This is a genomic window from Mesobacillus subterraneus (assembly GCF_023715485.1).
Taxonomy (GTDB): domain Bacteria; phylum Bacillota; class Bacilli; order Bacillales; family Cytobacillaceae; genus Mesobacillus; species Mesobacillus subterraneus_B.
Genome location: NZ_JAMBOF010000010.1, coordinates 1 through 57,671, shown reverse-complemented (window position 1 = coordinate 57,671; position 57,671 = coordinate 1). Strand labels below are relative to the sequence as shown.

45 protein-coding genes and 2 pseudogenes (1 of these 47 running past the window's edge) are annotated in these 57,671 nt (G+C 39.1%); 39 read left to right on the top strand and 8 right to left on the bottom strand.

Features of this window, described 5'->3' with window-relative positions; genetic code table 11:
* The 4 genes and pseudogenes from M3204_RS15450 to M3204_RS15435 form a co-directional block, all read left to right on the top strand.
* Positions 1 to 639: the 3' portion of a hypothetical protein gene (locus tag M3204_RS15450; protein WP_251483336.1), read on the top strand. Its footprint begins 897 nt before the window's first position; the window shows 639 of its 1,536 coding nt (coding positions 898-1,536); its start codon lies off the left edge, out of view; the stop codon is at positions 637 to 639.
* On the top strand, positions 636 to 5,939 hold the full coding sequence (locus M3204_RS15445) for an FtsK/SpoIIIE domain-containing protein (RefSeq protein WP_251483334.1): 5,304 nt from the start codon (positions 636 to 638) through the stop codon (positions 5,937 to 5,939). Before M3204_RS15450 ends, M3204_RS15445 begins: the two co-directional genes overlap by 4 nt.
* A 632-nt stretch (positions 5,940 to 6,571) precedes the next feature.
* Entirely contained in the window at positions 6,572 to 9,166 is a 2,595-nt protein-coding gene (locus tag M3204_RS15440) for an McrB family protein (RefSeq protein ID WP_251483327.1), read from the top strand.
* Positions 9,138 to 11,612: pseudogene (locus tag M3204_RS15435) on the top strand (DUF2357 domain-containing protein). The gene M3204_RS15440 and the pseudogene M3204_RS15435 overlap by 29 nt, the downstream one beginning before the upstream one ends.
* A 65-nt stretch (positions 11,613 to 11,677) precedes the next feature.
* Here M3204_RS15435 and M3204_RS15430 read toward each other — a convergent pair.
* Positions 11,678 to 11,914, bottom strand: coding sequence for a hypothetical protein (locus tag M3204_RS15430; RefSeq protein ID WP_251483326.1), 237 nt, complete (start codon positions 11,912 to 11,914; stop codon positions 11,678 to 11,680).
* Positions 11,915 to 12,516: 602 nt separating this feature from the next.
* Between M3204_RS15430 and M3204_RS15425 the strand changes: the two genes are divergently transcribed.
* Together M3204_RS15425 and M3204_RS15420 are read left to right on the top strand one after the other, a co-directional pair.
* Positions 12,517 to 12,849: a nucleoside triphosphate pyrophosphohydrolase gene (locus M3204_RS15425; protein WP_251483569.1), complete on the top strand. Its 333-nt coding sequence runs from the start codon at positions 12,517 to 12,519 to the stop codon at positions 12,847 to 12,849.
* Positions 12,850 to 12,878: 29 nt separating this feature from the next.
* Positions 12,879 to 13,367, top strand: a complete 489-nt coding sequence (locus M3204_RS15420) for a hypothetical protein (RefSeq protein WP_251483324.1) — start codon at positions 12,879 to 12,881, stop codon at positions 13,365 to 13,367.
* A 207-nt stretch (positions 13,368 to 13,574) separates the two neighbouring features.
* Here the strand turns inward: M3204_RS15420 and M3204_RS15415 are convergent, their stop codons facing one another.
* Complete coding sequence (locus M3204_RS15415; protein WP_251483322.1) at positions 13,575 to 14,558, bottom strand: hypothetical protein; 984 nt, start codon at positions 14,556 to 14,558, stop codon at positions 13,575 to 13,577.
* Between the two features lie 166 nt (positions 14,559 to 14,724).
* Between M3204_RS15415 and M3204_RS15410 the strand changes: the two genes are divergently transcribed.
* From M3204_RS15410 to M3204_RS15395, 4 genes are all read left to right on the top strand, one after another.
* Complete coding sequence (locus M3204_RS15410; protein WP_251483321.1) at positions 14,725 to 16,953, top strand: McrB family protein; 2,229 nt, start codon at positions 14,725 to 14,727, stop codon at positions 16,951 to 16,953.
* Complete coding sequence (locus M3204_RS15405; RefSeq protein WP_251483320.1) at positions 16,928 to 18,403, top strand: DUF2357 domain-containing protein; 1,476 nt, start codon at positions 16,928 to 16,930, stop codon at positions 18,401 to 18,403. The genes M3204_RS15410 and M3204_RS15405 overlap by 26 nt, the downstream gene beginning before the upstream one ends.
* A gap of 253 nt (positions 18,404 to 18,656) precedes the next feature.
* Positions 18,657 to 18,905, top strand: coding sequence for a hypothetical protein (locus tag M3204_RS15400; protein WP_251483319.1), 249 nt, complete (start codon positions 18,657 to 18,659; stop codon positions 18,903 to 18,905).
* 112 nt (positions 18,906 to 19,017) lie between these two features.
* A complete protein-coding gene (locus M3204_RS15395; RefSeq protein WP_251483318.1) occupies positions 19,018 to 19,539 on the top strand; it encodes a GNAT family N-acetyltransferase in 522 nt (173 codons plus the stop codon).
* 114 nt (positions 19,540 to 19,653) lie between these two features.
* On the opposite strand, the gene M3204_RS15390 is transcribed toward M3204_RS15395, so the two are convergent.
* Together M3204_RS15390 and M3204_RS15385 are read right to left on the bottom strand one after the other, a co-directional pair.
* Positions 19,654 to 20,157 carry an NUDIX hydrolase gene (locus M3204_RS15390; protein ID WP_285856993.1) on the bottom strand — a complete coding sequence of 168 codons (504 nt, stop codon included), beginning with the start codon at positions 20,155 to 20,157 and terminating at the stop codon, positions 19,654 to 19,656.
* Positions 20,158 to 20,213: 56 nt separating this feature from the next.
* Complete coding sequence (locus M3204_RS15385) at positions 20,214 to 21,047, bottom strand: NERD domain-containing protein (RefSeq protein WP_251483315.1); 834 nt, start codon at positions 21,045 to 21,047, stop codon at positions 20,214 to 20,216.
* 130 nt (positions 21,048 to 21,177) lie between these two features.
* Here M3204_RS15385 and M3204_RS15380 point away from each other — a divergent pair, with 130 nt between their 5' ends.
* Positions 21,178 to 21,756 carry a nucleotidyltransferase family protein gene (locus tag M3204_RS15380; RefSeq protein WP_251483314.1) on the top strand — a complete coding sequence of 193 codons (579 nt, stop codon included), beginning with the start codon at positions 21,178 to 21,180 and terminating at the stop codon, positions 21,754 to 21,756.
* Positions 21,757 to 21,784: 28 nt separating this feature from the next.
* On the opposite strand, the gene M3204_RS15375 is transcribed toward M3204_RS15380, so the two are convergent.
* The gene (locus M3204_RS15375) at positions 21,785 to 22,318 is read right to left on the bottom strand and encodes a hypothetical protein (RefSeq protein WP_251483313.1); all 534 of its coding nucleotides are present in this window, start codon (positions 22,316 to 22,318) and stop codon (positions 21,785 to 21,787) included.
* A complete protein-coding gene (locus tag M3204_RS15370; RefSeq protein WP_251483312.1) occupies positions 22,315 to 22,578 on the bottom strand; it encodes a hypothetical protein in 264 nt (87 codons plus the stop codon). The genes M3204_RS15375 and M3204_RS15370 overlap by 4 nt, the downstream gene beginning before the upstream one ends.
* Positions 22,579 to 22,805: 227 nt before the next feature.
* Between M3204_RS15370 and M3204_RS15365 the strand changes: the two are divergent.
* From M3204_RS15365 to M3204_RS15260, 22 genes and pseudogenes are all read left to right on the top strand, one after another.
* Positions 22,806 to 23,938: pseudogene (locus tag M3204_RS15365) on the top strand (serine hydrolase domain-containing protein).
* A gap of 236 nt (positions 23,939 to 24,174) precedes the next feature.
* Positions 24,175 to 24,735, top strand: a complete 561-nt coding sequence (locus tag M3204_RS15360) for an AAA family ATPase (RefSeq protein WP_251483311.1) — start codon at positions 24,175 to 24,177, stop codon at positions 24,733 to 24,735.
* Between the two features lie 148 nt (positions 24,736 to 24,883).
* On the top strand, positions 24,884 to 25,375 hold the full coding sequence (locus M3204_RS15355) for a hypothetical protein (RefSeq protein ID WP_251483310.1): 492 nt from the start codon (positions 24,884 to 24,886) through the stop codon (positions 25,373 to 25,375).
* Positions 25,376 to 25,874: 499 nt separating this feature from the next.
* Positions 25,875 to 26,351 (top strand): glutathione peroxidase, encoded by a 477-nt coding sequence (locus M3204_RS15350; protein ID WP_251483309.1) that lies wholly within the window; start codon positions 25,875 to 25,877, stop codon positions 26,349 to 26,351.
* 21 nt (positions 26,352 to 26,372) lie between these two features.
* Positions 26,373 to 26,816 carry a MarR family winged helix-turn-helix transcriptional regulator gene (locus tag M3204_RS15345; protein ID WP_251483307.1) on the top strand — a complete coding sequence of 148 codons (444 nt, stop codon included), beginning with the start codon at positions 26,373 to 26,375 and terminating at the stop codon, positions 26,814 to 26,816.
* A gap of 103 nt (positions 26,817 to 26,919) precedes the next feature.
* Positions 26,920 to 27,840 (top strand): DMT family transporter, encoded by a 921-nt coding sequence (locus tag M3204_RS15340; RefSeq protein ID WP_251483305.1) that lies wholly within the window; start codon positions 26,920 to 26,922, stop codon positions 27,838 to 27,840.
* Between the two features lie 336 nt (positions 27,841 to 28,176).
* Positions 28,177 to 29,304, top strand: coding sequence for a M14 family zinc carboxypeptidase (locus M3204_RS15335; RefSeq protein ID WP_251483303.1), 1,128 nt, complete (start codon positions 28,177 to 28,179; stop codon positions 29,302 to 29,304).
* A 170-nt stretch (positions 29,305 to 29,474) separates the two neighbouring features.
* Positions 29,475 to 30,359 (top strand): proline iminopeptidase-family hydrolase, encoded by an 885-nt coding sequence (locus tag M3204_RS15330; RefSeq protein WP_251483301.1) that lies wholly within the window; start codon positions 29,475 to 29,477, stop codon positions 30,357 to 30,359.
* Positions 30,360 to 30,642: 283 nt separating this feature from the next.
* The gene (locus M3204_RS15325) at positions 30,643 to 32,916 is read left to right on the top strand and encodes a glycoside hydrolase family 65 protein (RefSeq protein ID WP_251483292.1); all 2,274 of its coding nucleotides are present in this window, start codon (positions 30,643 to 30,645) and stop codon (positions 32,914 to 32,916) included.
* 327 nt (positions 32,917 to 33,243) lie between these two features.
* On the top strand, positions 33,244 to 34,527 hold the full coding sequence (locus M3204_RS15320) for an extracellular solute-binding protein (protein WP_251483290.1): 1,284 nt from the start codon (positions 33,244 to 33,246) through the stop codon (positions 34,525 to 34,527).
* 110 nt (positions 34,528 to 34,637) lie between these two features.
* Positions 34,638 to 35,594: a carbohydrate ABC transporter permease gene (locus M3204_RS15315; RefSeq protein ID WP_251483288.1), complete on the top strand. Its 957-nt coding sequence runs from the start codon at positions 34,638 to 34,640 to the stop codon at positions 35,592 to 35,594.
* A 12-nt stretch (positions 35,595 to 35,606) separates the two neighbouring features.
* Complete coding sequence (locus M3204_RS15310) at positions 35,607 to 36,440, top strand: carbohydrate ABC transporter permease (RefSeq protein ID WP_251483286.1); 834 nt, start codon at positions 35,607 to 35,609, stop codon at positions 36,438 to 36,440.
* 23 nt (positions 36,441 to 36,463) lie between these two features.
* Positions 36,464 to 38,236 (top strand): glycoside hydrolase family 66 protein, encoded by a 1,773-nt coding sequence (locus M3204_RS15305; RefSeq protein ID WP_251483284.1) that lies wholly within the window; start codon positions 36,464 to 36,466, stop codon positions 38,234 to 38,236.
* Positions 38,237 to 38,259: 23 nt separating this feature from the next.
* Positions 38,260 to 40,035, top strand: a complete 1,776-nt coding sequence (locus M3204_RS15300) for a sensor histidine kinase (RefSeq protein WP_251483282.1) — start codon at positions 38,260 to 38,262, stop codon at positions 40,033 to 40,035.
* Positions 40,036 to 40,042: 7 nt separating this feature from the next.
* Complete coding sequence (locus M3204_RS15295; RefSeq protein WP_251483275.1) at positions 40,043 to 41,572, top strand: response regulator transcription factor; 1,530 nt, start codon at positions 40,043 to 40,045, stop codon at positions 41,570 to 41,572.
* Between the two features lies 1 nt (position 41,573).
* Positions 41,574 to 42,839, top strand: a complete 1,266-nt coding sequence (locus tag M3204_RS15290) for an extracellular solute-binding protein (protein WP_251483273.1) — start codon at positions 41,574 to 41,576, stop codon at positions 42,837 to 42,839.
* A gap of 9 nt (positions 42,840 to 42,848) precedes the next feature.
* The gene (locus M3204_RS15285; protein WP_251483271.1) at positions 42,849 to 44,525 is read left to right on the top strand and encodes a glycoside hydrolase family 13 protein; all 1,677 of its coding nucleotides are present in this window, start codon (positions 42,849 to 42,851) and stop codon (positions 44,523 to 44,525) included.
* A gap of 387 nt (positions 44,526 to 44,912) precedes the next feature.
* Positions 44,913 to 45,974 (top strand): Gfo/Idh/MocA family protein, encoded by a 1,062-nt coding sequence (locus M3204_RS15280; RefSeq protein WP_251483270.1) that lies wholly within the window; start codon positions 44,913 to 44,915, stop codon positions 45,972 to 45,974.
* 20 nt (positions 45,975 to 45,994) lie between these two features.
* Complete coding sequence (locus M3204_RS15275; RefSeq protein WP_251483268.1) at positions 45,995 to 47,101, top strand: Gfo/Idh/MocA family protein; 1,107 nt, start codon at positions 45,995 to 45,997, stop codon at positions 47,099 to 47,101.
* An 18-nt stretch (positions 47,102 to 47,119) separates the two neighbouring features.
* Positions 47,120 to 47,806, top strand: coding sequence for a ThuA domain-containing protein (locus M3204_RS15270; RefSeq protein WP_251483266.1), 687 nt, complete (start codon positions 47,120 to 47,122; stop codon positions 47,804 to 47,806).
* Positions 47,807 to 48,088: 282 nt separating this feature from the next.
* On the top strand, positions 48,089 to 48,328 hold the full coding sequence (locus M3204_RS15265; RefSeq protein WP_251483263.1) for a hypothetical protein: 240 nt from the start codon (positions 48,089 to 48,091) through the stop codon (positions 48,326 to 48,328).
* 258 nt (positions 48,329 to 48,586) lie between these two features.
* Positions 48,587 to 49,123, top strand: coding sequence for a helicase (locus M3204_RS15260; protein ID WP_251483261.1), 537 nt, complete (start codon positions 48,587 to 48,589; stop codon positions 49,121 to 49,123).
* 55 nt (positions 49,124 to 49,178) lie between these two features.
* Here M3204_RS15260 and M3204_RS15255 read toward each other — a convergent pair whose 3' ends face one another.
* Positions 49,179 to 49,505: a hypothetical protein gene (locus M3204_RS15255; protein ID WP_251483258.1), complete on the bottom strand. Its 327-nt coding sequence runs from the start codon at positions 49,503 to 49,505 to the stop codon at positions 49,179 to 49,181.
* Between the two features lie 158 nt (positions 49,506 to 49,663).
* Between M3204_RS15255 and M3204_RS15250 the strand changes: the two genes are divergently transcribed.
* The 3 genes from M3204_RS15250 to M3204_RS15240 all read left to right on the top strand — a co-directional run bounded on the left by M3204_RS15250 (position 49,664) and on the right by M3204_RS15240 (position 52,543).
* Positions 49,664 to 50,272 carry an FMN-binding negative transcriptional regulator gene (locus M3204_RS15250; RefSeq protein ID WP_251483256.1) on the top strand — a complete coding sequence of 203 codons (609 nt, stop codon included), beginning with the start codon at positions 49,664 to 49,666 and terminating at the stop codon, positions 50,270 to 50,272.
* A 224-nt stretch (positions 50,273 to 50,496) separates the two neighbouring features.
* The gene (locus M3204_RS15245; protein ID WP_251483255.1) at positions 50,497 to 50,880 is read left to right on the top strand and encodes a DUF1398 family protein; all 384 of its coding nucleotides are present in this window, start codon (positions 50,497 to 50,499) and stop codon (positions 50,878 to 50,880) included.
* Positions 50,881 to 51,004: 124 nt separating this feature from the next.
* A complete protein-coding gene (locus M3204_RS15240; RefSeq protein ID WP_251483254.1) occupies positions 51,005 to 52,543 on the top strand; it encodes a DUF4145 domain-containing protein in 1,539 nt (512 codons plus the stop codon).
* 46 nt (positions 52,544 to 52,589) lie between these two features.
* Here the strand turns inward: M3204_RS15240 and M3204_RS15235 are convergent, their stop codons facing one another.
* The gene (locus tag M3204_RS15235; protein ID WP_251483253.1) at positions 52,590 to 53,279 is read right to left on the bottom strand and encodes a diphthine--ammonia ligase; all 690 of its coding nucleotides are present in this window, start codon (positions 53,277 to 53,279) and stop codon (positions 52,590 to 52,592) included.
* A 371-nt stretch (positions 53,280 to 53,650) separates the two neighbouring features.
* Between M3204_RS15235 and M3204_RS15230 the strand changes: the two genes are divergently transcribed.
* The 3 genes from M3204_RS15230 to preA all read left to right on the top strand — a co-directional run bounded on the left by M3204_RS15230 (position 53,651) and on the right by preA (position 57,304).
* On the top strand, positions 53,651 to 54,541 hold the full coding sequence (locus tag M3204_RS15230; protein WP_251483252.1) for a nitrilase-related carbon-nitrogen hydrolase: 891 nt from the start codon (positions 53,651 to 53,653) through the stop codon (positions 54,539 to 54,541).
* Positions 54,542 to 54,622: 81 nt separating this feature from the next.
* Positions 54,623 to 55,996, top strand: a complete 1,374-nt coding sequence (locus M3204_RS15225) for an NAD(P)-dependent oxidoreductase (protein WP_251483251.1) — start codon at positions 54,623 to 54,625, stop codon at positions 55,994 to 55,996.
* A 21-nt stretch (positions 55,997 to 56,017) separates the two neighbouring features.
* A complete protein-coding gene (preA, locus tag M3204_RS15220; protein ID WP_251483250.1) occupies positions 56,018 to 57,304 on the top strand; it encodes an NAD-dependent dihydropyrimidine dehydrogenase subunit PreA in 1,287 nt (428 codons plus the stop codon).
* Positions 57,305 to 57,671 lie beyond the last annotated feature (367 nt).

Here is a 57,671-nt window from a genome sequence, read left to right as displayed (position 1 = left end):
TTAGAAATTATTGCACCACAAAAAACAATAATCCGAGACTTGGCTTCTGATTCATATTCTCAAAATAATAACCTTTCTAAACAAACAATAGAGGAATATGTACTAGGTATTAAAAATACTGAAGAATGGAACCGAGTAATTACTTCAGGAGATACTTATGAGGCTGCTAGAGATTTGATTGTAAAAGTATTTTCTTGGAAAGATGATGATAAAGCAAAAGCTACTACCGCAGATGGTTTATTGGATGAATTCTATAAAAAAGCTAGTGCAAGACATAAACAACATGTTCAAAACTTCCATAGAGTATGGGGAAGAGAAATTGGATTAGTTTCAAAACGAAGTAGTAGAAGGCTAAGATATGCCCCTACAGATTCATTACTTAAGGCATTAGTTTTAAGCAATGTAGAAACAAAAATGGAGTTTCAAGAGTTTTTAGATTGCTTATACAAAAAGTATGGTTTTATTATTGGAGATCGTCAAGCTGGATCATTATTGGAAACAGGCCAAGCGGATATGGAAGCCTTTTCTGAAAATGCAGTTAGATTAGAAGAGAGGCTTTCAAGTATGGGTCTTCTTAAACGGTTATCAGATGCTTGTGCATATGTTGAAAATCCATTTGTAAGGGTGGTAATAAGATGAATCAACTCGATTTAATTGGGAAAGTAGCTACAGAATATCTTAGAGCTAACCTTAATATGGATGGTGAATCTGAGGGTGTTGCTAGGTTTTTACTTGATAGGTTAACAGGGAGACAAGTAGCTAGAATATGTGAGGAAATTTTATCTGATATAGACCTAAGTTCCTACATTGAAATTAAGGTACCATGTAAGTTAGTCGAGGGCTATAACCTTCCTGAAGAAGTAACGACAGATGAAAAAACAACATATTGGAGAAATGCACCATTAAGTAAACCAGCAATAATTCTTGCCAATACTAATGATGATCAGGGTCAATCCTTAAGGGATATTACGACAATAGGAGCAAATGATTTAAAAAGCAATCCGGAGTTTTGGGTAAATATTGCAAGTGCAGGATTAGCACTTACTGCTGAACAGAAAAAATATTGGAAGCAAGCACTAAATGGTTTGCAATCTATTAGTGATTATAGTTTAGAAAAATTTAGCCAATATGTTGTTGAAGTTAGAAACAAGATTTTAAACGATAGCGTACCACTAATTTCAGCTTTAGGGTGGGCACTATCTTCGTTGAGAATCCCACGGGATTCTGCTCTTTTTGAAGCGATTCCAGAAAAGTATCTAGGACATAAAAATAGATGGGCTGATCTTTATCTAACTTCAATAACTAAGCGAGCGTGCTATCTGATTAAACAGTATCCTAATAGAGAAATTATTGAAAATGAAGATTTACAATCATCATATAATAAAGTGAAAGAAGATATTCCTGATCATGTCCAACCCATTATCGAAAGTTTTATTCAAGCAAAAACTGGTTGGACTATGGAGTCTGAAGCTCTTGCTGATTTTGAGTGGGAGCGAGATAGTGTTTATATGTTCTTTTCAGGCATTAAAACAAAAAAGGTAGATTTGGGCACTCAAACATTAGAACATTTAGAGGATGAATATTCAGATATAATTACCCAGGATGATAGAGATTATCTTGATACCCTATCCAAAAGAACTACAACAGAGCCTTCTGAAGAAGATAGAGAGTTTTACGAGACTCATCGCCAAGAATTGGATACTAATCGCTCACTAAAATCAAAATGGGATAGGTTTGTATATGGTAAACCCATAGAATGCGATGATTTTATTATTGGTCTATTAGAAGCAGTTGAAAGATTATTTTCACAAAGTGAGAATATCTCAAGTAAGAAAAAACTTAGAATTAGAACACAAAAGAGAAATAGTAAGAGTTCATGGTTAGAATTAAATGCAAATGTAGGTTTATTTTTTAGTACTAGGTATAAGGGCTTAGATAGACTGACTCACCCAAATATTATATGGGATGTTCACTGGCTTTTTAAATATGATGAGTTACTTGAAGATGCAAAAAACAAGCCAAAGTACCGAAAAAATATCTCAGTATCACAAAATTCAATTCAAATTAAATTTTATGTTGAGTTAGAATATGAAAATGATATGTATCCATCACACCAGGTTCAGTTAATTTGGAAGGGTGACCCAAATAAAATAGGTCTAGAGCTTCGTAATGACTTATTTAGGCTAGATAAGAAACCTTTTCCATTATGTAGGGTTTCGAAAAATCCAATTAGTAAAAAAGGGAAATTGCAAGGAATATCTTTGAATGATGTGGGAACTTTACATGCAGTGTATAGGCAAAATAGGGGTTCTTTAATAGGGGTTTATAGTACCGATAATGATCTGAAACATCAATTTACAATAAAATTAAATGAGACTCTAAATGAAGGACGTTTATCAAGAGAAGGATATGAGGAAATAAATAAATCTTGGGGAAGTTTTTCTAAATTATATAAAGAAGCATTAAATGGGTTTTTGGTAGATGGACTTTCGTCCGAAATGTTGTTACTTCAATGTGACGCTTATGATAAGTTACTTAGAGCATTAAGAGAACATGCTTCAAGTGACAAAAATAGGGTTGAATTATGGCAACCAATTTTAAACATTGGTAATGTACACGTTGATGGAACCCAGCCTATGTCAATCATAGCACCTTGGCACCCTATGAGATTAGCATCTTTAGCTATCAAAGCTATTCAATTTGAAGGTTTAGTAAGGTATATTCTTGAATCAGAAGAAGTTGATTTTGGGGATTCGAAATTGTTCTTTTCAGATTTAAAGCATGATTTTACCCAACCATATTATCCGGAAGTAACTTATGGTTTTAGAGGGAATGAGCCTGAATTACTCTCAATATCCGATACAGTGAATGATTATAGTTTAATGGAAATGCCTGTTAAAAAGTTTAGTGATCAAGAAACAAATGAAGATCCAAAAGAAGCTAGTTCTAAAGTTTCTACATTAGTACAAAAATATATTGAACTTCAACCACATGAAAGTACAAATCTAAGTGTTGTTTTATATAATTGTGATTCAACTAGATTACCAAAAGCAATTGTAGACTCCCTATCGTTATTACGTGATAAGAATGACGATATTCGATGCCAAGTCATATTACGTCATAGAAATATGGATAAGCTTAGTGAATTATATACCAAAATGGTTGAAAATACAGACAGTGATCCAGATAAATTCGTAGCTAGTGAGGAATCAAGAGACTTTATGGCTCGTCTTCGAATAGGAGTAATGGCTGATCAAGCCCCACTAAATGAATTCAATGATGAAAAACCTTCAGATATTGTGTTTTTACAAGAGGTTATTTCTAGAGAAGCAAAATTTGTATGGTCCCCAGTAAAAAAAGGTAATGTTCAAGATTTACTAAAACACTATCCTCCTAGGTGGTCAAGAAGGAGACCAGCAGCAAAGGATGAGTTGAAATCAACAGCTTATCTAGTATGCCCAAGTCAACCTTCAGTAGGCTGGTCTTATTTAACAGCTGTACAAGGAGTATGCGAAGCAGTAGATACAGAACAAGATAATTACTACTTACCATCTCGTCAAATATCATTTCAAAATGAAGAAACGAGAAGTATTTTTGATGAAGCTCATAAAATTGGTGAATGGGTTGCTAATTATGATGAGTTATTAGATCAAAGGTTATTAAGGAATCAAGGTGTAAATGTTATTAAATATCAACACAACCAATCAATTGGACCCAATTTAGTAGTTTCAACTAAGTCAAAATTAAATTTACTACAAATACTCGTTAAAAGAAGATTAGGTAATCTTAACCTTGGTTTAGCAGATGAAGAATTAGTGAAATTAGCTGAGCTTTTTATTAAAGAAGCAAATGCATTATCAGGGGATATAGTATTAAGGGCTGCTAAAAGAGGTAAATTTGCAAGTGAACTTTTGGGTGTTGTTTTAAGTAAACTGTTAATTACTTCTGAAATTGGAGAATCACAATCAGTAGGTTGGTTCTTTTTAGATGACTATGCATCTTGGCTCGGTAAAAAAGAAGAACAAATAGCTGATATATTAGCGTTATGTCCTAGAGAGGAAAATGGAAAGTTATATTTACAAGTAATAATTTCCGAGTGTAAATATATAGATATAAAAGGATTAGCGAATGCCAAAAAGACTTCTCAAAAACAGTTGAGTGATACAGTTATAAGAATCAACAATGCATTATTTGGAAGTCCTAGTAGATTAGATAGAGATCTTTGGCTCGCAAGGATTAGTGATATGTTAGTTGAAGGTGTGGAATTTTTCCAAGATAGTACTCTCTCATTGGAAGAGTGGAGGGAAGGTATTAGAAAAGGTGAAATTCCTATTGACTTAAGAGGTTACTCCCATGTATTTGTATCAAGTTCCTCAGATGAAAGTAACTTAGAATGTGAACAGATACAACTAAATAATATAGATAACTGTTACCAAGAAGTCTATAACAGAGAAAAGGTTAGGAAGTTAGCATTAGGTATTTTTGGTGGTGAACCGTTGAATGATATTCGAAAAGAAATCGGAGACGAAAGACCTTGGGAGTTACTGGAGGCAGTAAGCCCGAGCACCGAAATTAATATTGAAAATACTATATTCAAAAATAAAGATCGATCTAGCACAGAGGCTAGAACAGATAATAATAAGGTTGATACAGATTTGAATAAACAAATTGGATCTGAAAAAGAAGAGCAAGGTACATCAGGTTTTAAAAATGAAATAAGTGACTCTCATTCAGAATTTGGACAAGAGGAAAAGTCTTTTTGGGGTAGTCCTGCTTTAAAAAAATGGATAGATAATAATGATAAAGCGTCCTATTCAAATAATGAGTCAGAAGAGTGGCTAAATGAGGTCGAGAGAAAATTAAAAACAGCTTTAATGTCGTACAACTTACAAGCGAAGGTATTGGGATCACGATTAACACCTAACTCTGGAATAATCAGATTAAAAGGTTCAGATAACTTGAAAGTAGAGGATATTGAAAGAAAAAAGTCACAATTATTAACAACCCATGCTCTGGAAATTATTAACGTAGTTGGTAGACCGGGTGAAATAGTTGTATTTATAACAAGACCGGAACGTCAAGTTATCTATTTGAACGATTTATGGAACAGACGTAAAGTGGAGCAAATCCTGCCTGGTATGAATATGAATTTCCTTATAGGTGTTAAAGAAGTAGATGGAGAATTGCTTTACTTAAACTTAGGTGGTCAGTTTGAAGGTTTGCAACAACATGCACCACATACCCTAATAGCAGGTGCTACAGGTAGTGGTAAGTCTATTATGATACAAAATCTTATCCTTGATATTTGTGCTACAAATTCAAAAGAAATGGCCAAGGTTTATTTAATTGACCCTAAGTTTGGGGTTGACTACCAAAGTTTAGAGGACTTACCTCACTTAACTGAAGGTATAATCATTGACCAGGAAAAAGCAACCTCAATATTAGAATCTTTAGTATCAGAAATGGAAAGTCGTTATCTTACTTTTAGAGATAATAAAGTGCCAAATATTAAAGAATACAATAAGAAAGCCCCGTCAGATAAAAAAATGCCATTAATTTTCCTGATCCACGATGAATTTGCTGATTGGATGTTAGTAGATGAATATAAGAACACTGTTTCAGCATCTGTTCAGAGGTTAGGAGTAAAAGCAAGGGCAGCTGGTATTCACCTTATATTTGCCGCCCAAAGACCTGATAAAGATGCTTTACCTGTACAACTAAGAGATAATCTAGGAAACAGGTTAATTCTTAAAGTTGAAAGTTCAGGTACCTCAGAAATTGCATTAGGTGAAAAAGGGGCAGAAAGGTTGCTAGATAAAGGTCATTTAGCAGCTAGGCTTTCCGGAGAATCAAGCTTAATTTTTGCACAGGTTCCATTCTTATCAAGCGAAGATTCATTTGATGTTGTTAGTGCAATTAAACAAGGAAAGTTTAGCTAAAATATAAATTATTTTTTAAGAAGCCACTAATAAACTAAATAAAGTGGCTTCTTATTTTTATATAATGATAAATAATATAAATAAGTGGATCATTTTTCAATACTTGATTGAAACAGGATGCAGAAAGCGAATAAACTTCTCTGGTAGATAAATCAAAAAGTTTTGGGAGTACAACGGAAAGCAGTAAACAAATTAATCAAAACTATGCCGATTACCATGTAGAATCGTAGAGAGGATGATTTGACAAGCTTTTTGAATGGTACTTTTATGTTTAATTCTTTGATGTGAAGAAGATCAAGAAATTCTTTATAGATGGACTGGGGAAATTGTTGAATAATAGTTATGTGCATTTCGAAAGAAGAGCTAAATTGGAAAAACGTTTAAACATTTGTGTTTAAGAGAAGATTCCAAAACCATGTTGAAAAGATTAGATGCTATACTAAAGATTCTAGTCAACATCCATTTATAGTACAATTTTACATAAAGATATTAAGGATTGAATTAAAATAGATGATAAATATACTACAAGTAATAGAACCAAACTTCCTATAAATTTTTTTTTGAAATTATTTAGTTTTTTAATTTTCTTACAGTCTTACTAATACTCTTAATAAAGATAGATAGGAGATATTATGAAAAAAAGAATCCATAGTTGGTCAAAAGAAAATATTTCACAACTAATAGGTACAAAAAAAGTGGATTGGTCAACTTTTATAAATGGTTCACCTATACCACTTGAATTGCACAAAGATTTTGTAATAGCTAATCAAGGTAAGAAATTATCTAGAGGGGAGAAACACAATGTCACTTTGGTAGTAGGGGATTCTTCATATGACGCTTACCTTACAAACATTGATAGGAAGAATGTACAATCAGATTCTCTACAGTTGAGATATGACAATAATAGGGATTTTAAGCAATTACTTTTGGAAACATTTAAATACTCTTATAAATATATAAATAACCACAGAATTACTAGCAATAATAAAACTATTGTACTTCCTGATGAACAAGCAGAATATATAGAATTCTATAAAACAGAGAAGCCATTTGTTTATAGAGTAGTATTTAAAAAGCACAATGAAAAAGACCTTGGTGAACCTTTTAGAAAGATATTTGTTACAAATGAGGTTGCTAATCAAACTTTTGATTTTATACATGATACTTTAGAGAAGCTCGGTGTGGAATCATATGAAGATGATCGCCTTTCAATCACATATAGAAAAGACAAAAATGGATTACATATTAATTATTGTAGTTGGATTATCTTAGGTTTTTATCGTTCTCCAAAAGGGAGAATCAAATACAGAATCCCTTTAATCGGTAGTTACTTGGAAACTATAGAAGAACTAAATTACGAATCCAAGGAAGCATTCTTTAAAAGAAAAGATGAAGAAATACAAGTGTTTACTGTAATTTTTGATCATCAAAAAATAAGTGAAAATGTAGAAGTCTGGAATGCATTTAATAGGACCCTAGACTACATCAAAGAAAGATTTTCAAATCAAACTATATCTCAATACAAGGAAAGTAGAAACGAGCAATTAGCTAGGGCGGTTTATGATAGAACCTATCGCAATGTTCTTTTAGTCGAAGGTCTTGGTGTACAAGAATTAAATTACTGGTGGGTTAATCAAGGGCAGACTTTTAAGCAAGAAAAAGAAGGTGGCTTCCTTTGGGCACCTCAAAAATCTAAACAGGGTATACCATTACCACATCATGTTAATTTAGTTAACCCTCGACCAGGTGATTTTGTTTTTTGCTATTCTGCAAGAGAACTTAAATCTATTGGTGTCGTACAACAAGCAGCTATAGAAGCAAGTAAACCTTCGGAAATTTCCAGTCATGAATGGCAGGAAGAAGGTTACTTATTAAAACTGGATTATTTCGACTTTGTTCCTCCTATCGGGAAAGAAACGATTCCTCTTGAATGGAGGTTAAATGAAGGCGGCCCTTTCGATATTAACGGAAATCTTAAACAGGGGTACTTTTTTTCATTAACTAAAGAATTTGCACGTAAACTTTTAGAACAGTTTAAAGAGAGAGTTCCAATGGAGGTTAAAACCATCTTGAATGATTATGTTAGTGACCCTGATTATATGGAAGTAAAAGAGAAAAACCCTGTTTACTTATCATCAAAGGAAATAGTTAATCATGTCGATGCATACATCAAGAGCAAGGGCTTTTATTACGAAAAGGAAGAAGTAATCAATCTGTTCTTATCCTTAAAAACCAAACCCTTCGTCATCATTTCCGGTATTTCAGGAACAGGAAAGACGAAAATAGTTCAATGGTTTGCTGAGAGTGTAGGGGCGACCGAAGAAAATGGTCAATTTAGTTTAATTCCAATCCGTCCTGATTGGAACGATGGTTCTGATTTGCTTGGGTATGTTGATATAAAGGGTGATTTTAAAGAGAGGCCTTTAACGAAAGTAATCCTAAAAGCTAAAGATAATCCGGATTCGCCTTATTTTGTTCTTTTAGATGAGATGAATCTTGCTCGTGTTGAGTACTACTTTAGTGACATTTTAAGTGTGATGGAGAGCCGTAAGTGGGAGAATGGTGAGGTTGTTTCTTCAACTCTTTTGTCAAGTGAAGTTTATGGTTCTGACCTTACTCTTCCGAATAATCTTTTTATAATCGGTACGGTTAATATGGATGAAACGACGCATCCATTCAGCAAAAAGGTATTGGATCGGGCAAATACGATTGAGCTGAATCGTGTTAATCTTGATAACCTGGCCTTTTTAAGTGATCTTGAAGAAGTGGAGCCGAAAGTCATTGGTCAGGAGCGTTTTGCTTCTAAGTATCTTCATTTGAAAGATGTTTATAAAGAAAATAAAGAAATAGTGACCAGGGCTACTGATGAATTGGTTAGGATCAATGAATCGCTCCAGTTGATTAATGCGCATGTAGGATACCGTGTACGGGATGAGATCTGTTTCTATCTTGCTTACAATGATGAATCAAATTTAATGAAGTTTGAAAACGCATTTGACCACTGCATTTTACAGAAGATCCTTCCGCGAATTGCAGGCAGCGATACGAGAGTGGAACAATTGCTCAGGGGACTTTATAGGCAATTTACGAATCGAGAATATGAAGAGGATCAGCAGAATGGCCAAATTGATATTCAAAAAGCGAAGTATCCGCGAAGCGCAGCAAAGGTTGCTGAAATGCTTGGGAGGTTAAGAAACGATGGCTTTACTTCCTTCTGGATCTCGTGATGATGTTGAATTAGTGAAAATTGAGACTGAGAATCTTTCATTGGTGATAAAGGGAAAACCTTACCACGAACGATATGAAGGATTATGGCAGTATAAAGCTATGGATCGTCATGATGTAATGGATTTTACGGTAAGTGGAGATGGCGTTCAGGAGATCAAGATTTATGATATCACCAATCAAGAACTGGTAACTCCCTCTGAGCAAAGGCCAATCTTCTTTGAAAATGGGGTCTATCAGCTGATTGTCGTTCCGAATGATGATCGTGAGTTCACTTTTTATCACGAATATCCTCTTATCAGACAAGCCGTCTCTCCGGTGTCAATTGGCAGCCAATCTATTTTAATGGGAAATCTGCAGTTTCAAAATGAGGTTGGATTCACAACTTTCGAAATAAGGGCTGATGGTAAGACAATCCTTGAAGTCACGCTGGAAATTTTCCCTGTTAAACTCGATTATAAAAAGGATTATCAAAAGCTTTTAGATGAAGTAAATGATGAAATCTATAACCTGGCTTTTCATTTTATCCGAAAAACCTATTTGGGTGCCAGATTAAGGCTGGAGGGAAATCCGTCGAAAGCGGAATTTTACCGGCTGATCAGCGAACATTTTCATCAATTTCTCCAGGCTGTTGCGAGAATTGAATTCCAGCCTCATCATAAATTGGAGAAGACATATGAAAAAGCACGAGGGGACCAGCTGAGGAAGCAGGACTCTGTCAGCAGGAACTTTTTACGGAAGCGTGCGAACGTCTTTGTCGATGTTTCAAAGGGGATTGCTGTTAATGGCAGGACGGTGATGCCTTCTGAAGGGTTAAAAATCAAAAAAGAGCTTACATATGATACTTTGGAGAACCGCTATGTTAAGTGGATGATTGAGCGAATCAAACAAAAGTTGGATGATTTATTGGACTCCATTGTGAGCAAAAACAGGTGGACCAGAGAGAAGCCAGATTATGACTTAGTTGAGAAAATTGAATCCATGTCCAAACAGTTAATGTCAAAGCTGAGCAGTCTTTTTTGGAAGTCTGTTGGCAAGCTGGACCGATCGGTTTTGAGTCTTGTTCTGCAAATGGCACCTGGTTATCGGGACTCTTTTCAAATCTATTTAACAGTGTCAAAAGGATTGATGCTGCAGGGGAACCTCTACCGAATGTCGGTGAAGGATGTTGCCACTCTCTATGAATATTGAACCTTCTTGAAGCTCGGACAGATTCTTGGCCGCAAGTATAAGCTTATCAGCCAGGATATAGTTCAGGTTAACAGGGAAGGACTGTTTGTGAATCTGGAAGCAAATAAAACGGCCAGGAGGATATTCAGGCACCCTGTTACAAATGAAGAAATCATTTTAGCGTATCAAAAACGGGAGACTAGCTTGCCGACCGTATCGCAAATACCTGATACGATGCTGAGCATTGAGAAAAAGGGAAAGGATTACAAGTACCATTATATTTTTGATGCTAAGTATCGAATTGATTATGCCCAGGAAGACAGCTTTTATCAGAAACGATATAATACACCCGGTCCGATGGAAGATGACATTAATACGATGCATCGCTATCGGGATTCGATTGTTTCCACAAGTGGAGGTCCATTTGAGAGAACTGCTTTTGGAGCTTATGTGTTATTCCCATGGTTTGACGAAACCGTCTATGAAGAGCACCATTTTTACAAGAGTATCGATAAAGTGAACATAGGCGGGCTGCCTTTCCTGCCGAATGCTACAAATATGGTTGAACGGTTTGTAGAAAGATTGATCGATAAGAGCCCTGAGGAGATTCAAAAGGAAGGTATTCTTCCAAGAGGGGCACATGAAGAATGGAAATCTAGCCTGGATCAAACGGTGTTGGTAGGGCTTGTTTCCGATCAAGATCGTTATGATCAATTCATCAAGGAAGCCTATTATCAAATTCCTGTAAAGCAATTAAGGAAAGGCTGGCAGGAAGCTGAGTATATAGCCTTGTATGTTAAAAATAGCTTAAATATTGATAATGGCATTCAGCTTTACGCCAAGATCAAAGATGTCAGACCTTATCATGATGGTACTGGTGAATATATGCGTTTTCATGTAGTTGCCTGGTCCAAGTTAAAGCAGAACATAAGGCCTGTAAATTATGGCATATCAAGCTATGTGATTACGACCTTAAAAACTCTAATAGAAGCGCAGGAACTTCCTGAATTATTCATGAAGTCCAATGAAGAGATGGCCATATGGCGGATGCTTAGGAGGGTCTCTGATCAAATCAAGATTGACCTGAACCACGAGAATCTTGATTACGCTTCTAGAATATCAGAGTATAAAATTAAAGATATCAAAGTGATCATAGATAAGCAGGAGAGCGTAATCAGGTTTATTCAAAATAACGCAGAAGAAGCAGTTTCAATTGATCAATTAGAGAAAAATCCTTCAGGAGTTTTTAAGAAATTGATGGAGATGCTTCAACAATAAAGAGATTTAAAGGCAGACTAATGGGTCTGCCTTTTGCTGTTTCTGTTAACTTGAATATTTACTTTCTATCCGAGTTTTGGTTTACACACTTTGCATGGTTGAACGGATGGATCGTTTAGCTCTTCAAGGTGTGCCAAAGGGTGATAGTAACCGTTCTTCTCCTGATTAATGATCACTTTCAAATCAAAATTCTTTTTTGTGATATAGGAGCAGTTTGTCTTATGAAGCTTGTTACCAGTAGCGGTGTCATAAACGATTACATATGGATATTTTAGTATTTCAGCAAACATCTTTATAGTCATTAATTCCACTCCCTTTTTCTATGAATATATCACTTAGATTAGCTGAATGGTATAATTTAACTAAAATATATTCTGAATTGAGGGAAAAAGACATGGCATCTTATACTCAGGAAAAATTTGTTTTGCCAAGAAACTTAAGAGGTAGGAGTATTCAACTGAATGTCATTCCTACTGTGTACAACTTAAAGAACATGATTGATAAGTTAATTTTGGTTGACGGTGATGTGATTCAGTTAAAGCAATGGGAGAAAAGAAGTTATACAGCTTATCAGATAAATAAAATCAAAAGAGAAGTTATGAATGCGCCAACTAAGGAAGATAGAGCCAGATTAATTAAACAGCATATTTTAAATGGTGATCCTAATGATTTTGGTGCCAGCTGCATTGATATTTACCTGGTTGCCTATGTTTCAGAAAACCATAAACCTGGGAAACAGGCTTTTATTGAATATGCGATGAGTAACGGTATCACGGATAAACTTAATTCAGCTCAGGCTATATGGCAGGTAGGAAAAGGGGATGGCACCTACCTGGGCGTTTTAAATGATGACGGTTCGGTACGGGATTGGGATTTCTTTAGGAAATGGGTTAATGGACCGAGTATGGGAAAAACAAAAATATATAACAAGCTAGTCCGGGACCGCATTCCTGAGATTATCTCAAGATCCGGGAAAACTTTTAACACCAGGCAATTAACTAGTGAGGAATACATAAGAGAATTAAAGAATAAAGCGCTTGAAGAACTAAACGAATTTATTAATAGTAATAACAAACATGATGCAGGTGAAGAGCTTGCAGACTTGTTGGAGGTAATGCATTCACTAGCTGAATATAATGGCTTTGATTTTACTGAGATTGAAGAAATTCGTCAGCATAAAGAAAAATCCAGAGGGGGATTTAAAAACAGAATATATTTAATTGAAGTCGAATATTAAACAGGGTTTTATTCTAGGAGCCGGATAATATGAAAAAGAGTAAATTTAAATCAAGCTTTCAAAAGTTCTTAAGTGAAGAAGTTGAAGGACTATCAAATGAGCAGAAAATTAAATACATGAAAAAATGGATTAAAGATTACCAGAATAGTAATGAAAGTGATGGCAAACCTTTAATGGTAGAAGAAGTCCAAGCAATCTTATCCATTGATAGCTCTAAGAAAATTGGAGTATTAGTTAGAACAACTATAGATGACATAATCAAAAGGGGACTACTTACTCCTAACAAAATTGTTATGTTACAAGATGAAAGATACTGTAAGGAGACTTTTGATATTAATTTTCCGATGTTAAAAAAGGTTGATTGGAAAATTTCTCTGTTTAATCAAAGGAAAATAAATGGATATGATCGTTACTGGGCTGAGCCAGTAACGATTCAAAATGAAAAATTCCTTATCTGTAAGGAATGGTATGAGAGAAATAAACCTAAGTTTATCATGTGGGTAAAAAACTTAGCATGAGAGAATATTTTCTTTTATCTTAATTGGTGAAGGATATCTTTGTTGAATGATAATTATTTAGCAAAATACTATAGAATCTAAGTGGAGCAGCTTGTATAAAAAATGAGCATTCCTTTTATTGATGGGAAATCTTTTCTTTACTGGAGCCAATAAATTATTAATAAATGAAATAGTCGCCACCGAGTTTCAATCAGTGGCGACTATATTCTATAAATTGTCTGATTCCATATTTTCCATATACTCATGGCGTATCTGCGAGAGACTTTTTCCTGTTTCCTTATGAATCGCAAAAACGTATGTTTGAATACTAGACCATCCATATAGTCCTTTTAACCATTTTTGCATGGATTGTTCTGTGTCGTTCACAAGGATATTACCATTAGCTAAGAGAATACCCTCATCAGGAAAGTCTTTAGCCTTGATTACATCTCCAGCTTTTACAACACCCCATTCAAGCATTGAGTCTATCTTTGGTAATGCTCGCTTAGAGATATTTGTGTTTTTAGGTTTGGATAACGGAGATGACTTTTCTAGGAAATTCACAAAATAATCATCGTAATCGTTCAATGGCAGTACTTTTTCAACGTTTAAATAAACTTCCTCGGCAATTTTATACGGTGTTAGTTTAATGCAACTCATATCTACATTATTACTATTTAACCAGGCAACAGCTGAAAGAGTTTGTTCGTCAAAGTCAGAAGCCACCAGGATAATCCTTTGTTTTTGATTAAAACTGTTTATGGCATTGTGTTCTTGAAGAAACGCTGATAATTTTCTGCTGCCTAATTCGAAGCTAGTTAAAGATCCGATATCAAAGTCACGACGATATTTATCAATATAGGGAGCGTAAATTTTGGTTACCAAGTCTTCAGGGTCTTTAATAGTTGCATAGCTTGCAGCGTATCTAATAGCCTGAAATTCAAAAGATTCTTTCCTGTTTTCAATATCTTTGCGATCTCTCTTAATTTCAATTAAAACGATGTCTCCGTTGTTATCGATTGCTGTCAAATCACTACGTCCGTAATGAACATTTCTTACCTGTTGACCCACAATGAGCATTGATTTTTCCTCATCAGCTATCATTTCAATATTGGTCCTTAACAATTCCTCTATATCACTTTCTTGCATTCCTAATTCTGAAAATGTCACTGGCTCAATACTCTCCGCTTTATATTTCGATATTTTATACATTAGGAACCCTCGCTTTAAGTTGAACTATATAATATTTAGTTTAACACTTATTGAGATTTAATTAGTATTTAATGGCTAATGATAATTATTCACAGCCTTTTATTTCCAAACTATCTTTAGTAGTATTAAATTAACAAAGTTATCAATAAATAAAGAGGGTGCTTCTGTGCTAAATCTCTATCATTTTCAATCTATTTTAAATATGGATAATACAGAATTCCGATGCAGAAAGGCATTGGATGAAATTTCTCCTGTTATTAAACCATTGTTTGAACGTTTTGTAGAAAAGTTGGATATTCGATTAAGTGAAGATGTTTATATACGTAGCTACGATACTACATTGTCCACAACTTATCACGATGCCAGAAATCCAACTTATGCTGAGAAGAAAAAAGTCTCAGATATAGGTCGCAAATACTTTGTCGGGTTGTATACCAAAGTGAACGATAAGGAATATAACTTAATCACTTTGGAACTTAATGGATTTAGCCAATTAATCCTTATACACCATGAGGTTAATTTTATACCATTTTGGGCCTGGTATAAAAATGAGAAGATACAAAGTGTCTTAAACTCGATCCCAATGGAATTCGATATTTTGACTGGTTGGAAAGAAAAAGAGGAGCTTCAAAGAGAGGATTTCGTTAAGTACATAAAAGATTGTATTAAACCAAGAAGGCGTCCGTGGTTTCAAATTGGAATGAGTCTTCCATTGGAAGGACAACTTGAAGAACAGTTATTAATAGATAGCCTTCTCAGAACTTGGAAGCAGTTGGAGGAATATAGAACTTATTTTAATGAAGAAATTGATATATCCCATAAAACTTACAATGCATTGATGGCTCTGGCCTCAACTAGAAATATAAAAGAAACTGAACTACTAGGGCGTACATACAAAGTTGATATTTCTTCTGCAGAAGGATACAAAACAAATGCGAAGCGACAGTCGTTTCATATCTATGAGAGCGACCAGTTGGTTACTAAGGGTTTTCTATATTATTTTGAGTTCCATGAAAAGTTCTCTCCTTTTCAAACAATCATGGTACAGATAGAGGGACATAATCATATTTTTACAAATGCTCGTGAAATTATAGGTAATGGTATTGAGGAATGGAAGATATCGAAGTCATTTACCACTCAAAGCCTGGATAACCATCAGGTGATGGCACACGCGATGAAGCTATTGAATGAACATGGGATTGAAGCGGGGAGCAATGTTTATAAAGTTGGCAGTTTTAATAATGAGACTCAAACCTTTGTGGAAGGAAATGAACAGGTTAAGAAGAATTTCATCGATGCTGCTTTATTATTTGCGCATGCTAGTAAAAAACTTGAACTTCCTACAGAAGAAAATGAAGTTGAGATTGATGTAGAAGATTTATCAACTGATGACTCTGATTTAATAGAACCTAACTTTCAGTTTGAGGGCATATTCCAAACTATATCAAATAGTAGATTCACTTTTTCAAAAGAAATTATCCGGGACCTGCATCTGAATTTAACTGCACTTGATGATAAGCATTTTGTACTTTTAAGCGGGATCTCCGGTACTGGAAAGACACAGCTTTGCAGACTGTATACGAACGCAGTCTATGGTCTTGAGTATGAGAATGATAATCCATACTTCACGATTATTCCGGTAAGGCCCGATTGGACTGACGCCAGTGCTTTATTCGGATACTATAGCTCATTTGAGAAGCGGTATGTAAGAACAGAATTTCTTAATGTAATATTAAACGCTTTGAAAGAGCGAGAAAAACCTCATTTTATCTTGCTGGATGAAATGAATCTTGCTCGGGTTGAATATTATTTAAGCGATTATCTAAGCGCTGTAGAATCAGGAAAAGAAATACCATTGCATCAGGATGATACTATAACAGATATCCCTAAGAAAATACTTATTCCGCCTAATGTGTATCTACTTGGTACAATTAATGTTGATGAAACGACTCATTCAATTTCTGATAAGGTTCTTGATCGTGCATTTGTCATGACCTTGTCTGACGTTGACTTTAATGCATACTGGGATCGTGCAGACCAGGATATCAAGGACGTGCTCGGTCGAGAGTTTGCCATGCTAAAGGAATTGCATCAGATGTTATTAACGTACGAACTTCATTTTGGTTATCGAACAATGGGGGAAATGTTGCGCAAACTTTTTGTTAACCAACAGTTACCTGAAGAACATCAAATGGAGCCTTTAAAGGCTCTGGATCGCGTTATTTCCGAGAAGGTTTTAACAAAGGTTCGTGGTGATGAAAGGATTGCTGAAATGTTAAGAAAGATGGAAGTTTGGCTTAAGGAAAACCTTGATACTGATTCCATCTCGCTAAAACATGTCAAACGGATGCAAGAGGAGTTGGAGTCTTATGGAGCCACTCAGTTCTGGAGATAACAATCTTGAAATTTGGGATGCGGGGCAAGGCTGGATCCATATTACCGATGCGTATTTAACAGAAGCTGCTGAGTATAAACTCCGTTACATTGGAGATCAAGTGGATGTCCGGATTCATGGTGTTCCATTGCCATTTTACAAACAAGAGGGTACTTTCTTTGCTACAATGCTTACTCCTTTTCAAAGTGGTACCTTGAGAATTTCCTTGAATGGACTAGAGTTTGAGTCTTATATCTATCCTGACCAAAGAAAATTAACGGAAGAACAATATAACTTGATGATTGAAGAAATTCTTGAAGAAGCAGCTATTTGTTTTCAGCTATGTGGTCTTGAAATTAAGGTGAACGCCTCTGGCCGGAACCGTAATCTTTCTTGGACACAATGGAGTTATATCGAAAGATCCTTTCAACAGCTAAGACAAATATTTTCAAAAATTGAAGGTCAGCCAATCCGGAGATTGCAAAAACAACCTACCATCATGAAACGAGAAAAGGTTCAGCGTGCTGAACAAGTAACATTAGCTTGGTTGGATAGGAAAGGGCATGGCAGAGAAATACCTACCCATGTGGAAACTGTAAAAACCTATGAAACAAGAAACATATATGAGAATCAAGTGTTAAAACAACAGGTTCTGGATTTATACCGTCTTTTAAGAAAATATGAGGCAGCTGAAATTGATTCTGTAACAGTGAAAGCCAAAAGGTACAAAGCAATTTTACAACACTGGATGAACAGTCCCTTTTTAACAGAGATTAATGAAAATAAAGGTCCTTACAATATTACGCAAACGTTCAGGAAGCACCCGGTTTATCGGATATGGTATGAGTGGTTTGATAAGTTGTATAAACATAATAAAGAAGGAATTGGACTCTCTTACCCAATTGCATTAAAGGACACCTTTTTCCTATATGAAATGTGGTGTTATATGCAATTAGTAAAGATAATGAGAGAGTCCAATTTAATTGAGGACACTAGCAAACTATTTAAGACTACAAGAGATGGATTTTTTTTGAATTTAGCTGAAAACAATCAAAGTTCGGTACACTTGCTAAACGGCATGACTCTATACTTTCAGCGATCCTATCAATATAACTCAAAGACCTTCCATACATATACTCAGAGAATGATTCCGGATATTGTATTAGAAGGAAAGGATCGAATTATTGTGTTCGATCCAAAGTACAGAGTACCTGGAAACATAGGAACCGCACTAGGGGAAATGCACAAATATCGAGATGGAATCATACATCGTGAGACTGGAGAAAAGGCAGTCAAGGAAGTATACATTTTAACTCCTACATCAGATGGGCAAGCGGATTCGATGAGGTATTTTGATGTGGAATTTAGGGAGAAGTTCAGGATGGGAGCTGTAAAGATGGTTCCTGGTGATAAAATAGATGATTTAAAACAAATTATTTTATCATGTTTTACCTGCTTTAGAGTTAATTGAGGAGAAAAGTACTGTCATCTTAATTATTAGCTTGTGAAAGATAGAGAGGAGGAGTGAACATATGACAACCAAAGAGTACTTTTTTGGATTATTTAGAACACAAAAAGCAAGAGAATTGGCGTGATGTATTGATGAGTATATTTATTGTAAGAGTCCTTATGATACAGAGGTAGAGGATTACCATGTAAGCAGGAAAAATGGTCAAAGAACAGATTGTATTGGATACATTAGCAAAAAAGGATTGTATAAATTTGTGTCCTTAACTTCTGCAAGAAAGACTTGTTTGGTTCTTCACCTCGGTAAGAAACTTCATACAAACACAGCTATTGAAATGCAAGAAAAGATGGATTTAATGTTAAGTAAAAAATATAAAGATAGTGATTCAATAAAGTTAACGCCTGGAGAAGTATACATAAGATTGGAATGGGTAGGAAATTTAGATCAAATTATCCCATTTATAGATGAAGCATATTATTTAAGATTAGAGAAAGCAGTAAATTAATAATATTTTTATGAAGAGATGAAGCAAGGGGGCGTAGCCTGTGCTCCATCTTTTCTTTATAAAATTTCTATTTTTCTTTTTTAACTACCATATGAATGAGGCGGAAAATAAAATGACGATAAGAGTAATAAAGTGCACTCGGGAAGATATACCCACACTACAAGAAATCAGTTATGAAACCTTCAGTGATACCTTTAAGGAACAGAACACTTCCGAGAATATGAATGCTTATTTGGAAAAGGCATTTAACTTAATTCAATTGGAGAAAGAATTGAGCAATCCTTCTTCTGAGTTCTTTTTTGTCTCTTCTCACAATGAACTTGCTGGGTATTTAAAGGTTAACATCGATGATGCTCAGTCTGAGGACATGGGGAATGAAGCGCTTGAAGTTGAGAGGATTTATATTAAGAGCAATTTTCAAAAACATGGGCTTGGTAAATATCTGCTGAATAAAGCGATAGAATTGGCGAAGGTGCATAATAAGACTAAAATCTGGCTGGGTGTATGGGAGAAAAATGAAAATGCCATTGCTTTTTATAAGAAAATGGGTTTTGTAGAGATTGGCGCTCACTCTTTTTATATGGGTGATGAGGAGCAAATCGACATTATTTTGACTCTTACCATTCAGGAATAATCAGTTTTTTTAAAAAGACAAGCTCAGCTTGCATTATGGTATTTGTAATTTAGCACAGGGGAATTCCCTGTGCTAAATGGAAGGGAAGGGACGTACCCTGTGCTTCTCAACCTTTTAATATAAAGTCTGCATTTCTTTCAATTGTTTTAATACATAGGTCTCGCGCTTCAACCAGCTATTTTGCTCAAATTTATTAATTAAGCTTTCATTTTTTGTGATGGCTTCGTCGAGTGTAACCCATTTTGGTGTGAATTCCAATACAGCCTCGTATTCATCTAATTGCAGTTCATCTTTTGCTTCGGATATGAGATCACAAAGGAAGTAGTGAGATATCATTTGAAATAGAGCATCCTCTTCGAACTCGTCTTTATTCCGTTCAATTATTGTGCCAATTTTGTCCATGATCACGCAATCAGTATAGCCGGTTTCTTCTTTTACCTCTCTTATTAGACCTTCCTCATGAGTTTCGTTCTTTTCTACTCCGCCACCGGGGAATTTAAAATCCCCTCTATTAGATTGAACCAGTAGAATGTGATTATTTTTCATTATAACGGCTCTTACTGCTATTCTCTCGACTGTATTTTGATAGTGACCCACGGTGAATTCTTCTATTGTCATATTGAAGTTCATGTTATTTTACACACACCTTTATTTTAGATATTCCTTAAAAGCTGCTAAGCAATAAACCTGCATTTGGGAAAGCTGCTGCAGCCTTTGAACTTTCCTTTTTTGCCTGTTCTAGAAACAAGCGGACTTCCGCAGCGGGGGCAAATGTTTTCTGCAACCATTGTTTTCTTTTGCTTAAGTTCACTTTTTATATCGGTTACGTGCTTTTTCTTTATTTCTCTCTTTTGTTTTAAATCCGTGATGGTGAAAGGGGCAAGTAATTGCTTCACTTTCCCGCGTTTAAAAAGTGAAACTTCCTCTGTGGGCTGGATGTTACTAATTGTATTTAATAGATCGCTGCTTTTAATGACATAGGCATTCTTGAATGGTTCTTTGAATTTCAGTGTTGCTTCTGTTCCGAAAACGATCACCGAGTGGAAAGGTAGTTCAGAAGCAGCATCTCCTAGAATTGATTGAAGTGCTTTTATATGACCTGAATTTTGCCAAATGGGATTATACATTTTATCTTTTCGCTGATAATTTGTCTGCGTCCAGTACTGGCTGTGTTCGGAGCCGGTAATCCAGCCTTTATAATTCTTTGTTTCAATGACAAAAATGCCTTTTGGGGAAATTAATAAATGGTCAATTTGAGTAGTTTGTCCGTTTTCTTTCGGTAGATAGAGGTCGTTCATGAGGGTGTAGTCTTGAGAATCTAAAGAAGAGAGAATGTTGGCTACACGCTTTTCTCCAATCCAGCCTTTTATTGTGGCATAGTTGCGGTTTAAAATCCATATAACTATTAACATTAATACCGGGAAAAAATAAGATTGCAAATTCATCAACCTTTCAAAGTGAAATATTTCCAATAATAGATTACCATAATTTTCATCAAGTTTAGCCAATTTTTGTTATTCCTGAAGCGCGGGGACGTACCCTGTGCTTCTTTTTTCGCAGTATAGTGCTAAGTACTGTACTTATTTAGTGTTAATATAAGAATATATGTTCCGTTAATGTAGGGGGATTAAATTCGTAATGTTGAGAAGCAAAGATGATGTTCTAAAGTTAATACAAAGTGATGAAACAATGATGCAGATTATCAAAGCTGCTAGCACACTGGATTTGCCTGACTGGTGGATCTGTGCCGGGTTTGTCCGCTCGAAAGTCTGGGATGCGCTGCACGGGTTTAAGGATCGGACGTTGACTCCTGATGTTGATGTTATTTATTTTGATGCCGCAAGAATAGATGAGGATTACGAAAAGGAATTGGAGAAAAAGTTGATGAGTATCTTGCCTGGTATTCCCTGGTCTGTTAAGAATCAGGCTAGGATGCATGTCATCAATGATATTCCTCCGTATACTTCATCTGAAGATGCCATCTCCAAGTTTCCGGAAACTGCGACGGCTCTCGGTGTGAAGCTGGACAAGGATAATCATTTGGTTCTTACCGCTCCGTGTGGGTTGAATGATGTCCTTCATTTGGAAGTGAAACCTACTCCTTTTTTTACAGAAACAAAAGAACGTGCAGCGATTTATGAGGAACGGTTGATCAAAAAGAATTGGAAAGCTATTTGGCACAACGTCAAAGTCCATCATTTCATAAGCCACTCCTAATGATAAAGAATAGATCTGAGAAAACAATTTAAAACCCCATCTCAAAAAGCTCCGAAAAATAAATATCCTGAAACTTCTTATTCAGAATGCCAGTGTAGTAGGCAAGGGGATTTTTCACCATTACGTTTGACTTCATTTTACGAACTAGCTGCTTAAAAGACTCCAGGGAAACGGACAGAATGGTATCTGTCTCGTTTTCCTGGTTATTTTTGTAGGCTGCAATGGTTGTCATTTTCCAGAATTCTTCGATGGCCTTTGCGCTTGGAAAGAAGTATTTTGCCAGTTCGACGAATGGCTTAGGGATCCTGTCGCTGACGAATAGATGGTCTGCTGGTGCTTTGGTGATTTCTTGTTGAGGTGCCGTTACTTCACGTTTATTATTCTTTATAGTTTTAGTTTCAGAAAGAATAATAGTTTTATTATGGTGGTTCAGTTTTTCCTTTTTTGGTGGTTCATTGCTGGGAAAACGATTGAATACGTATAGATTGCTAGATTGTGAACCGTTCTTCCGTTCAGTTTCGTAAACTGTGAAGATTCCCAGATTGCTAGCTTTTATGATCATTCTTTTAAAGTGGAACGAGAAATGCCGAGTTCGTTGTATTCCTCATGAATCGCTTTCAGCACCGTCCCGATTTTTGCATTGCTGACGCCTGGAATTTTTGCCGCAAACCTGGACAGCCTCTTTAACCCTACTAGCTCTCCTTTTGAAAAATCATGCTTATGTACAGCCAGCCACATTTCCAAATGACGATTGAATTCCTCCAGCGAACTGAACTGTGAATACTCTTCAAAACCTTCAATGACCCCTGATTTAATTGTCATCTTTTTGCACCGCCCTTTCACTGTCTATATACAGATGGGCAGGGAAAGGGGACAGGGTGGATAGGGGAATATTGTGTCTGTTTTGTGACGGTTAACCATATAGAAAGAATGATACCTATTCCTGTGCTGTTCATTAATTTACTCGCGAATTTTTTACCGTAATATTCCATCGTGCTGGTATAATAGACCTAGACAGAAAGAATGGAAATGCGTTAGAAAGCATATGAATGAGACAGAATGAAGGATTTCCAGATGCCTTATCTGTATATTTTTTAGGGGGAGTTACTGTGAAGGTTTTTTTGAAGGTAGCTGCAGGGTTATTTATTGGTTTATGCTTTTATTTGTTTTGGAGCACTTCTCATACTGACTTAGAAGAATTCATTGATGAAAAAGCAGCAGAGGTGAATTTCAACGGAACGATTCTTGTAGCAGATGGCGATGAAATACTTTTTCAAAAGGCTTACGGACTTGCAAACAAAGAACAAAACATTAAAAACACCATAGATACCGTCTTTCCGATTGGATCCCTTACTAAATCGTTTACAGCAATTAGCATTCTTCAACTTGAAGAAGAGGGGAAACTATCGGTGGAACAGCCGTTATCAAAATATGTTCAGGGTTTTCCAACTGGGATGATATTACGATTCACCATCTCCTTACTCATAGTTCAGGAATACCAGAGCTGTTAAATGTGGTTGACAATAAAAACGAACATTCACCGAATGAAATAATAGAGCAGATTAAAAATAAAGAACTTGAATTTAAACCAGGCGAAAAATATGCTTATTCTAATTCCAATTATCTTCTTTTAGGATCGATCATCCAAAGCGTTTCTGGACAAAACTATCAGGATTATGTGAAAGAGAATATTTTTGAAAAAGCCGATATGAAAAGCAGTGGCTTCTTGAACAGTACTGCTGATTATGCATTCGGATATGAAAATATGGAAAAACCAACAAGGAACTTCCATGACAGCTTAACATTTGCAGCAGGAGATATTACGAGTACGGTCAGCGACATGGAGAAATACAATCAAGCCATAAACAATCACGTGTTATTAAGTGAAGAGGCAACAGCTAAAATGCAGACCGGGTACATGAAGAGTGCTCCATTTGGCGCCGCTAAATATGGATACGGGTGGCACGTTATAGACAATAAGATTAGTTTTAATCATAAAATGATACAGCACGCTGGAGGGCTTGCAGGACACAAAGCAGAGTTCGCTCGATTTATTGACGATGATCTAACCATCATTATTTTGACTAACAATCAAGGGAAGACGAAATTAGGCACGATTTCGCGCGAAATTGCATCCATTGTTTTCGGAAAAAGATTTTTTAATTGGCAGAAGTTCATTTAAGATTTGACTTGAGGGTTCGGGATATTAAAGCCTAATGGCAATGCCGAAAAGTGAAATATGGTAGGGGAGGGAATTCACGTCATGTGCATTTCCTTTTTTTTCAATGAAAAGACCAGCATATTGAAATTTAAAAATCAGCAGGTTCTTGCTATGTTTGAAAAGAAAACTTAAAGAATTTTTGTAAAATTATGCTAATATTTTCATAGAGATTATTTTTAAAAAAAGGGGGAGTGTCTATGAAATTTGTTCACGTATTTGGACCACAAGCGGTTGGAAAAATGACAGTCGGACAGGAATTAGCGAAAATAACGGATTTAAAACTTTTTCATAACCATATGACGATTGACTTGGTTAATCATTTTTTTGATTACAGTACAAAGGAAGGAAAAAGATTAGTAAAATTGTTTCGTCAGGAGATCTTTGAAGAGGTTTCAAAGAGTGATTTGTATGGAATGATATTCACTTATGTGTGGATGTTTGATATGAAGTCTGATTGGGATTACGTTGAGCGACTCTCTCAGCTTTTTGAGTCCAGAGGCGGCGCTGTCTACTATGTAGAATTAGAGGCTGACTTAGAAGAGAGACTCGAGCGGAATAAAACTCCAAATAGACTTGAACACAAGCCTAAAAAAAGAGATCTTGAATGGTCAGAAAATGACTTGAAACGGACAATGGAGAAGCATAGATTGAATTCATTGGAAGGTGAAATCAAATTCCCTAACTATATCAAGATCAACAATACGAACTTAAGTGCTGAACAAGTAGCAACGATCATTAAGGAAAAATTTGATTTATAGCCTAATGAAAAAAGCTTGGAATGCCTGCATCAATGTGGCGAAAGCATCACTATGATTATTAGTGAAACTTTCGCCTTTTGAGGAAGACAATTAAGATAGTAAGGAATTTAAAAATGTCTTATAATATTAGTCAAGGAGGTGAACAGAGATGGAGAAACAAATACTGGAAATATTATTAGAAGTAAAAAATGATTTAACTGGAGTGCAACAGGGCTTAGCAGAAGTGAAAAATGATTTAACAGGAGTGCAACGGGGCTTAGCAGAAGTGAAAAATGATTTAACAGGAGTGCAACAGGGCTTAGCAGAAGTAAGAAATGAATTAACAGGAGTGCAACAGGGCTTAACAGAAGTAAGAGATGATTTATCAGAAGTAAGAAATGATTTAACAGGAGTGCAACAGGGCTTAACAGATGTAAGAAAGGAGTTAACCGAAGTCCAAAAAGATCTTAAAGATGCAAAAACAGACATTCATGTAATCAAAGAAACGGTAAATCGAATTGAAATTTCTCAAAGAGAAGATGTTATTGGAATATTGAAAGCGAATAAGAAGAAAACTGATTTTGAAGCTGATTACATGAATAACAGATTAACTGAGATGGACAAGCGAATCTATAATTTAGAAAAAAATGCACAAAATTAAGCTACCTATAAACTTTGTAATTGGCACAAGGAAATTCTTCTTGGCTTCTACGTTTATCTTCACTTCATATTTTTGGCTTGTAATTCGTATAGCTACATTTTCTATCTATCATTTATGGCACTATTAATTTAGAAGCAACATAATCACTAGCCGGTTCCACAGCTAACTAGAATCCATCCGTATTTTCTCATTCCTCTCGCTCTAACACCGAAAATTCATATATTGCTTTCCGCCTTATATCGATTACTCCAAATTATACTTTTGCATTTTAGCAAGATTTATTTTTCTTTCTGTGCTACCTATTTTTAAAATGAATAGAGCAATTGGGTCACAGAAACAGTTTAAAGATAGATCCATTTTTTTGTTAGAAAGGGCAATGCGGCAGCGTTGCCTTTTATTTTTTTAGCATGAACAACACATTAAAATTTGAAGGTGAAAATAAAATCTGATACGATTTAATCGTACACGATATAAATTTGTGATTTAGGAGGAATTTCTCATGAATACTGTCTATGATTTTACCGTTAAAAAGACGAATGGCGAGAATAAATCGATCGGTGATTATGCAGGCAAGCCATTGCTGATTGTGAACACGGCAAGTAAATGCGGATTGACGCCTCAATTTACTGGGCTTCAGGAACTGTATGAAAAGCACCACGAAAAAGGACTGGAAATTCTGGGTTTTCCATGTGGCCAGTTTAACAATCAGGAGTATGACAATATTGAGGAAACGACTGAGTTTTGCCAGCTGAATTACGGAGTGTCCTTTCCGATGTTTGCGAAGATTGATGTGAATGGTGCTGACGCAGATCCTCTTTTTACATTTTTAAAGGAGCAAAAAGGCGGATTGCTTACGAAGGATATTAAATGGAATTTCACGAAGTTCCTTGTCAATCGTAAAGGCCAGGTGATTAAACGCTATGCTCCGACGACTGAACCTAGTAAAATTGAGCAAGATATCGCCGAACTATTATAAGCTGTGTGAAGGATGAGACGCTTGGACGATTTTTTAACTCTTGAAAATCAACTGTGCTTTGCCGTCTATGAGGCGGGAAGCCAGTTTAACAAATTATATTCTAAAGCGCTGGATTCTTTCGGTATCACCTATCCCCAGTATTTAGTATTATTGGCATTGTGGGAGAAGGATGGTCTGTCCGTAAAAGAGCTAGGGGAAAAGCTGAACCTGGGAACTGGTACATTGACCCCGATGATTAAAAGAATGGAAGCGAGTGGCTGGGTGAAACGGGAGCGTTCCACCGTAGATGAAAGAAAGGTTTGCATCTTCGTTCAACGGAAAGCGTTAGAAGAAAAAGAAGCCATTGTGCAAAAAATCGCCACTGAATTGAAACTGTGCAATATCGAGTATGAAGAATATGAGCTATTGATGAAGCAATTAACCGTTTTGCGGGGAAAATTGAATCAATACAATAGCAGCTATTGAACCGGAATCAGTTTCTTGATTTCGGTTTTTCTTATTATTTCAAAAATTTTATCCAGATTGGATATTTTTCCTATACAATATAAAAAAAGGGAGGGAGAATGCCATGGTCCAGAGACTGGGAAACGCTCCGTACTTACTCCTGGTTGGAGCTGCATTTTTTTGGGGCGGCAATGCGGTGGCTGGTAAGTTCCTTGCTGGTTCCCTTCCGCCGGTGACGATTTCTTTCATTCGCTTGGCGATTGGTGTCCTGATTATGTCACCAGTAATCATCAGGCTTTTCAAACGGGAGATGGCTGCGTTACGAGAAAATTTAAAGATGCTTGTTTTCCTGGCGGTGACTGGAGTAATTGGGTTTAATCTGTTGATTTATTGGGCGGTCAATTATACGTCTGCGATCAATGCGACGTTGTTGAACAGCACGAGTCCATTATTCATTTTCCTTTTATCTGCGCTTTTGATTGGGGAGAAAATGGAGCTGAAGTACTGGGTGTCAATGGCGATTTCGTTTATTGGAGTGCTGTTTGTCATCACACATGGCTCATTTGAGAGAATGATTGCTTTACAGTTTAATACGGGCGACTTAATTATGGTGTTGGCTGTAATTTCGTGGGCTTTGTACTCTATTTTTATCAAAAAGCTTTCCGGGAAGATGCCTTCGCTGGCGATTTTCGGTTTCACGCTTGCGATTGGTTTTCTGTTGATGATTCCTGCGGTCGCAGTGGAGCTGGCAGTTGAGCCGGTTGATGCGTTGACGCTTGGCGAGTGGAGCGCGTTATTTTACATAGGGATCTTTCCATCGATTTGTTCGTTCTTGCTGTGGAATCGAGCGGTCGCGATGATTGGCCCATCGAAAGCATCGATCTCTTTGAATCTGATTCCGGTGTTTGGTGCGGGTGCTGCGTTCCTGGTGCTGGGTGAGGTTATTACCTTGCCGCAAGTCATTGGTGGATGTCTCGTCTTTATTGGAGTATTCATTACTTCTTTTACAAAAAAGAAGTCAGTGCAATTGGCTGAAGAAGCTTAAAATTTTGCAGGAGATCATATGAGAAAAATAATAGCGATTAGTACGGGGCCAGTTATTTTAAATAATAGACCAGCGACAATTCCAGCGTTCCATAAATCGTGAGACAGCGAATCAATTCGCTGTTTTTTTTATTGCGCCCAGAGATGTACCTATCTTAATCTACCGATAATTTTTGGTTGATGACAGGTACAAAGACATATCTTAGAGCTTGTCTCATATTGTCTAAAGATTCATACTTTTTACACTATTAAAATGTTGCTAAGTTAATTTATCATTTATTTAGCGTCCCGAAAGGTCTAAAAAGGGGCGACGACATTATGAAAGGGGATACATAAATTGATAAAGAGAATAATTAATTTCGCAACCGCAGCATTGATCTTCATGCTTGCATTCAGCTCGACATCACTTGCAGCACTCCAGCCTGGAGGGCCATCAACGAACGGCAATACAAACATTAACAGTACCCTCTCTTACACAGACGTTGTCAAAATCCTTGAAGACATCGAGAGAACGAGCAAAGGAAAGGTTGAGGTATCTACTCTTGATCAGTATGGAAAGTCAGAACAGGGCAGAAGCATTTATGTCGCAAAATTGGGGACAGGCCCTCAAAAAATCTGGATTCAGGCGCAAATTCATGGAAACGAGAAATTGGTCACTGAAGCAGCACTCCAGCTTCTAAAGACCTATGCGAACAGCGGAGAGAAGGATGTAGAGAGGGTTCTTGAAGAAGCGACTCTTTATTTCATCCCGATGTATAATCCAGATGGAGCGGAAATGAACATCCGCCATACAAAACTGGCTGAAAGCGGAAAATTGATCGACTTAAACCGTGATTGGACTCTTACGGGTTTCGAAGCAGTAGAATCAAAAGTAGTCTATGCCTACTGGGCGGACGTTAAGCCTGATTTCGCAATCGACCTTCATCATCAGGGGCTGAAGCAAGTCTATGGAACAAACGAGTCCACTTCATTCTCTCTTGGAATCTCACTTGCTCCGGATGGGCCAACACTGCCTGGTACCGGCTATAATAAAATCACCAAGCAGATGATGGCCTATGTCTATGATGAGCTGAAGGATTATGGCTATACACATATTGACCGTTACCAGGTCGGTGTTAATAGAGAAAAAGGAATTGGTTACGATATCGATATCAGAGGTGGGGTTGTGTCAGCCATGATGATGGGGCTGAACTACAACAACCTGAACCCTGAAGGACATAGCCATCCAGCAGTATTCTTTGAAACAAAAGGAAATACTTCTGATGGAAGCCTTGGCCAAAAATCAAATGGCTACCTGACAAAGCAGAATTACCTCGCATTGAAGTCGCTGGTATATGGTTATGTAACCGGTGAAGTGGAGAATGTAAACGAAAATGAGTGGTATAAGATCCCGTATTATCCTCTGGCAGGGTATCTGACTGATTACGCTGGGACTATACCTGTTAACACAGACTTAGGCTACTAATGGATTTTAGAAGGGAGTGTCTCAATCCGATTGGGACACTCTCTTTTTGATTGCTTCTTCAATTCTAGTAAAAAGGAAATTTCCTAATTGAGGCGAATTTATAAGAGTGGGATAAAAGAAGCGTACTTAAAAAGCTATTTGTTAATTTAATAGAATTAGGAGGAATACATATGTACGAAGAAGGTTTTGTTGAGGTTACCGGCGGGAGGGTCTGGTATGAAATTTACAATAAGGATGCAGAAGGGACACCGGTTATTCTTTTACATGGAGGGCCAGGGTCTTCGACTTATTCGTTGAAAGGGTTGAAGGAGCTGGGCAAGGATCGCCCGGTTGTCATGTATGACCAGCTCGGCTGCGGGAAATCGGATCGCCCTGATGATGTTTCCCTATGGAATATTGATCGTTTTGTTGAGGAACTGGGCCAGGTTCGAGAGGCGCTGAAGCTTGATGAAGTACATATCCTTGGTCATTCATGGGGAACGACTCTTGCGGCAGCATATGTGCTGACTAAGCCAAGTGGAGTGAAGAGTGTGATTTTCTCAAGCCCGTGCTTGAGTGCGCCAATGTGGGAAGAGGACCAAAAACGCAATATTGCCAAGCTTCCAGTTGACGTGCAGGAGACGATCAGACGCTGTGAAGAAAGCGGCGATACCGATTCCGAGGAATTCAAGGCAGCGATCAGGGAGTTCAGCAAGGAATTTGTTTACCGCGGCGAGCCTGATTTTGAATGGCTTAAGGCTGGTGCCGGAATGAAAAATCCTGTTGTGTATCAGACGATGTGGGGACCATCAGAATTTACGGTGCTGGGAAATCTTAAAACATTCGATTGTACCCAGCAATTGGGTGAGATCGAGTGCCCGACATTGTATACATGCGGCCGATATGATGAAGCGACTCCTGAATCGACGGAGTATTTTAGCCGGTTGACGCCGGGGGCGGAGTTCCATGTGTTTGAGGAAAGTGCGCATATGCCATATATGGAAGAGCCTGAAGAGTATCTAAAGGTCATTGGTGAATTTTTAAGAAATACCGACAGCGCTGATAATGTAAATTAGGATAAATGTATGCCAGGAATTTTTTATTCCTGGCATTTTCTATGGAAGCAGGATTTAAAATACCAAAGCTTCAAGTAGATAACTAGCTCATAGTGACAGGAATTTAAAATGTGAACAAATTCCAAAATCCAAAAATGAATTGACATTAAAGCGATTACATAATAATTTGTATATACAAGCGCGAGTTATCAAAACGCTTTCGCAGACATTAGTTAATAGCACTTAGGGATGAAACCAGAGTGCTTTTCTTACGAATATATATGACATCGCTGGAGGGGTACAGATGAGCTGGAAGCTTACAAAATCAGAGCTGGATCAGGAGAATCTACTAATTAATGAAAGTCTTTTATCACTGGGGAATGGTTACTTGGGTGTAAGAGGCAATTTCGAAGAGGGTTATCCAGAAACATACAAATCAATTCGTGGGACGTACATTAATGCTTTTCATGATGAGACAGAGATCACATACGGGGAAAAGCTGCACGCATTTCCTGAAACACAACAAAAACTGGTAAATATAATTGACGCTCAGGGAATTGATATTTACATTGATGGAGAACGTTTTTCGTTATTTGAGGGCGAAGTGATCGATTATACTCGTAACCTGCATTTCGACCGAGGATTCTCGGAGCGTATTGTCCACTGGCGGTCACCAAAAGGTAAAGAAATTAAACTTCATTTTAAAAGGCTGATTTCTTTTATTACCAGAGAACTTTTTGCCATTGATGTAAAAGTAGTACCCGTTAGTTTAGTAGAGAACATAAAGATTGTTTCCACCGTTGATGGTGATGTATCGAACTACGTGGATAAAAATGATCCTCGTGTTGCTTCAGGCCATGCAAAACGGCTGAATGTTATTGAAGCGAAGCATGAAGAGAATATAAGTGTGGTTAAGAACAGGACATTTGCAACTGAGCTTGAAGTTTCATGTGCTGCTGCCTCTAAAATCGAAGCCGCTGAATATCAATATGTAGCTGAAGCTTCAAATACGGCCGTTACCGAGACATATGTTTGCCAGGGAGGTTCACCTATCCGATTCACCAAGTACAATGTTTATACTGATACCCTGCGTCATGGTGAACAGGTTGTAGAGAAAGCTATGGCAATCCAAACCCAGGTCAGCAAACAATCCTTCGAGGATTTACTGTTATCTCAAGAAGAATATTTAACAAATTTCTGGAGAACCTCTGATGTGAAAATAGAAGGTGATGAGCAATTACAGGAGGGAATCCGCTTTAATTTATTCCAGCTTTTGCAGTCCGTCGGCAAGGACCCGGTAAGCAATATTGCCGCGAAAGGATTGTCTGGCGAAGGATATGAAGGCCATTATTTCTGGGATACGGAAATTTACATGTTCCCTGTCTTTTTAATGACAAATCCGGATATCGCCAAAAATTTATTGCTCCATCGTTATTCCATCCTGGATAGTGCCAGGGTAAGAGCGCTGGAGATGGGCCATAGAAAGGGAGCCCTGTTCCCATGGCGGACGATCACGGGTGGAGAAAGCTCCGCGTTCTTCCCGGCCGGCACCGCTCAGTATCATATCAGTGCAGATGTTGCCTATAGCTATATTCAGTACTATTTAGTCACAAAGGATGAGGCTTTTTTAAAGGACTATATGGCTGAGGTATTATTCGAAACTGCACGGCTATGGATCGATACCGGCCACATGAAAAAAGGCCAATTCCGAATCGATAATGTCACAGGTCCTGACGAGTATACATGTATTGTCAATAACAATTACTATACGAACGTAATGGCCAAACATAACCTGCTTTGGGCTGTAAAGGTATATCAGATGTTAAAGGGAACCGACATTTTGAACCTGTTGGCGGAAAAGATTGCGCTGACAGAGAACGAAGCGGATGAATGGAGAGAAGCCGGGGAAAATATGTTTCTTCCATATGACGAATCCTTGAAAATCAATGCCCAGGATGACAGCTTCCTGCACAAGGACCGCTGGGATCTGGAAAATACACCAAAGGAAAAATTCCCATTATTGCTAAATTATCATCCGTTGACTTTATACCGCTATCAGGTATGTAAACAAGCGGACACCGTTCTAGCCCATTTCCTGTTGGAGGATGAAACTGATTTTGAAACGATTAAAAACTCGTATGATTACTATGAGCCGCTGACCACTCACGATTCATCTTTATCCTACTGCGTATTCAGTATCATGGCTTCCAAATTAGGCTACAAACAAAAAGGGTATCATTATTTTTATGAGACGGCACGTCTTGATCTGGATAATACACACGGAAATACAAAGGATGGCCTCCACATGGCAAACATGGGAGGTACCTGGCTAGCCATTGTATTTGGGTTTGCTGGATTGCGGGTAAAAGAAAGCGGTCTTAGCCTTGCTCCTTATCTTCCTGAGCAGTGGAACTCATTAGAATTCAATCTGCAGTACCAAAACAGGATATTGAACATTCATCTAGAGAAGGACATGGTATCCTATGTACTTGCAGAGGGAGAAGAATTGACGATTAGTCACCACGATGAAAAGGTCCTGATAGCTCGAGGGAATAAAGTAACGATCCAAATAAAATAAAGAGATAAGAGACCAGAACATCTTTTGTGTTCTGGTTCTTTTTTTGCCAATAAAAAGGTTTAACAAGTCTTGAATTTTGTAACGACAGACTATATTTGTCACCAATCGTCACAAGCTCCAGAAAAAAACGTTTGAAATGCCCTAGATCACCAGGAGGTAAAATATCTCTTTAAGTAGATGAATATAAAACACCTTATCACTGCAGCACAATCCTCAGGTTTGCAAGAAAGAAATATAAGACACCATCCCCTTAATGTAAACGGTTACAACTCAAAAAGAAAAAAGTAATAATTTACTTGTACAAAAAATATGAGGGGGTACCCAAAAATGAAATGGTTTAAATCATTGATGGCTGGTGTTTCCATATCGACTTTGCTTCTTGCAACAGCATGCAGCGGCGGCGGTGGCGAAAAAGCCGATGGGGATAATAAAGGAAGTAAGGATAAGGTTACGATTGAATACTGGCATACCTACGGAGATCAGGAAGAAAAGGTATTGGTCGATAAAATTAAACCTTTATTTGAAAAAGAACATCCAGAAATTGAGCTCAAGCTTACCCGTATGCCATATGAGGGTTTGAAGCAGCAGGTCATTGCGGGTGTGTCTGGTGATGCTGCTCCGGATTTAATGAGGATGGATATTATCTGGGTTCCTGAATTTGCGGAAATGGGTGCCTTAAAAGAAGTAAGCAGCATGGATGGCTTCGATGCAGTTAAGGAAAGTGTGTTTGAAGGCCCAATGGCAACTAATGTATTTGAAGGCAAGTATTATGGCGTGCCGGTAAATACGAATACAAAAGTGGCGATCTATAACAAAGCAATCATGGATAAAGCCGGAATTACAGAAGCGCCAAAAACAATGGATGAGTTCGTGGCCGCATCACAGAAAGCGAAGGATGCGGGCGCAAAAGGAGCTATTGGAATCGGTGGTTCATTCTCATGGGGATTCCTTCCATATTTCTGGAGTCTTGGAGGGGAATTGACAAATGAGGATTACACTAAATTCGATGGTTACCTGAACAGCCCTGAAAGCATTAAAGCAGTTGAAGAAATTGCCAAGTGGCAAAAGGATAAGCTGGCTGCTCCAACACTTCTTGGCGGTGAACCAGGAACATGGGATGGCATGAAGAAAAATGAATATTTCATGATAGATGATGGTCCTTGGTTCTACAGCATCTTGATGAATGAAGAAGGAAGCAAATTCAAGCCGCTTGAAGATACAGTCCGCGGATTGATGCCTGAAGGTAAGGGAGGAAGCCGTTCCGTTATCGGCGGTGAAGACCTTGTTATTTTTGCTAACTCAAAACATCCTGAAGAAGCATGGACTTTCGCAAAGTGGATGATGACAACGGAACCGCAAAAAATCATGTCCGAAACTGGGCTGATTCCTTCTAACAAGGAAGCTGCAAATGATCCAGAATTCCTGAAGGTGCCATTTGCAAAAGAATATGTTGAGCAATTAAAAACTGCAATGCCACGTACTCCAATTCCTCAATGGTCTGAAATCGAAGCAATTATTAACCAGAACTTTGAGAAAGTTGTCCGCGGTAAAATGTCTGCCGAAGATGCAATGAATGATGCTGCAAAGAAAGCAGATTCATTATTGAAATAAAAAATCCGACTTTCTTCTGAGGGTCAAAAAAGAGCCATATCACTCAGAGAGTTGATATGGCTCCCTTTATTTCAATTAAGATAAAAATAATTTCGGAGGGAGGCTCCACAATGTTACCTGTAAAGGAAACCAATCATCCAGAAATCAATATCGAAAAGGATCCTTTTTCAGTCAGATTTAAAAAAGGGTTAAAGCAGTGGCGGGAAGTATTTCCTTTTCTGTTTTTAGGCTTGCTTGGGGCCGGTGTTTTTGTCATTTTTCCACTCATCAAAGGGGTTATCATGAGCTTCCAGGATTATAACATCATGCCTGGGGCAGAAAGTCCGTTCGTCGGGCTTGAGAATTATATGCGTGCATTTGAAGATGAAAATTTCAAATATGCCGTCAGGAATACAATCCTCAATACATTGGTAACAGTACCGGTCAACTGGTTTTTCGGCTTGTTTTTCGCTGTATTGATCAATTTGCACTTTGTAAAGTATAAGATTACTTTCCGTACGCTTTATTATCTCCCAATCATAACATCATGGATTGTTGTGGCCTTTTTGTTCCGTTACTTATTCGCTGATGGGGACAGCGGGCTTATTAACTTTATGCTTTTAAAAGCCGGTCTTGTCAATGAACCGATCAGCTGGCTGCAAAACCAGTGGACTGCAATGGTTGTAATCTGGCTGTTCCATATTTGGAAAACAGTCGGCTGGACAGTTGTCATTTATCTGGCTGCACTTCAGGGAATCTCGAAGGATATTTATGAAGCAGCAGCGATTGACGGGTCGGATGGATTCAAAACTTTCCGCTATATTACAATCCCGCAGCTTAGGCCAATTACCGCGTTTGTCCTTATAAACCTTGTTATGGGTGCATTCAATATTTTTCCGCAGGTTTACTTCATCACAAACGGGGGCCCAATGGGACAGACCGAAGTGCTGCAGAGCATGATTTATAAAGAAGCGTTTAACAATTTTAACTTTGGTTATTCATCAGCTCTCAGTGTAATGATGGGACTGACAATTTTCTTGATCACTCTTGCGCAACAAAAGAAATTAGGAAAAAATACGGATGAATAAGGAGGGTGGAAGATGAAAACAAATCCAATAGCTAAAGTAATCGTCTATATGATCCTGATTTTAGGAGTCCTCGTCTTTATCACTCCGTTTATTTATATGATTTTAACCACCTTTGTCAAGGGAGCATATTCACTGCCAAGACCGAGCGAAGTATTCTCCGCAGTTCCAAACCTTGATAATTACGAGGTTGTATGGACGAAAAATAATTTCTTTCGATTCTTCCTTAATAGTTTACTGGTGGCAGGGGTTGCAACAGTAGGCAGTGTGTTTTTTGGAGCACTCACAGCCTATGCGTTTGTCCGTTTTACGTTTCCTTTCAAGGAATTCATTTTCCGTGTATTCATTTTCACGATGATGATTCCGCTCGTATTGGCAATCGTACCTCAATTTACGGTCGTTAAATCACTTGGTCTTGTCAATACTTACTACGGGCTCTGGTTGATTTATATCGGGGGCGGTATCGTTGGTTCCACTTTCTTCCTCAGAGGCTTTTTTGAAAAAGTACCAAAGGAATTGGTCGAATCGATCGTAATGGATGGAGGGGGAAACTGGAGGATATTCTGGAATATTTACCTTCCATTATCGAAGCCGGCTCTTGGAACAATGGCGATCTTTGCCTTTTCCGGAACGTGGGATGAATACTTTGTCGCACTGACGATCATCAAGGATGAAATGATGAGGACATTGCCAATCGCCCTTATGATGTTCCAGGGGAAATATGCGAGCAACTGGTCATGGATTTTCGCTGCATCCATCATTGCGATTCTTCCTGTCATCATCATTTATATCATATTCCAGAAGAAGTTCGTACAAGGTGGCATGAACGAAGGAAGCGTAAAAGGGTAAACAATGGAAGGCAGGTGGAAGGTATGAAAAAGTCTCGTTTACTAACAGTTGCAGCAATCTGCTTACTGGGAGTTTCGATCTTTACGGGATGTACAAAGGAAAGCATGGTCCTCTCGGAAAAGATCGAAGATGGAAAATGGCTTGTTGATTTGAATACGGATAAAGCTCTGTACAATCCGGGTGATAAAGTAGCGTTTACCTTGGAATTAAAGGAAAACAAAGAGAACGCAAAGCTTGGAGTAGTATACAAGCACCTTAATCAAACCATCGAAGAGGAAGAAATTAAAATTAAAGAGAATGAGATTTCCTGGGAGTGGACACCGCCCAAAGACGACTTTAAAGGTTACATGGTGGAGGTTTTCTTGCAGGATGGTGAAAAACCTCTTGACCATGCTAATATAGCAGTAGATGTATCGTCGGAATGGACAAAATTTCCACGCTATGGCTATCTGGCAGATTTCTATGAAATAGATCAAGCTGAACAAGAAAAAGTAGTCGATAGATTAAATAGGTTCCACATCAATGGAATTCAATTTTACGACTGGCAGTACAAGCATGAAAAGCCTTTGAAAACCGAAAATGGGCAGCTTTCAGAAAGTTGGCCGGATATAGCGAACCGCGAAGTATACAGGAATACAATTGAAGGGTATATTGACCTGGCGCATGAAAAAAACATGAAGGTGATGAATTACAACCTATTGTTCGGAGCCTATGAAAATGCCGAAAAAGAGGGTGTAAAGAAGGAATGGGGCCTTTTCAAAGACCCTTTCCACGAAGAACAGGACATGCATCCACTGCCGGACAACTGGGCTAGTGATATTTATTTATATGATCCATCTAATCCTGGCTGGCAGGAGTTTTTGCTGGAGAAAGAAATGGAAGTGTTTGAAAAACTGGAATTTGATGGATGGCATGTTGACCAGCTGGGGGATAGAGGAACCCTATGGAACTATGATGGTGAAAAGGCTGACCTTGTCTCCTCCTATATCACATTTTTAGAGAAGGCGAAATCAGAGCTTGATGTACCGCTTGTTATGAATGCAGTTTCCCAATTTGGCCAAATCCAAATAGCTGCGAAGGCTCCAGTAGAATTCCTATATTCAGAGCTTTGGGACTCGCATTCCACATATCAGCACTTAAAGGATGTCATTGACCAGAACAGCAGCCTGAGCAAAGGGAAATTAAATACAGTCCTGGCTGCTTATATGAATTACGATCTCTCAAATTCTAAAGGGGAATTCAATCCACCAGGTGTACTGATGACAAACGCTGTTATTTTTGCTTCCGGGGGCTCCCACCTCGAATTGGGGGAGAACATGCTTTCCAAAGAGTACTTTCCTCATAAAAACCTGAAAATACCAGAAAATCTAGATAGGGCCTTGGTTCGTTACTATGACTTCCTGACAGCCTATCAAAATATTCTCCGGGATCAAGTGAAAGATTCAGATATAGAGATTGGCGGGCAAAACATTTCTCCGGAACCAAAGCAAGGAAGTATCTGGGGCTTTGCAAAGGAAAAAGAGGGGAAAACGGTCGTCCATTTCATCAACTTCACTGATGCGGTTTCGATGGCATGGCGGGATACCGATGGAACACAACATGAACCAGGGGAACAGGAAAATATAGAGGTGGAGATCTACTCCGACAGGGAAGTGGAACATGCCTGGCTGGCATCACCTGATTATTATAATGGTTCAGCAATAGATTTGGATTTCAAACAAAAGAATGGCAAGGTTACAGTCACGCTCCCTTCTTTAAAGTACTGGGATATGGTGGTTCTTGAATACAAAAAATAATGGTGTTAAAGAGGGATCAAGTAATGGGAAAGAAATTTTTCATAAGGCACTTTGCAACCAGGGTAGTTCTGACAATGCTTGTCGTAATCTTGATCCCGACCATTTTTATCAGCGTTTTCTTTTATATTTCTTCTTCTGAGGTAATCAAGAAAAATGTGCGTGAATCTTCTATCCAAATAACAAAACAAGCTGCTGATTCCATTTCCCATATTTTTTCAACCGGCAAAGACCTGTCCGATATCATGTATGGAAATGAACAGCTTCAGCAGGCTGTTAAAAAAGATCTTGACCCTGATTTGAACAATCTTGACCGGAATAGGAACAATGAATATATCACGCAAATGCTGAACTTGAATACTTTGTCCAGTTCTTTTGTGAAACGGATTTATATCATAAAGGAAGATGGGATGAGCTGGGGAAGCGGTACTTTTTCAATGTATAAGCTTTCGAAATATGATTTGGATCATTTATCGTGGAAAGGTGAATCTTTGAAAAAAGATGGAGCCATTATCTGGAATGGACTGGAATATGACCGTTTTAGCGGTGCCGGTGAAAATATCCAGCTTATTCTTCCAACCACCAGGGTGATGAAGGATTTCAATAATCTTCAAAACATCGCTTTCATTCAAGTGTATTTGGATGGTGAAAGTATCCTTAATAAAATATCCCAAATCCAATTAGGGAAAACGGGCCACTTTTTTATCATCGATGAAAAAGGAAATGTGATGGTCGACGATGATATTGAAAAAATCAACAAACCAGTTCAAAATCGTTCGTTATTCCAAAAGCTTGTCCAAGATGAGACGATGGAGTTTGAGTATGAATTGGAAGGCAAAAAATATTATGGCGTTAAGCAGGATCTTAATAATGGCTGGAAAATTGTCGGAGTCGTCCCGATCAATGAAATTACTGGAGAATTGAACAAGTTCAAAAACATAACCCTTTTTTATTCTATTTTCTTTACTATGATTGCGATCATCATTGGATGGGCATTGGCCAAACGTGTTACACAGCCTGTCAATACGCTGACAGAACAGATGAAACTCGCTGGAGAAGGGAACTTTAACGTACGGGCCAATGTTCAGTCATCTGACGAAATCGGGATTATGAGCTTGCAATTCAATAGGATGATCAACCAGATTGACCATCTCATGGACCAGGTGACAACAGAACAAAAGGAAAAAAAAGAGGCTGAACTTAGGGCGGTCCGGCACAGGATCAATCCTCACTTTTTATTCAATACCTTAAGCACCATTCGCTGGCTGACTAAATTCAACCAGCTGGAAAAAGCGAATACTGCTTTTACAGCATTGATTCGATTGCTTGAAGCGAATATGGGTAAAAAGGGCACATTTGTCACGTTGGATGAAGAACTGGATATCATTCAGAAATTCATTGATATTATGGAGATCAGATATGATCAGGAGTTCCGTCTTAAACTGAATGTACATGACGATGTCCGTAAATTTCCAATCCCGCAGATGCTTCTGCAGCCGATTGTTGAGAACGCCATTTTTCATGGAATTGTGCCAACGGGAAAAGAAGGGGTAATCTGGATATCCGGAATTTCAATTGATGATGGTGTTGAAATCAGGATCAGGAATAATGGCATTCCGATCAAGGAAGAACAATTGAAGCAGATTAAATCCCAGGAGAATAATTCTTATATTGGTATCGGATTAAAGCATGTTTTCGATTCTGTACGGCTTTATTTTTCAAATGATTCAATAGTAAATATCAATATTTTTGGTGAAGGTACAGAAATAACGTTAATCCTTAAACAAAAACTTAGGGGCTGATGCCACCATGTATAATGTTTTTATTGTAGATGACGAACCAGTTATACGCTTTGGTTTAAAAGCTTCCGTTGACTGGGATGCAGAGGGACTAAAGCTCGTTGGTGACTACCCAAATGGGGAAGAAGCACTGTCGGCAATGGAAGAGTATCACCCTGATATCTTGATCACAGATATAAAAATGCCAGTAATGGACGGCATTACTTTAATGAAGAAGGCCAAATCCAAATTTCCGAATTTAAAAGTCATTTTGGTCAGCAGCTATAATGATTTTGACTTTGTCAGGGAAGGCTTAAAGCTTGGAGCCATAGACTACGTCCTTAAGCCAACTCTCGAACCGAAGGATTTTGTCCAGTTGATCCGAAAAACGGTTGAAAAAATCCAGCAGGAAGAAAGTATAGAAGAACAACTAGGTGAAATTACCGAAACCCGGCTTGCTGAAGAGAGACGGCAGATGGAAAACAGCATTAAGAGGGCCATTCTTTCCGGGCAGCAGTTAGAATCGGGAGATTTCCCTGACTGGCTGAAGGGGAAATCTTTAATCGTTTATATGGAATTGAATCACCTTTCACAAATTGAAGAAGAGTTCGGCGGGTTATTCAAATCTTTTATACTGGATGAAATCCAGACACAGTTTTATAAAAATCAATCGAATCGAGTCTGTTTCCCAATTGGTGACTCGCAAATGCTGTTCCTGCTGGGTGATGAACGGCATGGACTGCAAATTGTTGAGGAACTGAAAATGGAAATAGAACAGGAGACTAAGATTGATTGTTCTTTCAGTTACATGCCAGGAACGAATCTCGATTCCATAAAGGAATCCTATCTGCTTCTTGAAGAGGCATGCGGAGAAAAGTTTTTTGATGAAAAGCGGCAGATTTTCCAGGTCGAACCATCAAAAACTACGATTAAAAGCAATACAATGCCTTCTCTAAACATGGAAGACAGTGATGATTTAACTGAGCTGTTCGAAGAAAGAACTGGCTTATGGGATAGCGGTCTGTACAGTGAAGAAGCAATCAAAAATGATGCCTGTCATATGTTAACGAACTTCTATATGAATCAGGTTAGTATCAACATTCTGGTAGAAAGATGCAGAGGAATGGAGTCAGCGGAAACCTTGAGTGAGCTAATCAGCCAATTCAGGCAGGATATCATTGATTTTGATGATCTCATTCTTGAGAACAAAAAGAAGGTTTCTACTGACAATGAACTGGTAGACAAAGCCCTGGATTATATTCATAAGCATTATACTGAAGAATTAACCCTTCAGAGAGTGGCTGACCATATTCATATAAGCCGTAACTATTTCAGCATAATTTTTAAACGATTCAAAGTTAAAAACTTCATTGATTATGTAATTGAGCTTCGTGTTAATAAAGCAAGAGAGCTATTAAAAGAGACATCGCTGAAAGTATACGAGGTGGCTGAAAAGTCAGGCTTCCGTGATGTCAAATACTTCAGCAAGGTTTTTAAGAAATTAACGGGACTTTCACCGGTCGATTACAGGACTGAAAGCTTGAACAAAAGGATGGATTAAAGTGAAACAGTTCTTACAGGGTACCGTATTATTAATAGTTGGATTGTTTCTTGCTGGCTGCGATGATTCCTCGATCATAGACAAGGAAGAGCCGGTTAAGAAGAATGTGCAAACTCAGGTACAGGAACTCATTGTATGGCATACGTACAGCGAGGAGGAGACCAAGGTATTTGAGAATGATTTAATCCCTATATTTGAGGATCAAAATCCAGGTATTGATGTGCGGACTGTAAGGCAATCGCACAATGACCAGTTAAAATCTGCTTTGATAGCAAGAGCATCCTCTGGCAAAGACCCTGATGTGGTGAGGATGGATATAGCATGGATTCCCAAGTTTATTGAATTGGGACTGGTCCTGCCTTTGAATGATTATGAAGGTTTTCATGAAGTAAAGGCTCAAATGCGGTATGAAGCACTGAAAGCAGTAAATGCTGGCGGAAAGTATTATGGCATGCCTCTGAATACGAATACAAAAGCAGCGATCTATAACAAGCATCTGCTCCAGCTCGCAGGCTTGTCCAAGCCTCCCGAAACGATGGAGGAACTATTGGACATTATCGAAAAGAATGATTATAAAATTGGGATGTCTGGCGTCACCCCATGGCAAAGCCTGCCATATTTTTATGGTTTTGGAGGGGAATTCTTCAGTCCGGATTTTAAAAAAACATCAGGATATTTTAACAGCAAAGAAAGTATTAAGGCTGCAATGAAAATGAAAGATTTATATATGGCCAAAAAAATGACCCCGGAGCTGTTAGTAGGATCTCCCCAAATCTGGGAGGGTGTCCTGAGTGGAGAATACTTTGTCATTGATGAAGGCCCATGGTTTTACAGTATCAAGTCAACTCAAGAGCGCGCCCGACTAGATAAGTTGTTAGTGACTGCTCCTTTTCCTGTCACGAACGGGAAAGGCTCGGTCATCGGGGGAGAAAACCTTGTCATCATGAAAGGAGCTAAAAATCCTGACATTGCGTGGAAATTCGTTAAATGGATGTCAGACAAACAAGCACAGCAGCTCATGAGCACCACAGGGCTTATCCCGGCCAATAAGGATGTCGACTTTGAGAAAGTCTATCAGGAATTTCCCTATTATAGAGCTTATTTAGAAGGAATTAATGATTCTTTCCTTCGGCCTCCTATCGGCGAATGGGATCAGGTCGAAAAAATTTATACAAAATACTTCGAGCTTTTTTTGTCTGGAAATATGGATGCCCAGGCTGCCCTGGACCTTGCTTCCAAAGAAATAGACCAGATTTTGAAGAAATGAGGGTTGAAAATGGAGAAGAAATGGTGGAAAGAAGCGGTTGTTTATCAAATATATCCACGAAGCTTCATGGACAGTAACGGAGACGGGATCGGAGATATACAAGGGATCATTTCAAAGTTGGATTACCTGAAAAATCTGGGTGTTGATGTCATCTGGCTATCACCAGTATATAAATCACCAAATGATGATAATGGATATGACATCAGTGATTACCAGGACATCATGGATGAATTTGGCACCCTTTCCGATTGGGACGAATTGATTGAGAAAATGCATAATCGTGGGATGAAATTGATGATGGACCTGGTAGTGAACCATACATCTGACGAGCACCAATGGTTTATCCAATCACGCAAGTCAAAGGATAATCCTTACCGTGACTATTATATCTGGCGTCCTGGACAAAATGGCCAGGAACCAAATAACTGGACTTCCTTTTTCAGCGGTTCTGCATGGGAATATGATGAAAACACAGATGAATATTTCCTTCATCTTTTCAGCAAGAAGCAGCCTGACTTGAACTGGGAGAACCCTAAAGTACGCAAGGAAGTCTATGACATGATGACCTGGTGGCTGGAAAAAGGTGTCGATGGATTCCGGATGGATGTCATCAACTTAATATCCAAGGTAGATGGACTGCCATCCGCACCAGGCGGCAAGCGTTATGACTGGGGCGGGGAATATTTTATGAACGGTCCCCGTGTCCATGAGTACCTGCAAGAGATGAACCGGGAAGTCCTGTCCAAATATGACATTATAACTGTCGGTGAAGGCCCTGGAGCTACAACTGAGGAAGCTGCAAAGTATGCAAATAATGAGAACACGGAATTAAACATGATTTTTACCTTCGAGCATATGGATCTGGACTCAGGCCCTGGAGGAAAATGGGATGTTAAGCCCTGGAAGCTGGCGGACCTGAAGGAAGTCATGTCGAAATGGCAGAAAGAATTGGAAGGCAAAGGCTGGAACAGCCTCTATCTAAACAACCATGACCAGCCGCGAATGGTGTCACGCTTTGGAGATGACCAAAATTTCAGGGAAGTGTCAGCCAAAATGCTAGGTACCTTCCTTCATACAATGCAGGGAACACCTTATATTTACCAGGGTGAAGAAATCGGGATGACCAATGTCCAGTTTGAATCGATAGATGACTACAATGATCTTGAAATCAAAAATATGTACCGTGAAAAAGTGATAGAGGGCGGAGAAGATGCTGACCAGGTCATGCAGGCAATCTATCAAAAGGCAAGGGATAATGCCAGGACGCCAATGCAGTGGGATGGCAGTGAGCATGCCGGATTTACTACAGGTACTCCATGGCTCAAGGTCAATCCAAACTTTATAGATATCAATACTGAAAAAGCACTGGAAGACCCAAATTCCATCTTTTATTACTATCAAAAATTAATCAAGCTTCGAAAAGAGCACGAAATCATTGTCTATGGAACTTACGATTTGATTGTACCTGATCATGAACAAATTTATGCTTATACCCGGAAATTAGGGGAGGAACAATTGCTGGTCATTTTAAACTTCTCTTCTGAAGATGCGCCATTTACTTTGCCAGAGCAGATTGCTTTCAAAGAGGATCAGCTGCTGATCAGCAATTATGAATTAGATGATGAACAGAGGATTGATTCCATTACATTGCGCCCTTATGAAGCCAGGGTATATCTGTTAAAATGATCTTTGCTTTTTTAGATTAGCATGAAAAATGGGACGACAAAAAATTGGGAGGAACGGCGAATATATTCGCCGTTCTTTTATTATGTTGGCTATATTAAAGATCAAATTAGATTTAAAGCACCTGTTGATTGGAGCGGAGGGTACTCGACTCCTGCGGGCTCACCTGACGCCCCGCGGAAAGCGAGTGCCTGGAGCGGAAATCAACAGTCTAATTTCATAATGATAAAAGACTATAGGTGTTCTTTGTTAAGGCTCATCCAATGGAAAGCTATGGAAAGTGTGTTATTTTCAAAAGTTGGTGCATTATGTTAAGCGTTTTCATTTTTAGGAACTAAACGCCTATTAGATGGAGTAATCTTTAATTGTAGCTAATATGGAGGGGTCGAAATGAAGGTAAATGAGGTAACAAGATTTGGTCTTATCGGATTGGGCGGTATGGCAAATTATCATTTTTTGCTGTTGTCACAGCTTGAAAATGTCAAGATCACCGCACTATGTGATGTGAATGAAGAATTGGTGAAATCGAAGTGTGAGCAATACATTATCCCGTCGGAAAAGGGATACACGACCTTTAAGAACCTGATTATGGATCCGGATGTTGATGCCGTAATCTCAATTGTGCCTAACAAGTATCATGCAGAGATATTGAAAGAATGCATATTTTACGGAAAGCCGGTCCTGACGGAAAAACCATTCACTGTTGACTTCAAGGAAGCTGATGAGCTGGAAAAGCTTTATAAGGAAAACCCAATACCTTGTATGGTTGGCTTTTCGTACAGATACGTTCCTTCTTTCAGATATGCAAAAAAGCTGTTGGAGGGCGGAAAATTGGGGGCGGTCCGCCATGTATCTGTTCAATACTTGCAGGAATGGGGATCTGCCATTTTTCAGGTTCCCCATAGCTGGCGTTTCAGCAAAGAAATGTCCGGATCAGGAGCGCTAGGGGATTTAGGTTCGCACATGGTCGACAGCGCGAGGTTCCTGGTTGGTGAACTGGAATCGGTAAGCGCCATCATGCAAACGATCATTCCAGAACGAAGCAACGCATCCGGGAACGGTACAAAGGCAGTGGATGTTGATGATTTAACAAGCTTTCTGGCAGTTTTTCAAAACGGTGCAATCGGGAGCTTCTTGACATCCCGAAATGCAATCGGCTTTGGGAACCATCTTGAACTGACCATTTGTGGTGATCTTGGAACCATCAATGTTTGTTCTGAAAGACCGGATGAAATAGACATTTGCCTCAAAGATGCCCAGCATACTGATGCCAAATTTACAAAAAACACGATCCCAGAGGAATTTAAATTAAATCAAATTCAAAGTTTCTTAGATTATCTCCAAGGCAATAATCAGGAATACATCGCTTCCTTTTACGATGGTTATGAAAATCAGAAGGTGCTTGAAGCGGTTATTGAATCCTCAAAGTCAGGGAAGATGCAACAAATATAACATTTAAGGAGCAGAGTAAAATGGGGAATAAGGTAAATATCGGAGTCATAGGTGCAAGCTGGTTTGCTGATCTTTGGTATTTGCCAGTACTTAACGAGCATCCTGACGCTGTCATAAAGGCAATTTGCAGCAAAAACGGCGAGAGTGCCAGAAGAATGGCTGAAAAATATTCTATTAAAGAGTCTTATTCCTCTTATAAGAAAATGATCGATGATGCGGAACTTGATGGAGTATGTATCATAACTCCAAATGACTCACACAAAGATATTTCTTTATATGCCATCGAAAAAGGTTTACATGTTATGTGCGAAAAACCGATGTCACTCAATGGCGAAGAAGCAAAAGTAATGGTTGCAGCTGCCCGTGATAAGGGCATAACGGCTGGAGTAAATTTCACTTACCGCGAAAATCCAGGTGTACAAAAAACAAGGGAATTCTTGCGTGAAGTGAAATTAGGAACAGTCCTGGAGGGCAGCTTTGAATATTCGGGTGATTATGGTTTGAATGGCCCGCCAGGATGGAGGGGGCAAAGAGATACTGGAGGCATAGGAGGCATACTTCAGGACCTTGGATCCCATCTTATCGATCTTGCACAGGAAGTTGTTGATGATCAGCTTGTGGAAGTCATGGCGATGGCGAATTTCCTTAAGCGGGATTCAACGCCTGAGTTGACTGAATTTGCGGAAGGGAATCAAGCTGCTGATTCTGTCGTTTTTATAGGGAAGTTTTCCTCTGGCTTTCATTCTGTATTCCGTACAAGCTGGATCGCAATTCAGGGAAACAAGGGACAAACAATCGAAATCAAGCTGCATGGGAGCAAAGGCAGCATCCACTTAATTGCTGCCGAGCTTGGAATATCTCTTTTCTTTGCTGAAAAAGGCAAAGGCTGGGAGGAGATTCAGTTAGGAAAGGGAACTGATTCATTCCAATTATCATCAAAGGCTGAAGAACGGAAATTCCGTCCATGGCGGATTTCCACAAGAAATGAAGTGTGGAAATGGCTTGATCACATAACAGGAAAAAGTGAATCGCGGATTGCCAGCTTTGAGGAAGGATATCAAGTACAACAAGTAATAGATGCCATCATGGATTCGGCTGCAAAGGGCAGAAGGATTGTCATTAAATAATTTTGGGAGGGGTTAAGGATGAAGGTCACCGTTTGGAATGAGTTTCGACATGAGCAGCACAACGAAAAAGTAAAGGAAATTTATCCTGATGGGATTCATGGAACCATTCAGCAATTTCTTCAAGATGCAGGAATTGAAGTAAAGACAGCAACACTTGATGAACCTGAGCATGGATTAACAGAAGAAGTTTTGGAAAATACCGATGTCCTCGTTTGGTGGGGACACCTTGCACATGATGAGGTTTCTGACGAGGTTGTCCATAAGGTAAAGAAACGAGTACATGATGGTATGGGCCTGGTCGCTTTGCATTCAGCCCACTATTCAAAAATCTTCCGGGAGCTTATGGGCACCGATTGTGGTCTTAAATGGAGGGAGGCAGATGACAAGGAACTCCTTTGGGTAGTTGAACCAAACCATCCTATTGCCGAAGGAATCAGTGAAGTGATTGAGCTTGAAAACGAAGAAATGTATGGAGAACGCTTTGAAATCCCACAACCGGAGGAACTGATTTTTATCAGCTGGTTCTCTGGAGGAGAAGTTTTCAGGAGTGGATGTACCTACAAACGAGGAAAGGGTCGGATTTTCTACTTCCGCCCAGGACACGAAACCTTCCCAACTTATCACCATAAAGAAATACAAAAGGTCATCATCAATGGTGTCAAATGGGCAGCAACCTCTGAAGCAAAAGCTCAAGAGCTTGTGTAAGATTCTTAGTGCTAATATCAACTTTATTTAAAATTAAGTCTGATGCAATAAAAATTTGCTTATTAAAAAAATATCAAAAAGAGGATAAAGTGCCCTGAGCTGAGCTCCATGTGTTTGAGGAGAGTGCGCATATGCCATATGTGGAAGAACCTCAGGAGTATCTGCAGGTGATTGGGGAGTTCCTTGAAAAAGTCGATCGCCAGGTGTGACATTTGCTATACAGCTTTCTGAAACCTTTATGCTATGGTAATAGTGTTAATTAAGTCATAAAGGAGTTTTTTCATGAGCTGTGGATGTTCTAGATTAGAAGATGGCAAAGCAATTGTTGACCATGTGAAGAGCAAAGGTAAAGAAAAGATAAAGCCGCGTGTTGCACATCAGATCGCGTGTGAATGCGGTGAGATGTTCGCGATGGAAACCGTGATTACAAACTGCCCGAGCTGCGGGATGACTTACGGCGTCACACCTTGCAGTTCCGGGGATATCAATAAGGTTAAAGCCGCCGGAATTCAATATGCATGATGGGAAAATCTCTCGAGATGTCGAGGGATTTTTTTATTGGGAAAGTACTGGATTTGAAAAATAAAATTATTAAAGGTAGTTCGCAATATCAAGATTAAAGGAAATGGAACATTTATATAGAAATACAATTGTAGATTGTGAAATATGTTCTAAAACCAAGCCGGTTAATTAAAGACATAGGAGTTCATAAACACTTTATTAAAATAATAGGTAATAATATTTTCATTCTATGGAAAAAGATGAAGGGAGTGAGTATCAATGAATTTCGAAAGCAAAAAAACAGGGCTTGGTTCATTTAGACATAGAACTGTAGAGATTTGTGGATTGACGAAAACGCAGTTAATTGAGAAATTGCAGCAATCCTTTATCATGATGAATGAATATGGTGAGAAGTTGTTGGATGATGATAGATTTATGACTTCTGAGATTAAATATAGCCTTCAGACGGTCGAACTTTCCGTTGGTGACCTGGGCTTTCCTGAAGGAGCTACTATGACACGAATCTTTGCAAAAGCGAAGGAACTTGGTTTGGAATTGTGTCCGCTAGAACTGGGGCCATATCTTAGACTTGAGTATCTGGATCAGCCTGAAGGGTATTCGGGGGATTCTTTCAATCAAAACCAGGCTCCGTCAGGCTCCATCACAGTAGCATCGGAGGTCCTGACTGAAGATGATGATTTTCCAAAAGGATTTTACCTTAGGAAAATCAACGGCGTGTTGTGGCTGCGAGGATATCGTTGTGATCATCTGCACGTTTGGAATTCTGATGATCATTTTATCTTTTGTCAGAAATAGAAAAAGACAAAGATAACTTACCTTTGCCAAAAAAAGTTCACTATAGATCTACCATTCAGTATTTTTTATATCTAATATAGTCAAAGTTTGATGTAGGTACTTGTTTTAATATGTTGCCGTCTTTATCCTTGTAGACTTCATACTCTCTGTAGGTTTCAACGATATAACCATCCACTTCTTCGTCTTGGTCTTCTTCATGAATATATTCTAATTCAGGCACGATGAACTCCAAAACATCCTCACTTGTTTCCGGATTATTTTGAACACTGGCATCTGTTTCTATAGATTCGATGTTAGCGGTTTTCTGAGAAGCTGGAGTATTGGTGAAAACCAAATAAATACAGAGGAACATAAGACCTGAAAATACGATTATTTGTTTCAAATGATATTTACTCCCTTGATTGAAGTTACTTTTACACAATATGCCTGTCCATTAATGAATATAACTATGTAATTTCAATAAACTGAAGGAAAGGAATTCCCTGGAATATGTTGAATTTTTTAATGAGAGGAAATATTTAATTCAAGGTGGAATGGTTTATGTATATACCTAAACATTTTAAAATCGAGGATCAAGACACAATTTATGATTTTATTGAAAAGTATAGCTTTGCGACTTTATATTCTCAGTACAATGGTGAACCTTGCGCTACTCATTTGCCATTGCTGTTAAAAAAAGATGAAAATGCCTTATATGGTCATTTTGCACGGCCGAATGGACAGTGGAAGGATATAGAGAATCAAGCAACTCTAGTGGTTTTCCAGGGTCCCCACTGTTATATTTCACCTTCCTGGTATGAAACAAACAAGGCTGTACCTACCTGGAATTATGTGGCGGTCCATGTATACGGAAAAGTAAAAATCATTGAAGATGAAAAAGTTATATTAGATTCTTTAAATGATTTGGTCAATAAATATGAAAAGCCTGATAGCACCTACAATTTAAACGATGTAGACCCTGGTGTTATCAAAGGAATGACTAAAGGAATTGTCCCGTTTAAAATAAAAATCACAAAAGTTGAAGCAAAAGCGAAATTAAGCCAAAACCACCCGGCCCAACGACAAGAAATGATCATCAACAATTTAGAAAACACACTGCTACATGATAATCTACAAGTAGCCTCTCTTATGAAGAAAAATTTACAATAAATAGATGACTTATGAAATGTTAAAAGATAAGGATACAGAACGGATTAAGACCTTTTGTCTTGAAAATGTGGAATCGTTTATAAAAGCTATAATAGAATGTCCTTTTTTAACTACCTGGACGGGTTAGTTGAATGATTGGATTAAGATAAGAATAAGAAGTACCTCCAAGGTTAGAATTATGATAAAGAGATCTATAAGAATTACTTCTAAAGGGAGGTATATATATGAATGACAATATAACAGAAAGTGAGTTTCAAGAAATTATCCGCAGAAGAAGTAACAACGAGTTAAGTTTTTCTGAATTCTTACAAGAATTGTCCCGAAGAGGCATTAATGAATACGAAATAGAAGTTGCTACGGGTCAAGCGACGTATGGAGGAGTCCATTCGGAGTTTAAAACAGATTCCCAAGTAAGTCTGATTATTTCAGATCAATTTAATGGAAATAAGGTCCTTGAGGCAATCGCTAATATTTCTCTCCCATTTGTTAATTTCTTGAAAGAAATTGCTGAGGCTGGAATTGTAACCTACCGTGTGTCTATACCTGAGAAAAGGGTTAAATACATTGGTATAGGAGAAGAAGAAATTGAAGAACAGCTTAAAGTTTAAATAACTTCAAATGGCAGACACATGGAGAACCAGTGTCTGCCATTTTCCGGTTAAAGGGAAAATCCATCTATTTATATGGTAAAATGGATGGATTATTAGATAGATTACAATCGGGGGATTCAGTATGAATACAAATACATATTTTTATCAATTTTTAGAGCCGATTTCCAAGGAGCTTGCGCTTGTTGCGAAGGAATTGGAGAATAGTGTTTTTACCAGCCCGAGAACGATGCTGACTCATTCAAGGGTTTTTATTGAAAATATCCTGCAGCAGGTCATTAAGGCGGAAGAGATAAAAGAGGATCCGCGGACTGGTTTGAAGGAAAGGCTGGATTTGCTGAATGATCAGGGATACCTGATTCCGGAGATCCGCGATGCGCTGCATTTGGTGCGGAGATTGGGGAACCAGGCGGCGCATGATGCACGGATGTTCCGTTATTCTGAGGCGCTTTTATCATGGGAAGCGTTGTACAGCATTGTGAAATGGTATGTTGAGGTATACGGTCCTGTGGATGTCGTGGTGCCAGAGTACCAGGATCCATCGCCGCAGGTGGAGAAAGTGTTCGATATGACCGAGCTTGAGGTCAGGCTGAAGGGATTGGAGGAGCTGTTGAGAAATCCGATTCCAAATGCTGCTGAGATTCAGGCCAAGGAAGAAGTGGCGGTTGCAGTGGCTGCTCCTGTAATTGAAGCTCAGGAAACGCCTGGTTTTACACCGATCCGAACGATCAGTTATAAAGGAAGGTCGCTGGAGATTCCTTATTTCCTTCGTGATGCATTTCTATTGCCGCAGCGATTCGATAAGTCGGAAACCTTCCTGATTCGCCTTGGCGCCGAACAGGAGGCGCGGATCATGAGCGAGCTGCCAAGCAACCTTGAAGGCCTTCATAAAAATGTAAAACGTTACAGCGAAAAGAACGATGAGCAATTTTTCGAAGAGCTTGGGAACTTTATCGAAGAGGAAAAAGCTCGGAGAAATCTGACATTGAAACGTCAAGGTGAATTGTTCTTCTTTTACAAGGCAAATCACATCGTTGTGACGGAAGAGCTGTCCAAAGTTCCGCTTACTGCTGTGGAATTCACAGGGATTCCAAGTCTATTAAGACAGCTGAATGAAGACCAGATCGAAACGGTCGGCCAGCTTCCGAAAGAACTTGTTATTCTAGCAAAATATGAAAACGTCGGTGTTGGGACGGTTGAGAAGCTTTTTGAACAGCTGAAGGCGAAATTGAATGAAAAAGCGATTGCGAGTGCAGATGAGAGTTTTAGCGAAGACAAAAAGAGCTATAAGAAGTGGGAATCGCTGTTTGTAAACGTTACGCTTGGAAATACGCAGGCCGTGATCCGCGGGGAGAGTGTTCCTTCGATCTGGAAAGAAGCGTTGAAGTGGATCGAAGAGCGCCAACTGCCATTGCATGAGTTGGTCAAAGAGGGCGTGATCCTGGGTTCAACCGACAGCGGCAAACGGTATGCCATCGCCCTTGAACCGATCCATCCTGATCAAAGGCATTTCACGCAGATGCATACCTATGAATCTCAGATCACAGGGGAAATCTATTACCTTGAGACGAAAATCAATCCGAAATCTGGACTGGAGACACTGGGGAAACTCCTCAACAGACTGGGCGTTAAGGTGGATATACCGCTATTGAAGGGTGAATAAAGATTAAAGCAGCCAGGAATCAGCAGATTCCTGGCTTTTTGCTGACTTACCCTTTATCAACCAACTGGCATTGTTGGACATCCAGTGACCAAAGTCCAGAATTCAGAACAACGCCAGACTTAATCAAGTTCACTTTTTTATGAAAAATAGGGCCATCCAATACGAATGTGTGGTATTCACCCAATTCTCCCATTACACATAGATCAAGCTTTTGAATTTCATCGAATAAGCTGCTGTCTAGATATCTGCCAGCCCATGATGAATCAAAATGCTTTTCAGAAGCACGGCAAACGACCGCCGAAAAGCCAAGTGATATGAACTCATCAAGAAGTTTGAGTGATTCTTCAGGCGAAATCCAAACCGGAAATATAGGATGAAGTCCTGCTTTATTAGCGATTTCTTCATTCCATTTTCGGTCCTCCTGCGAATACAAACTGCCAAATGCAATTTCCGTTATGCCTAGTTCCTCTTTGAGCTTAGTTAATGCTCTGATCAATGATTCCTCATAATTGCCAGCGGAATCGACTAAAACTAAGGGAATCTGTAACGCTTCAGCTTGTGATTTTAGGATTTCCAATCTGATGCCATGTGCATGATTTCGTTCATCTTTTTCTGAGACCATCGATAGTAAACAGGCGACATTCTTGTTTTCTTTTAACATGCGATATAAAGCAAGGCAGGCATCCTTCCCACTGCTCCAGCACACAGCAACCTTCCGATTCTTCGTTTCGGCCAATGCTCTTCACAACCTTACTGATTAATAAAAGACTTCAAATATATTATAAGAGCAGATATCTGAGATTACCAAAACAATCATTGAACCATTTCAAAATGAAAAAATTGGAATACCAAGTTTAATAACTAGCATATCTTACAAAATGCTTAGTGATTGCTGTACATTTTTTAACATTGTGTATAGTGCAAACGAAAAGGCAAAAAAGTAAAATATACTTAAGTTTCTAATTATTCAGAAAACAAACGAAAGGAGAGTTTTAGAGTACATACTTGTTTTACACCAAGAAAAATGTCGCTTACTCAGGATTGTTGTAAGCGCTTACAAAATACGACATCTTCACTATCTTTTTTTTATAGAAGGAGGAACCTTAAATGTCGGACAAAGTAAAAATTGGTCTTATCCAGGCTTCTAATGATGTTGATGGGAATGAGCCGGTAGAAGTTCATAAGGAAAAGGCAATCGAGAAGCATATCAAGTTGGTCAGGGAAGCGAAGGATAAAGGTGCCCAGATCATTTGTCTGCAGGAGATTTTCTATGGGCCATATTTTTGCTCGGAGCAAAATTCAAAATGGTATGACGCCGCAGAAGAGATTCCAAACGGACCGACGACTAAGCTGTTTCAGGATCTGGCAAAGGAATTGGGCGTTGTCATTGTGCTTCCTATTTATGAGCGGGAAGGAATTGCTACCTATTATAATACTGCAGCGGTGATTGATGCAGATGGATCGTATCTAGGAAAATACCGAAAGCAGCACATCCCGCATGTCGGCGTTGGAGATCAGGGATGCGGATTCTGGGAGAAATATTACTTCAAGCCAGGCAATCTGGGATACCCGGTATTCGACACAGCCTTTGCCAAGGTTGGAGTCTATATTTGCTATGACCGCCATTTCCCTGAGGGTGCTAGATTACTAGGATTGAAGGGAGCCGAGGTTGTCCTGAATCCTTCAGCGACTGTCGCTGGCTTGTCCGAATATCTATGGAAGCTTGAGCAGCCTGCCCATGCCGTTGCGAATGGATACTATGTTGGCGCGATCAATCGTGTTGGCACGGAAGGCCCTTGGAATATGGGCGAGTTTTATGGCCAGTCGTATCTCGTTGACCCGCGCGGTAATTTTGTGGCGATGGGCAGCCGTGACCAGGATGAGGTCATCATTGGCGAAATGAATAAGAAATTGATCAGGGAAGTCCGTGATACATGGCAATTTTATCGTGATCGCAGGCCTGAAACGTATGAAGAAATGACGGCACTTTTACCATAGAAAATAACTTTTTCATAAAAGGGCTTTACATAAGGAGACGTAAAGCCCTGTTTACGATTTTATCAGAAGGGGGTTCGTTTGATGAGTAAAGGAAATCTCTCGAAAATTTCATATGACGATTTAAAAATGAATTTTCAGGAAGTGCATCCAGGACTGACGAATCAGGAGGCGTATGAGGAGTCTAATCGTTGTTTGTATTGTTACGATGCCCCGTGCATTCAGGCGTGTCCAACTGGAATTGATATCCCGACCTTCATTAAAAAAATTGCATCCGGAAACCTTAAGGGCTCTGCTAAGACGATTATGACAGCGAACCCGATTGGTGCAAGCTGTTCGCGCGTCTGCCCAACTGAGGAGCTTTGTGAAGGAGCGTGTGTGCTGAATCATTCCACAAAGCCGATCATGATTGGCAATCTGCAGCGGTATGCGACTGATTGGGCAATCAAGAATGATCAAGTGTTATTCCGGGCTGGCGAGAAGAATGGAAAAACGGTTGCGATTGTCGGTGGTGGGCCTGCTGGATTATCGGCTGCACGGGAGCTGGCATTGCTCGGCTATGATGTGACGATTTTCGAGGCTGAGGAAAAAGCGGGTGGACTTAACACGTACGGAATTGTTTCGTTCAGGCTGCCGCAGAGCGTTTCCTTCTGGGAAGTGAAGCAGGTGGAAAGTCTCGACGTGAAGATCCGGACGAATACTAGAGTCGGAATTGACGTTTCTGTTGATGAAATCATGGACCAGCATGACATCGTTGTTTTAGCTGTGGGGATGTCAAAGGTGCCGGACCTTGGCATTGCTGGGGAAGATTTGGATGGTGTGTATGACGCGATCGACTTCGTAAAGGCGACAAAAACGAAACCGATTGACAATCAATTTTTAGGCAAAAAAGTCGTAGTCATCGGCGCCGGAAATACCGCGATTGATGGTGCGACTTGCTCGGTGCGGCTTGGAGCTGAGAACGTGAAGATCTTGTATCGCCGTACGGTTGAAGAGATGACAGCTTACGATTTTGAATATGAATTCGCCAAGCAGGATGGCGTTGAATTCCGCTGGCTGACCGCTCCTGTGAGGATTATTGGTGATGAAAATGGAAAAGTAAAGGCGATTGAATGTGTAAAAATGGTACTCGGGGAGCCTGGTGACGATGGACGCCGTCGCCCAGTGCCGCTGGAAGGTTCGGAATTCGATTTAGAAGTTGATGCAGTGATCAAGGCGATTGGGCAATCGAGATACGTTGGACTGCTTGAGCAGTTTGGCTTGGATCACCAGGGTGGTGTCGTGAAGATTGACCCTGAGACGTATCAAACGTCGAATAAGAAAGTGTTTGCGTGTGGCGATGTGATTTTTGGAAAGGGACAGGGAGAAGCCATGGTCGTGTCAGCAGCCCAACAAGGAAAAGATACGGCTTATGCGATTCACCAGCTCGTGTCCAGTACAGTTCCGGAAATAGCCTAATAGACAAAGGGAGGTAAGAGTATGGCAGATTTACGTATCAATTTGGCAGGAATTAAGTCACCGAACCCGTTTTGGTTAGCTTCTGCTCCTCCAACCAACTCGGGCTACCAGGTGCAGCGCGCCTTTGAAGCTGGCTGGGGCGGTGCGGTTTGGAAGACGCTTGGCGATCCAATCCTGAATGTTTCCTCTCGCTTTGCGGCAGTTAGCTTTAACGGTCAAAAAGTCGCTGGCTTTAACAATATTGAATTGATCACTGATCGCCCGCTTGAAGTGAATTTAAAAGAGATCTATGAAACGAAGAAGAAGTTCCCGAATCACGTAATTATTGCCTCACTGATGGTCGAGCCTAAGCAGGAAAAGTGGCATGAGATTGTGAAGCGCGTTGAGGATGTTGGAGTTGACGGACTTGAGCTGAACTTCGGCTGTCCGCACGGGATGGCAGAGCGTGGCATGGGTGCTGCTTCAGGCCAGGTGCCTGAGCTCGTGCAGAAGCAGACATATTGGGTTAAAGAAGTGGCGCAGACTCCAGTTATCGTCAAGCTTACTCCGAATATCACGGATATTACCGTGACAGCGGAAGCAGCGGTTGCAGGCGGAGCCGATGCTATCAGTATGATCAATACGATTAACAGTCTGGCCGCAGTGGATATCAATACATGGGATACCGTGCCGCATGTAGGCGGAAAAGGCGCGCACGGAGGATATTGCGGACCGGCGGTAAAGCCGATTGCTCTTCATATGGTAGGCGAATGTGCTCGTAATCCTCGTATTAATGTGCCAATTTCCGGAATTGGCGGCATCTCGAACTGGCAGAATGCTGTTGAATTCATGCTGATGGGTGCAACTGGAGTGCAGGTGTGTACCGCTGCGATGCACCACGGCTTCCGGATTGTTGAGGACATGATTGAGGGCTTGAACAATTACCTTGATGAAAAAGGAATTGCTTCGGTGATGGATTTGGTCGGCAAGTCTGTTCATAAATACTCTGACTGGGGCGATCTTGATTTGAATTATAAGATTGTCGCCAGGATCAATAATGATACATGCATCAACTGCAATAAGTGCCACATTGCCTGTGAAGACACCTCGCATCAATGTATCGATATGCTGAAGGATGCGAGTGGAAACAGCTATCTGAAGGTGCGCGAAGAGGATTGCGTCGGCTGTAATCTTTGCTCGATTGTTTGCCCGGTTGATGGCGCGATCGATATGGTCGAGCTGAAGAGCGAGCTTCCGCCAATGACATGGAACGAGCGCCAGGCCGCGCTTGGAGTTCTTGCGTGTGGAGTTGATCCGGTTATTAAGTAGAGGGGTTTATGTGCCTGAAACTTGTTGCAATGAGAAAAACGGGGCACATAAAGAAGTCATATGTGCCCGGTTAGGTGAGGAAATGTAGAAACGGGGCACATAAAGAAGTCATATGTGCCCGGTTAGGTGAGGAAATGTAGGAACGGGGCACATAAAGAAGTCATATGTGCCCGGTTAGGTGAGGAAATGTAGAAACGGGGCACATAAAGAAGAGAAATGTGCCCGGTTAGGTGAGGAAATGGATTAAGCCCATATAATTGTGTAAAAAGAAAATGAGTCAAATTAATTCCTTTAGTCAACAATGTTATCAGCGACGAAAACAATGTGGAGGAATTAATTATGACTCAATTACAGTTTAACCTAAATC

Bases quoted from the DNA above. Each gene is read 5' to 3' on its own strand.
- M3204_RS15370 (WP_251483312.1), bottom strand. From the start codon at position 22,578: ATGACAATTAAATCAGGGGTCATTGAAGGTTTTGAAGAGTATTCACAG.
- M3204_RS15265 (WP_251483263.1), top strand. From the start codon at position 48,089: ATGAGCTGTGGATGTTCTAGATTAGAAGATGGCAAAGCAATTGTTGAC.
- M3204_RS15295 (WP_251483275.1), top strand. From the start codon at position 40,043: ATGTATAATGTTTTTATTGTAGATGACGAACCAGTTATACGCTTTGGT.
- M3204_RS15320 (WP_251483290.1), top strand. From the start codon at position 33,244: ATGAAATGGTTTAAATCATTGATGGCTGGTGTTTCCATATCGACTTTG.
- M3204_RS15395 (WP_251483318.1), top strand. From the start codon at position 19,018: ATGACGATAAGAGTAATAAAGTGCACTCGGGAAGATATACCCACACTA.
- M3204_RS15315 (WP_251483288.1), top strand. From the start codon at position 34,638: ATGTTACCTGTAAAGGAAACCAATCATCCAGAAATCAATATCGAAAAG.
- M3204_RS15260 (WP_251483261.1), top strand. From the start codon at position 48,587: ATGAATTTCGAAAGCAAAAAAACAGGGCTTGGTTCATTTAGACATAGA.
- M3204_RS15415 (WP_251483322.1), bottom strand. From the start codon at position 14,558: ATGTATAAAATATCGAAATATAAAGCGGAGAGTATTGAGCCAGTGACA.
- M3204_RS15440 (WP_251483327.1), top strand. From the start codon at position 6,572: ATGAAAAAAAGAATCCATAGTTGGTCAAAAGAAAATATTTCACAACTA.
- M3204_RS15420 (WP_251483324.1), top strand. From the start codon at position 12,879: ATGAAAAAGAGTAAATTTAAATCAAGCTTTCAAAAGTTCTTAAGTGAA.
- M3204_RS15300 (WP_251483282.1), top strand. From the start codon at position 38,260: ATGGGAAAGAAATTTTTCATAAGGCACTTTGCAACCAGGGTAGTTCTG.
- M3204_RS15310 (WP_251483286.1), top strand. From the start codon at position 35,607: ATGAAAACAAATCCAATAGCTAAAGTAATCGTCTATATGATCCTGATT.
- M3204_RS15330 (WP_251483301.1), top strand. From the start codon at position 29,475: ATGTACGAAGAAGGTTTTGTTGAGGTTACCGGCGGGAGGGTCTGGTAT.
- M3204_RS15270 (WP_251483266.1), top strand. From the start codon at position 47,120: ATGAAGGTCACCGTTTGGAATGAGTTTCGACATGAGCAGCACAACGAA.
- preA (WP_251483250.1), top strand. From the start codon at position 56,018: ATGGCAGATTTACGTATCAATTTGGCAGGAATTAAGTCACCGAACCCG.
- M3204_RS15360 (WP_251483311.1), top strand. From the start codon at position 24,175: ATGAAATTTGTTCACGTATTTGGACCACAAGCGGTTGGAAAAATGACA.
- M3204_RS15275 (WP_251483268.1), top strand. From the start codon at position 45,995: ATGGGGAATAAGGTAAATATCGGAGTCATAGGTGCAAGCTGGTTTGCT.
- M3204_RS15405 (WP_251483320.1), top strand. From the start codon at position 16,928: ATGGAGCCACTCAGTTCTGGAGATAACAATCTTGAAATTTGGGATGCG.
- M3204_RS15430 (WP_251483326.1), bottom strand. From the start codon at position 11,914: ATGACTATAAAGATGTTTGCTGAAATACTAAAATATCCATATGTAATC.
- M3204_RS15325 (WP_251483292.1), top strand. From the start codon at position 30,643: ATGAGCTGGAAGCTTACAAAATCAGAGCTGGATCAGGAGAATCTACTA.
- M3204_RS15245 (WP_251483255.1), top strand. From the start codon at position 50,497: ATGAATGACAATATAACAGAAAGTGAGTTTCAAGAAATTATCCGCAGA.
- M3204_RS15225 (WP_251483251.1), top strand. From the start codon at position 54,623: ATGAGTAAAGGAAATCTCTCGAAAATTTCATATGACGATTTAAAAATG.
- M3204_RS15230 (WP_251483252.1), top strand. From the start codon at position 53,651: ATGTCGGACAAAGTAAAAATTGGTCTTATCCAGGCTTCTAATGATGTT.
- M3204_RS15375 (WP_251483313.1), bottom strand. From the start codon at position 22,318: ATGATCATAAAAGCTAGCAATCTGGGAATCTTCACAGTTTACGAAACT.
- M3204_RS15380 (WP_251483314.1), top strand. From the start codon at position 21,178: ATGTTGAGAAGCAAAGATGATGTTCTAAAGTTAATACAAAGTGATGAA.
- M3204_RS15250 (WP_251483256.1), top strand. From the start codon at position 49,664: ATGTATATACCTAAACATTTTAAAATCGAGGATCAAGACACAATTTAT.
- M3204_RS15350 (WP_251483309.1), top strand. From the start codon at position 25,875: ATGAATACTGTCTATGATTTTACCGTTAAAAAGACGAATGGCGAGAAT.
- M3204_RS15285 (WP_251483271.1), top strand. From the start codon at position 42,849: ATGGAGAAGAAATGGTGGAAAGAAGCGGTTGTTTATCAAATATATCCA.
- M3204_RS15355 (WP_251483310.1), top strand. From the start codon at position 24,884: ATGGAGAAACAAATACTGGAAATATTATTAGAAGTAAAAAATGATTTA.
- M3204_RS15445 (WP_251483334.1), top strand. From the start codon at position 636: ATGAATCAACTCGATTTAATTGGGAAAGTAGCTACAGAATATCTTAGA.
- M3204_RS15240 (WP_251483254.1), top strand. From the start codon at position 51,005: ATGAATACAAATACATATTTTTATCAATTTTTAGAGCCGATTTCCAAG.
- M3204_RS15340 (WP_251483305.1), top strand. From the start codon at position 26,920: ATGGTCCAGAGACTGGGAAACGCTCCGTACTTACTCCTGGTTGGAGCT.
- M3204_RS15305 (WP_251483284.1), top strand. From the start codon at position 36,464: ATGAAAAAGTCTCGTTTACTAACAGTTGCAGCAATCTGCTTACTGGGA.
- M3204_RS15390 (WP_285856993.1), bottom strand. From the start codon at position 20,157: ATGACAATAGAAGAATTCACCGTGGGTCACTATCAAAATACAGTCGAG.
- M3204_RS15280 (WP_251483270.1), top strand. From the start codon at position 44,913: ATGAAGGTAAATGAGGTAACAAGATTTGGTCTTATCGGATTGGGCGGT.
- M3204_RS15425 (WP_251483569.1), top strand. From the start codon at position 12,517: ATGGGAAAAACAAAAATATATAACAAGCTAGTCCGGGACCGCATTCCT.